The sequence below is a fragment of the Variovorax sp. GW460-12-1-14-LB1 genome, assembly GCF_059423605.1.
The window spans coordinates 1-54,834 of the sequence record NZ_JBWKYF010000018.1 but is presented as its reverse complement, the minus strand read 5'-3'; the positions used below and the strand labels follow the sequence as shown (position 1 = coordinate 54,834).

57 protein-coding genes and 1 pseudogene (1 of these 58 only partly in view) are annotated in these 54,834 nt (G+C 69.4%); 23 read left to right on the top strand and 35 right to left on the bottom strand.

Features of this window, described 5'->3' with window-relative positions; translation table 11 throughout:
- From lipA to ispC, 11 genes and pseudogenes are all read left to right on the top strand, one after another.
- Positions 1-97 carry the final stretch of a lipoyl synthase gene (gene lipA, locus AC07Y4_RS11990; RefSeq protein WP_062480166.1) on the top strand. 887 nt of this gene lie to the left of the window's left edge, so 97 of the gene's 984 nt are visible here — the last part of the coding sequence; the start codon falls outside the window, past its left edge; it ends in the stop codon at positions 95-97.
- A 405-nt stretch (positions 98-502) separates the two neighbouring features.
- A pseudogene (gene dxs, locus AC07Y4_RS11985) lies at positions 503-2,343 on the top strand (1-deoxy-D-xylulose-5-phosphate synthase).
- Positions 2,344-2,377: 34 nt separating this feature from the next.
- Positions 2,378-3,319, top strand: coding sequence for an SAM-dependent methyltransferase (locus AC07Y4_RS11980; protein ID WP_487847394.1), 942 nt, complete (start codon positions 2,378-2,380; stop codon positions 3,317-3,319).
- A 27-nt stretch (positions 3,320-3,346) separates the two neighbouring features.
- Complete coding sequence (locus AC07Y4_RS11975; RefSeq protein ID WP_487847395.1) at positions 3,347-4,270, top strand: SAM-dependent methyltransferase; 924 nt, start codon at positions 3,347-3,349, stop codon at positions 4,268-4,270.
- A 124-nt stretch (positions 4,271-4,394) separates the two neighbouring features.
- Complete coding sequence (locus tag AC07Y4_RS11970) at positions 4,395-5,267, top strand: polyprenyl synthetase family protein (RefSeq protein WP_487847755.1); 873 nt, start codon at positions 4,395-4,397, stop codon at positions 5,265-5,267.
- 49 nt (positions 5,268-5,316) lie between these two features.
- Positions 5,317-6,417 (top strand): Rieske 2Fe-2S domain-containing protein, encoded by a 1,101-nt coding sequence (locus tag AC07Y4_RS11965; RefSeq protein WP_487847396.1) that lies wholly within the window; start codon positions 5,317-5,319, stop codon positions 6,415-6,417.
- 25 nt (positions 6,418-6,442) lie between these two features.
- Entirely contained in the window at positions 6,443-7,396 is a 954-nt protein-coding gene (ispH, locus tag AC07Y4_RS11960) for a 4-hydroxy-3-methylbut-2-enyl diphosphate reductase (protein ID WP_487847397.1), read from the top strand.
- Positions 7,397-7,451: 55 nt separating this feature from the next.
- Entirely contained in the window at positions 7,452-8,600 is a 1,149-nt protein-coding gene (locus AC07Y4_RS11955; protein ID WP_216360110.1) for a Rieske 2Fe-2S domain-containing protein, read from the top strand.
- A gap of 35 nt (positions 8,601-8,635) precedes the next feature.
- A complete protein-coding gene (locus AC07Y4_RS11950) occupies positions 8,636-9,625 on the top strand; it encodes a terpene synthase family protein (RefSeq protein ID WP_070063787.1) in 990 nt (329 codons plus the stop codon).
- A 77-nt stretch (positions 9,626-9,702) separates the two neighbouring features.
- The gene (gene ispG, locus AC07Y4_RS11945; RefSeq protein WP_487847398.1) at positions 9,703-11,001 is read left to right on the top strand and encodes a flavodoxin-dependent (E)-4-hydroxy-3-methylbut-2-enyl-diphosphate synthase; all 1,299 of its coding nucleotides are present in this window, start codon (positions 9,703-9,705) and stop codon (positions 10,999-11,001) included.
- A 10-nt stretch (positions 11,002-11,011) separates the two neighbouring features.
- Positions 11,012-12,259: a 1-deoxy-D-xylulose-5-phosphate reductoisomerase gene (gene ispC, locus AC07Y4_RS11940; RefSeq protein ID WP_487847399.1), complete on the top strand. Its 1,248-nt coding sequence runs from the start codon at positions 11,012-11,014 to the stop codon at positions 12,257-12,259.
- 94 nt (positions 12,260-12,353) lie between these two features.
- Here the strand turns inward: ispC and phnY are convergent, their stop codons facing one another.
- From phnY to psrA, 4 genes are all read right to left on the bottom strand, one after another.
- Positions 12,354-13,811, bottom strand: coding sequence for a phosphonoacetaldehyde dehydrogenase (gene phnY / locus AC07Y4_RS11935; protein ID WP_487847400.1), 1,458 nt, complete (start codon positions 13,809-13,811; stop codon positions 12,354-12,356).
- A 21-nt stretch (positions 13,812-13,832) separates the two neighbouring features.
- Entirely contained in the window at positions 13,833-15,080 is a 1,248-nt protein-coding gene (gene phnA, locus AC07Y4_RS11930; protein ID WP_487847401.1) for a phosphonoacetate hydrolase, read from the bottom strand.
- A 44-nt stretch (positions 15,081-15,124) separates the two neighbouring features.
- Positions 15,125-16,441, bottom strand: a complete 1,317-nt coding sequence (locus tag AC07Y4_RS11925; RefSeq protein ID WP_062480079.1) for an MFS transporter — start codon at positions 16,439-16,441, stop codon at positions 15,125-15,127.
- A gap of 114 nt (positions 16,442-16,555) precedes the next feature.
- Positions 16,556-17,650: an iron-containing alcohol dehydrogenase PsrA gene (psrA, locus tag AC07Y4_RS11920; RefSeq protein ID WP_447747618.1), complete on the bottom strand. Its 1,095-nt coding sequence runs from the start codon at positions 17,648-17,650 to the stop codon at positions 16,556-16,558.
- Positions 17,651-17,825: 175 nt separating this feature from the next.
- Between psrA and AC07Y4_RS11915 the strand changes: the two genes are divergently transcribed.
- From AC07Y4_RS11915 to AC07Y4_RS11890, 6 genes are all read left to right on the top strand, one after another.
- Positions 17,826-18,710, top strand: coding sequence for a LysR substrate-binding domain-containing protein (locus AC07Y4_RS11915; protein WP_062480075.1), 885 nt, complete (start codon positions 17,826-17,828; stop codon positions 18,708-18,710).
- Between the two features lie 87 nt (positions 18,711-18,797).
- Positions 18,798-20,357 (top strand): class I adenylate-forming enzyme family protein, encoded by a 1,560-nt coding sequence (locus AC07Y4_RS11910; RefSeq protein ID WP_495274580.1) that lies wholly within the window; start codon positions 18,798-18,800, stop codon positions 20,355-20,357.
- Positions 20,358-20,361: 4 nt separating this feature from the next.
- Entirely contained in the window at positions 20,362-21,483 is a 1,122-nt protein-coding gene (locus AC07Y4_RS11905) for an SLC13 family permease (RefSeq protein ID WP_487847402.1), read from the top strand.
- A 38-nt stretch (positions 21,484-21,521) separates the two neighbouring features.
- The gene (locus AC07Y4_RS11900) at positions 21,522-22,211 is read left to right on the top strand and encodes a helix-turn-helix domain-containing protein (RefSeq protein ID WP_487847403.1); all 690 of its coding nucleotides are present in this window, start codon (positions 21,522-21,524) and stop codon (positions 22,209-22,211) included.
- Between the two features lie 64 nt (positions 22,212-22,275).
- Entirely contained in the window at positions 22,276-23,124 is an 849-nt protein-coding gene (locus AC07Y4_RS11895) for a DMT family transporter (RefSeq protein WP_487847404.1), read from the top strand.
- 79 nt (positions 23,125-23,203) lie between these two features.
- Positions 23,204-23,530, top strand: coding sequence for a hypothetical protein (locus tag AC07Y4_RS11890; RefSeq protein WP_062482731.1), 327 nt, complete (start codon positions 23,204-23,206; stop codon positions 23,528-23,530).
- 28 nt (positions 23,531-23,558) lie between these two features.
- Here the strand turns inward: AC07Y4_RS11890 and AC07Y4_RS11885 are convergent, their stop codons facing one another.
- The 7 genes from AC07Y4_RS11885 to AC07Y4_RS11855 form a co-directional block, all read right to left on the bottom strand.
- Positions 23,559-24,602, bottom strand: coding sequence for an NADP-dependent oxidoreductase (locus AC07Y4_RS11885; protein WP_159279633.1), 1,044 nt, complete (start codon positions 24,600-24,602; stop codon positions 23,559-23,561).
- A gap of 118 nt (positions 24,603-24,720) precedes the next feature.
- A complete protein-coding gene (locus AC07Y4_RS11880) occupies positions 24,721-25,083 on the bottom strand; it encodes a DUF3325 domain-containing protein (protein WP_390348202.1) in 363 nt (120 codons plus the stop codon).
- A 31-nt stretch (positions 25,084-25,114) separates the two neighbouring features.
- On the bottom strand, positions 25,115-25,753 hold the full coding sequence (locus AC07Y4_RS11875; protein ID WP_487847405.1) for a DUF4198 domain-containing protein: 639 nt from the start codon (positions 25,751-25,753) through the stop codon (positions 25,115-25,117).
- Between the two features lie 55 nt (positions 25,754-25,808).
- Positions 25,809-27,983 (bottom strand): TonB-dependent siderophore receptor, encoded by a 2,175-nt coding sequence (locus AC07Y4_RS11870; protein WP_495274575.1) that lies wholly within the window; start codon positions 27,981-27,983, stop codon positions 25,809-25,811.
- Positions 27,984-28,154: 171 nt separating this feature from the next.
- Positions 28,155-30,641: a TonB-dependent siderophore receptor gene (locus tag AC07Y4_RS11865; protein ID WP_487847407.1), complete on the bottom strand. Its 2,487-nt coding sequence runs from the start codon at positions 30,639-30,641 to the stop codon at positions 28,155-28,157.
- Between the two features lie 87 nt (positions 30,642-30,728).
- The gene (locus AC07Y4_RS11860; RefSeq protein ID WP_487847408.1) at positions 30,729-31,664 is read right to left on the bottom strand and encodes a FecR family protein; all 936 of its coding nucleotides are present in this window, start codon (positions 31,662-31,664) and stop codon (positions 30,729-30,731) included.
- The gene (locus tag AC07Y4_RS11855) at positions 31,657-32,196 is read right to left on the bottom strand and encodes a sigma-70 family RNA polymerase sigma factor (RefSeq protein WP_174250314.1); all 540 of its coding nucleotides are present in this window, start codon (positions 32,194-32,196) and stop codon (positions 31,657-31,659) included. The genes AC07Y4_RS11860 and AC07Y4_RS11855 overlap by 8 nt, the downstream gene beginning before the upstream one ends.
- A gap of 179 nt (positions 32,197-32,375) precedes the next feature.
- On the opposite strand from AC07Y4_RS11855, the gene AC07Y4_RS11850 reads away from it, so the two are divergent.
- From AC07Y4_RS11850 to AC07Y4_RS11840, 3 genes are read left to right on the top strand one after another with little or no spacing between them, the layout of a single operon-like run.
- Complete coding sequence (locus AC07Y4_RS11850; protein ID WP_487847409.1) at positions 32,376-33,569, top strand: efflux RND transporter periplasmic adaptor subunit; 1,194 nt, start codon at positions 32,376-32,378, stop codon at positions 33,567-33,569.
- On the top strand, positions 33,566-35,542 hold the full coding sequence (locus tag AC07Y4_RS11845; protein ID WP_487847410.1) for a MacB family efflux pump subunit: 1,977 nt from the start codon (positions 33,566-33,568) through the stop codon (positions 35,540-35,542). The genes AC07Y4_RS11850 and AC07Y4_RS11845 overlap by 4 nt, the downstream gene beginning before the upstream one ends.
- 8 nt (positions 35,543-35,550) lie before the next feature.
- Entirely contained in the window at positions 35,551-36,927 is a 1,377-nt protein-coding gene (locus tag AC07Y4_RS11840) for an efflux transporter outer membrane subunit (RefSeq protein WP_487847411.1), read from the top strand.
- Here AC07Y4_RS11840 and AC07Y4_RS11835 read toward each other — a convergent pair.
- The 10 genes from AC07Y4_RS11835 to AC07Y4_RS11790 form a co-directional block, all read right to left on the bottom strand.
- Positions 36,908-38,308 (bottom strand): sensor histidine kinase, encoded by a 1,401-nt coding sequence (locus AC07Y4_RS11835; protein ID WP_487847412.1) that lies wholly within the window; start codon positions 38,306-38,308, stop codon positions 36,908-36,910. The two genes, AC07Y4_RS11840 and AC07Y4_RS11835, sit on opposite strands and share 20 nt — an antisense overlap.
- Positions 38,305-39,003, bottom strand: a complete 699-nt coding sequence (locus AC07Y4_RS11830) for a response regulator transcription factor (protein WP_062478915.1) — start codon at positions 39,001-39,003, stop codon at positions 38,305-38,307. The genes AC07Y4_RS11835 and AC07Y4_RS11830 overlap by 4 nt, the downstream gene beginning before the upstream one ends.
- A 50-nt stretch (positions 39,004-39,053) precedes the next feature.
- Entirely contained in the window at positions 39,054-39,434 is a 381-nt protein-coding gene (locus AC07Y4_RS11825) for a hypothetical protein (RefSeq protein WP_260685122.1), read from the bottom strand.
- A 5-nt stretch (positions 39,435-39,439) separates the two neighbouring features.
- Entirely contained in the window at positions 39,440-39,934 is a 495-nt protein-coding gene (locus AC07Y4_RS11820) for a DUF4260 domain-containing protein (RefSeq protein WP_487847413.1), read from the bottom strand.
- Entirely contained in the window at positions 39,927-40,391 is a 465-nt protein-coding gene (locus tag AC07Y4_RS11815; RefSeq protein ID WP_095950136.1) for a Spy/CpxP family protein refolding chaperone, read from the bottom strand. Before AC07Y4_RS11815 ends, AC07Y4_RS11820 begins: the two co-directional genes overlap by 8 nt.
- Before the next feature lie 89 nt (positions 40,392-40,480).
- A complete protein-coding gene (locus AC07Y4_RS11810; RefSeq protein ID WP_062478905.1) occupies positions 40,481-40,864 on the bottom strand; it encodes a hypothetical protein in 384 nt (127 codons plus the stop codon).
- Positions 40,865-41,111: 247 nt separating this feature from the next.
- Positions 41,112-42,917 carry a phosphoenolpyruvate--protein phosphotransferase gene (gene ptsP / locus AC07Y4_RS11805; protein WP_139700413.1) on the bottom strand — a complete coding sequence of 602 codons (1,806 nt, stop codon included), beginning with the start codon at positions 42,915-42,917 and terminating at the stop codon, positions 41,112-41,114.
- A 10-nt stretch (positions 42,918-42,927) separates the two neighbouring features.
- Positions 42,928-43,197, bottom strand: coding sequence for an HPr family phosphocarrier protein (locus tag AC07Y4_RS11800; RefSeq protein WP_062478901.1), 270 nt, complete (start codon positions 43,195-43,197; stop codon positions 42,928-42,930).
- A complete protein-coding gene (locus AC07Y4_RS11795; protein WP_062478898.1) occupies positions 43,166-43,621 on the bottom strand; it encodes a PTS sugar transporter subunit IIA in 456 nt (151 codons plus the stop codon). Before AC07Y4_RS11795 ends, AC07Y4_RS11800 begins: the two co-directional genes overlap by 32 nt.
- Positions 43,622-43,809: 188 nt before the next feature.
- Positions 43,810-44,346: a hypothetical protein gene (locus AC07Y4_RS11790; RefSeq protein WP_487847414.1), complete on the bottom strand. Its 537-nt coding sequence runs from the start codon at positions 44,344-44,346 to the stop codon at positions 43,810-43,812.
- 102 nt (positions 44,347-44,448) lie between these two features.
- On the opposite strand from AC07Y4_RS11790, the gene AC07Y4_RS11785 reads away from it, so the two are divergent.
- Positions 44,449-44,946, top strand: a complete 498-nt coding sequence (locus tag AC07Y4_RS11785) for a TlpA disulfide reductase family protein (RefSeq protein ID WP_101493873.1) — start codon at positions 44,449-44,451, stop codon at positions 44,944-44,946.
- Positions 44,947-45,012: 66 nt separating this feature from the next.
- Here the strand turns inward: AC07Y4_RS11785 and AC07Y4_RS11780 are convergent, their stop codons facing one another.
- Positions 45,013-45,459 carry a c-type cytochrome gene (locus AC07Y4_RS11780; protein WP_487847415.1) on the bottom strand — a complete coding sequence of 149 codons (447 nt, stop codon included), beginning with the start codon at positions 45,457-45,459 and terminating at the stop codon, positions 45,013-45,015.
- Positions 45,460-45,620: 161 nt separating this feature from the next.
- Here AC07Y4_RS11780 and AC07Y4_RS11775 point away from each other — a divergent pair, with 161 nt between their 5' ends.
- Positions 45,621-46,328 (top strand): cytochrome b/b6 domain-containing protein, encoded by a 708-nt coding sequence (locus AC07Y4_RS11775; RefSeq protein WP_062478887.1) that lies wholly within the window; start codon positions 45,621-45,623, stop codon positions 46,326-46,328.
- Complete coding sequence (locus AC07Y4_RS11770; protein ID WP_487847416.1) at positions 46,325-46,915, top strand: GNAT family N-acetyltransferase; 591 nt, start codon at positions 46,325-46,327, stop codon at positions 46,913-46,915. The genes AC07Y4_RS11775 and AC07Y4_RS11770 overlap by 4 nt, the downstream gene beginning before the upstream one ends.
- 7 nt (positions 46,916-46,922) lie before the next feature.
- Here AC07Y4_RS11770 and AC07Y4_RS11765 read toward each other — a convergent pair whose 3' ends face one another.
- The 13 genes from AC07Y4_RS11765 to AC07Y4_RS11705 all read right to left on the bottom strand — a co-directional run.
- Positions 46,923-47,429 (bottom strand): peroxiredoxin, encoded by a 507-nt coding sequence (locus AC07Y4_RS11765; protein ID WP_070061892.1) that lies wholly within the window; start codon positions 47,427-47,429, stop codon positions 46,923-46,925.
- An 82-nt stretch (positions 47,430-47,511) separates the two neighbouring features.
- Positions 47,512-47,781 carry a 30S ribosomal protein S17 gene (gene rpsQ / locus AC07Y4_RS11760; protein WP_062478880.1) on the bottom strand — a complete coding sequence of 90 codons (270 nt, stop codon included), beginning with the start codon at positions 47,779-47,781 and terminating at the stop codon, positions 47,512-47,514.
- Between the two features lie 9 nt (positions 47,782-47,790).
- Positions 47,791-48,000: a 50S ribosomal protein L29 gene (rpmC, locus tag AC07Y4_RS11755; RefSeq protein WP_056577224.1), complete on the bottom strand. Its 210-nt coding sequence runs from the start codon at positions 47,998-48,000 to the stop codon at positions 47,791-47,793.
- Positions 48,001-48,055: 55 nt separating this feature from the next.
- Positions 48,056-48,472 carry a 50S ribosomal protein L16 gene (rplP, locus tag AC07Y4_RS11750; RefSeq protein ID WP_007838137.1) on the bottom strand — a complete coding sequence of 139 codons (417 nt, stop codon included), beginning with the start codon at positions 48,470-48,472 and terminating at the stop codon, positions 48,056-48,058.
- Positions 48,473-48,524: 52 nt separating this feature from the next.
- The gene (rpsC, locus tag AC07Y4_RS11745; protein ID WP_062478877.1) at positions 48,525-49,436 is read right to left on the bottom strand and encodes a 30S ribosomal protein S3; all 912 of its coding nucleotides are present in this window, start codon (positions 49,434-49,436) and stop codon (positions 48,525-48,527) included.
- A 17-nt stretch (positions 49,437-49,453) separates the two neighbouring features.
- Positions 49,454-49,786, bottom strand: a complete 333-nt coding sequence (rplV, locus tag AC07Y4_RS11740) for a 50S ribosomal protein L22 (RefSeq protein ID WP_007838134.1) — start codon at positions 49,784-49,786, stop codon at positions 49,454-49,456.
- A 9-nt stretch (positions 49,787-49,795) separates the two neighbouring features.
- Positions 49,796-50,074, bottom strand: a complete 279-nt coding sequence (rpsS, locus tag AC07Y4_RS11735) for a 30S ribosomal protein S19 (protein WP_062478874.1) — start codon at positions 50,072-50,074, stop codon at positions 49,796-49,798.
- 10 nt (positions 50,075-50,084) lie between these two features.
- Positions 50,085-50,909, bottom strand: a complete 825-nt coding sequence (gene rplB / locus AC07Y4_RS11730) for a 50S ribosomal protein L2 (protein WP_056576555.1) — start codon at positions 50,907-50,909, stop codon at positions 50,085-50,087.
- 2 nt (positions 50,910-50,911) lie between these two features.
- Positions 50,912-51,247 carry a 50S ribosomal protein L23 gene (rplW, locus tag AC07Y4_RS11725; protein ID WP_056576559.1) on the bottom strand — a complete coding sequence of 112 codons (336 nt, stop codon included), beginning with the start codon at positions 51,245-51,247 and terminating at the stop codon, positions 50,912-50,914.
- Positions 51,244-51,864 carry a 50S ribosomal protein L4 gene (gene rplD / locus AC07Y4_RS11720; RefSeq protein WP_062478869.1) on the bottom strand — a complete coding sequence of 207 codons (621 nt, stop codon included), beginning with the start codon at positions 51,862-51,864 and terminating at the stop codon, positions 51,244-51,246. Before rplD ends, rplW begins: the two co-directional genes overlap by 4 nt.
- Positions 51,864-52,544, bottom strand: a complete 681-nt coding sequence (rplC, locus tag AC07Y4_RS11715; protein ID WP_062478866.1) for a 50S ribosomal protein L3 — start codon at positions 52,542-52,544, stop codon at positions 51,864-51,866. The genes rplD and rplC overlap by 1 nt, the downstream gene beginning before the upstream one ends.
- 237 nt (positions 52,545-52,781) lie before the next feature.
- On the bottom strand, positions 52,782-53,336 hold the full coding sequence (locus AC07Y4_RS11710) for a hypothetical protein (RefSeq protein WP_487847417.1): 555 nt from the start codon (positions 53,334-53,336) through the stop codon (positions 52,782-52,784).
- A 17-nt stretch (positions 53,337-53,353) separates the two neighbouring features.
- Positions 53,354-54,834: hypothetical protein (locus AC07Y4_RS11705; RefSeq protein WP_495274574.1), on the bottom strand; the 1,481-nt coding region annotated here is incomplete at its 5' end.

Genomic DNA, 54,834 nt, shown 5'->3' with positions numbered 1-54,834 from the left:
AGAGGCCTACAAGATGGGCTTCAGCCACGCGGCCGTGGGCGCGATGGTGCGCTCCAGCTACCACGCCGACCAGCAGGCGCACGCCGCCGGCGTCTGACGGCACCGCCCGAGCGCCCGCCCTGCGCGGGCGTCGGCGCTCCCCTCTCCCCCTGACCTCATACCGCGGCCGTTTTCGAACGGCCGTGGCGGTCGTGCGCGCGCGCCGCGCCATCCAAAAAACTGATTAAAACCTCGGGGGTAAATAACCCGGGGTATCAAAAAATTTGCAGCCGCATTCGCTTGCGCGTGCCAAATCCATCCCCTACGCTGACCTCCTGATTTCGCCTGACCCGGAATTAAAAACCCGGAGCCGACGCGCTTTCAGATTCCCTCGGAGGCTTTGACAAGGAAATTGAACCGTCAATTTCCAAGGCATTGTTTCGTCCGAAATTAGCCAGTACCGCATCGCATAAAAAATTCAGTCGCCACGGCCCGCGCGTTTCCATCTCACGGAGAAACAGGAATGCATGCCCTGCTCGAAGCCATCGATTCGCCCCATTCGCTGCGCCAGCTCGGCATTGCGCAATTGCCGGGCCTTGCGGATGAATTGCGATCCTTCATCGTCGACAGCGTGTCCCGCACGGGCGGCCACTTCGCCTCCAACCTGGGCACGGTCGAGCTGACGGTCGCCCTGCACTACGTGTTCGACACCCCGCGCGACCGCATCGTCTGGGACGTGGGCCACCAAAGCTACGCCACAAGATCCTGACCGGCCGGCGCCAGGCCATGCCCACCCTGCGCCAATTCGGCGGTATTTCCGGATTTCCCAGGCGCACCGAATCCGAACACGATCATTTCGGCACCGCGCATTCCAGCACGTCAATTTCCGCCGCCCTGGGATTTGCGCAGGCCGCACGCATTTCCAATTCGACCGACCACGCCATTGCGGTGATCGGCGATGGGGCCTTGAGCGCCGGCATGGCTTTCGAGGCCATGAACAATACGCAGGCCTGCGGCCGCCTATTGGTGATATTGAACGACAACGACATGTCGATTTCGCCGCCCGTCGGCATGCTGCGCCTTTATCTGGGCGGATTGATTTCAGAACGCGCCTATGCCAGCGCCAATGAAGCCAGCCGGCAAAGATTGCGCGCCATGCGCCCGGCGCTGGCCCCCTGCGAGCCCTCGGAGCTCGGCCTGTCGCCCGCCACCCTGTTCGAGCAATTCGGCTTCCACTACACCGGCCCGATCGACGGCCACGACCTGGGCGCGCTGATCCCGGCCCTGCAGAAGCTGCAGGCGCAGCCGGGCCCGCAGCTGCTGCACATCGTCACGCAGAAGGGCCACGGCTACCGCCCGGCCGAGCAGGACCCGGTCCTGTACCACGGCCCCGGCAAGTTCGACCCCGCCGTCGGCATCAAGACCGCCCCCGCGTCAGCCCCCGCCAAGCCGACCTACGCCCAGGTCTTCAGCGACTGGCTCTGCGACGAGGCCGAGGCCGATGTGCGCGTGGTCGCCATCACGCCGGCCATGCGCGAGGGCTCGGCGCTGATGGACTTCGAGCGGCGCTTTCCCGAGCGTTACTTCGACGTCGGCATCGCCGAGCAGCACGCCGTGACCTTCGCCGCGGGCCTCGCGGCGGCGGGGATGCGGCCCGTGGTCGCCATCTACTCGACCTTCCTGCAGCGCGCCTACGACCAGCTGATCCACGACGTGGCCTTGCAGAACCTGCCGGTCGTGTTCGCGGTCGACCGCGCCGGCATCGTCGGCGCCGACGGCGCGACCCACATGGGCGCCTTCGACGTCGCCTACCTGCGCTGCATTCCGAACATGGTCGTGATGGCCGCGTCCGACGAGGACGAGTGCCGCCAGATGCTGCACACCGCCCTGCGCCACGACGGCCCGGCCGCCGTGCGCTACCCGCGCGGCGGCGGGCCCGGCGCGCTGCCCGTGCGCGCGCTGCAACCGCTGCGCATCGGCCGCGGCCAGGTGCGGCGCGAATCGACGCAGCCCATGGGCGCGCGCATCGCCATCCTGGCCTTCGGCACCATGGTCGCGCCCAGCCTGGCCGCCGCCGACCTGGTGCTGTCGCTTGCCGAGACGCACGACGTGCTCGTGACCGTCGAGGAAGGCTGCGTGATGGGCGGCGCCGGCGCCGCCTGCCTCGAATCACTGGCCGCGCAGGGCGTGCTGATTCCGTCGCTGCACCTGGGCCTGCCCGACGAGTTCGTCGAGCACGGCGACTGCGCCCGATTGCTTGCTGCCCACGGCCTGGATGCCGACGGCCTGGTGCAGTCGATCCAGGCGTTCTTCGATGCCAACGCCCCCGCGTTCCGCACGGCTCGCATGAGCCTCGTTTCCTGAAACCCACCGTGACCGCCAGCCACAGGAGAACCCGATGAGCACAGCCACCGCACGCCGTATCGATGCGCCCGCCCCGCCTTCGCTTCAAGTGATCCGGGGTGCCGAGGCCAACCCGTACCACGCCAAGGTCGAGTACACCTACCAGGACGACCCCGAGGACTGGCGCAAGGCCATCGGCGAGGACCTGATGTTCCAGTTCGGCGTCTACGACGACCCGCGCTCGGTGCCGCCGATCTCGCTCAACGAATCGGGCCTGCGCTACTTCGACCAGCAGATGGAGATCGCGGGCCTGGACCAGCCGCCGCCCTTCCCCATCCGGCGCATCCTCGACGTGGGCTGCGGTTGGGGCTTCGGCCTGCGCTACCTCGCGGAGCACTTTCCGCAATGCCGCCAGCTCGACGGCATCAACATCAGCGAGACGCAGCTCGCGCACTGCGCCCGCTACCACGCCCAGCAGCACCTGAGCGACCGCGTGAACCTGTACCTGTGCGATGCGCAGGACGTCGCCCTGCTGCCCAACCCCGACACGCCCTACGACCTGGTGACGATCCGCGGCGTCATCTCGCACTTCCCGAACGACCTGTACGAACGCTCGATGAAGCAAGTGGCCGCGCGCATGCGCCCGGGGGCCAAGGTCGTCATCTCCGACAACCTCTACAACATCCCGCTGGACAACTACCGCTCCGACATCGAGGACGAGGTCGACCGCCTCGCCTGCAAGCACCGCAAGACGCCGGCCTACTTCCGCCGCGTGCTCGAGGAGAGCGGCTTCGTGGTGGAAGACATGCGCGTGCTCCCGCGCAACATCGACGTGGCGCGCTGGTTCACCGACGTGAAGGAAAACATCGAGAAGAACTTCACGCCGGACACCATCCCGCCGCCGCTGGAGGAGCTGCGCGTCATGGCGGTCAGCCTCTCGGTCGCGCTGATCAAGGACAAGTTCTCGACCTACAGCGTCATCGCGCGACGCGTCTGAATTTCCCCCACCAGGAGCGCCCACACCATGCAAGCATCCGCGCAAGCCGTCGGCATCGACGTCATCCACAGCCGCAGCCTCGACCACTACCAGGACAAGATCGAGCAGGTCTATGCCGACACGCCCGACCAGTGGCGCAAGGCGATCGGCAACGAGCTCTGGTACCAGTACGGCGTGTTCGACGACAAGATGGACCCGCACGACCTTCCGCTCGACGCCTCGGGGCGGCGCCACATGGAGCACCAGTTCGAGCTCGCCGAGCAGGCCGGCGCCGACCTCTCGCCGGCCACCGTGCGCCGCGCGATCGACATCGGCTGCGGCTGGGGTCCGGTGCTGAAGTTCATCGCGCAGCGCTACCCGCAGTGCGCGCGCATCGACGGCGTGAACGTGAGCCGGCCGCAGCTGGAGTGCGCGCGCGAACTCATCGCGCACGAAGGCCTGGCCGACCGCGTGCGGCTGTACCAGTGCAACGCCAAGGACATCGGCGAGCTGCCCGATGCGCAGGTGCCCTACGACCTGGCGATCCTGCGCGGCAGCCTGATCCACTTCACGCCCGAGGTGCTGGAGCAGGCCATGGCCTCGCTGTCGGCACGCATGCGCACGGGCGGCACGGTCATCATTTCGGAGAGCCTCTACAAGGTGGACCTGGCGACCTACAAGTCGCACATCCCGGACAAGGTCGACCGCGCCGCGTCGGGCTACCGCAAGACGCCCGATGGCGTGAAGCAGGTGCTCGAGCGCCACGGCTTCGCGGTGCTCGACCAGCGCGTGCTGCCCTCGAACGCGGAGGTGATCCGCTGGTACGGGCTGGTCAAGGACAACCTGGACGCGCACCACCCGACCAGCAAGACCGCCACGTTCACCGAGCTGCGCGACATCGCCGTGAGCTTCTCGGACGCGCTGCGCAAGGACAAGGCCTCGTCGTTCAGCTTCATTGCGCGGCGGACCTGAGTCCCGCGCACCGACCCGACCCCACCCCGGGAAGACCTGAGTGAACCAAGAAGCTCCGTGGCAGGACGAGGCACGCGCGGTCCCGCGCACCGGCATCGAACCCGCCGGTGCCTTCGACGCGTGGATGCAGGGCACCACCCGCCGCATCGAAACGGCCCTCGACCTGCACCTGCCGCCGCCCGACACCCGGCCCACGCGCCTGCACGAGGCATTGCGCTATGCCGCGCTCGGCGGCGGCAAGCGCATCCGCCCCTTGTTGTGCCAGGCGGCGGGCGCCCTCGCCGAAGCGCCGCCCGATGCGCTCGACGCCACGGGCGCCGCCATCGAGATGGTCCACGTCTACTCGCTCGTGCACGACGACCTGCCCGCGATGGACGACGACGACCTGCGCCGCGGCAAGCCCACCGTGCATGTGGCCTACGACGAAGCCACCGCGATCCTCGTGGGCGACGCGCTGCAGGCGCAGGCCTTCTTCACGCTGAGCGAACTGCCGCTGCCGGCCGAGCGTCGCATCGCGCTGGTGCGCGAGCTGGCGCAGGCCGCCGGCTCTCGCCACCTCGTGGGCGGCCAGGCCATCGACCTGCAAAGCGCGGGCCGGTCGCTGAGCCAGCCGGCGCTCGAACAGATGCACCGCATGAAGACCGGCGCGCTGATCCGTGCGGCCGTGCGCATGGGCGCGCTGTGCGGCCTGGCCGACACGCCGGTCAACGCCGCGCTGTACCGCGCGCTCGACGACTACAGCAACGCCATCGGCCTGGCCTTTCAGGTGGTCGACGACATCCTCGACGCGACCGCCGACACGGCCACGCTGGGCAAGACCGCCGGCAAGGACGCCGACGACGACAAGCCGACCTGCGTGTCGATGCTCGGCCTGGCGGCCTCGCGCGCGCTGGCCGGCGAACTGCGCGAACGCGCCCACGCCGCGCTTGCACCGCTCGGGCCCGGGGCCCGGCGTCTCGGCCAGCTGGCCGACCTGGTCATCCAGCGCGCGCACTGAGCCGCCCGCGCACAGGTGCGTCCCCCCCTTCGAACAAGGAGCCTCGGCCATGACTGAACCCTCGACCCGCCTCATGACCGGCCCCCACGCCGGCGAGCACGCCCCGCGCCTCGTGAGTGCCCGCAAGCCGCTGCTGCACACGCGCAGCGCCTCGGGCGACACGCGCATGCCGCTGCCCTACACCAACGGATGGTTCGCCGTGTGCTTCAGCCACGAAGTCAGGCCGGGCGCATTGATCACCGTCCCGTTCATGGGACAGGACCTGGTCGTCTACCGCACGGCGTCGGGCCTGCTTCGCGTCATCGAGCCGTACTGCCCGCACCTGGGCGCCCACCTCGGGCACGGCGGCACGATCGACGGCGAGCACCTGACCTGCGCGTTCCACGGCCTGGTGTTCGGTCCCGATGGCGCGTGCGTGCGCGCCTGCCCGGGCCAGACCCCGCCGCGCACAGCGCTGACGAGCCGCCACGCCAAGGAAGCGAACGGCGTGGTCATGGTGTGGCGCCACAGCGAGGACATCCCGCCCGAATGGGACTTTCCGAGCCTCGACCTCGACGACCGCATCTACCCGCAGTACGGACAGCGGGAACTCGACGGCTACGGCGACGCCGTGGGAGAGAACAGCGTGGACATGATCCATTTCGGATCGCTTCACGGCCTCACCGAGGCCGCGATGACGCACGAGATGGAGCAGCACACGCTCACCGTCTCGATCAGCGCGCGCTGGAAGGGCAAGCGGCTGAACATGCGCCTGACCAACTTCGGCCTCGGGCACACCCGGGCGGAAAACGAGATGCCGGAGTTCGGCCTGCGGGTCACGACGCTGGTCTATGCCACGCCCATCGCACCGCTGCGCTGGACCTTCCGCTGGATCGACATCCCCAGCGTCGCGCGGTTCGACGGTTGGCCCTCGCCCGCCAGAAAGCTCGCCTACCGCGTGCTCAACCCCATGGCGCATCGCTGGCTGATCTCGTTCTCCAGCGAGGACATGCCGTTCTGGCGCACCCGCGCCTTCCTCAAGCGCCCCGCCCTCATGGCGGGCGACCGCTCCATCGCCGCCTTCCGCCGCTGGTCCGCGCAGTTCTATCCCGCCACCCCGCCCGGCGACGCGGACACCGAGCCGGTCCTGAGAGCGTCGGCGGAACGATGAACCACCCCCACCAGGAGCTCCCACCATGCGCGTCATCCTTGCCCAGCCCCGAGGCTTCTGCGCCGGCGTCGTGCGGGCCATCGACACGGTGGAGCACGCGCTGCGGCGCCACGGCACACCGGTGTACGTGCGCCACGAGATCGTCCACAACAAGCACGTCGTCGACGGCCTGAAGGCGCAGGGCGCGGTGTTCGTCGAAGAACTCGCCGAGGTGCCCACCGACGCGGTCGCGATCTTCAGCGCGCACGGCGTGAGCCGCGCGGTGGAAACAGAAGCCCGCGCGCGCGGCCTGCGCGCGATCGACGCCACCTGCCCGCTGGTCACCAAGGTGCACGAGCAGGGGCGCCGCTATGCCGCCAAGGGCTATGCGCTGATCCTCATCGGCCACGCCGGGCACCCCGAGGTGACGGGCACGCTGGGGCAGATTCCGGCGCCTGTCACGCTGGTGCAGACCGAGGCCGACGTGGACGCGCTGGTGCTCGATGCCGACGCGCCGCTGGCCTACATCACGCAGACCACGCTGTCGGTCGACGACACGCGCGGCATCATCGACGCGCTGCAGCGGCGCTTTCCGCAGATCGTCGGCCCCGACACGCGCGACATCTGCTACGCCACGCAGAACCGGCAGACGGCCGTGCGCGAACTGAGCCAGCAGGTCGACGTGGTGCTGGTGGTCGGCGCGCAGAACAGCTCCAACTCGCAGCGCCTGCGCGAGATCGCGGCGCAGGCCGGCGTGCGCAGCTACCTCATCGCGCAGGGCAGCGAGCTCAAGCCCGACTGGGTGCGCGACGCCGGCGCGGTGGGCGTCACCGCCGGCGCCTCGGCGCCCGAGACCATGGTGCAGGACGTGGTCGCCGCGCTGCGCCGCCTGGCCGAGGTGGAACTGCTGACGCTGCCCGGGCGCGAGGAGCACGTGGTGTTCCGGCTGCCGGCCGAACTCGCCGCGGAGGCCGCCGCCGCCGAGGTGGCCACGCCATGACGCCGGGTGCGCGCATCGCCGCGCCCGCGCACGCCCACCGTCAACGGAGAAGATGATGACGAGAACTGCAGCCCTCCCCCAGGCCACGGCCAGCGACGTCGCCCCGCCCGCATCCGGCGGCATGCCATCGAACAGGCGCAGCACCGTGGGTGAAACACGCGCACCGCTGCCCTACCCCGACGGCTGGTTCTCGGTCTGCTTCAGCCGGGACCTCCCACCGGGCACCGTGCGCACCGTGCCCTTCATGGGCCAGGACCTGGTGCTGTACCGGACGGCCGCGGGGCGCGCCTGCGCCATCGACCCCTACTGTCCGCACCTGGGGGCCCACCTCGGCGTGGGAGGCAAGGTGCAGGGCGAGGAACTGGTCTGCCCGTTCCATGGCCTGGCGTTCAGCCCCGAGGGCGGCTGCGTGCGCACCGGGCAGGGCACCACGCCTCCCGATGCATCGCTCACGCTGCGCTACACGAAGGAAGTCAACGGCGCGGTGATGGTGTGGGCGGACCACGAGAACCGGCCGCCGAACTGGGAGGTGCCCGAGCGCGACCTGAGCGCGTTCGCATCGCCGCCGCAGCACAGCAGCCACGAGATGCGCGGCTATCCCCAGGACACTGGCGAGAACAGCGTCGACCAGGTGCATTTCGGCTGGCTCCACGGACTGACGGACACCGCCGCGACCTACGAGGTGGGCGACTGCTGGATGGAAACGCTGCTGACCGCGCGCTGGCACGGGCAGCCGATGCGCATGCGCATGCGGCAGTTCGGCATGGGCCATGTGCAGGCGGAAAGCGAGATGTCCCGCATCGGTTTTCGCGTGATCACGATGCTGTACTCCACGCCCACCGCGCCCATGGAATGGACCATGAGCTGGATCGACACCTTTGAGCTCGCGCTCTTCGAACGCCTGCCCCGGCCGCTGCGACGGGCCGCCTATGCGCTGCTGGGTCCGGTGGCCAAGCGCTGGCTGGCCAGCTTTGCCCAGATCGACTTTCCGATCTGGAACGCCCGCGCCTTCCTCGGCCGTCCCAAGTTGCTCCGGGGCGATCGCGGGATTGCGGAGTTCCGGCGCTGGTCTGCCCGGTTCTATCCGCCGTCGTCCACCGACAAGCGCGTCTTTCCCATCCGCCCGGTGCCGCCGGTCTCGTCGGCGGCCTCGGGTGCGGGCGCAGCCGGTGCATCGGCAGAGCCCCTCGCGCCTGTTTCCTGACCCACGGCCCACCCCAAGACCACCGGAACCCCACCATGAACTACCCCGACCGCATCGTCTTTCCCGAAGTGAGCTTCCATATCCCGGAGATGTTCTGCAGCGTGCCCCCGAAGATCCACACCGACTACCCGGTGATCGACGAGCGCAATGCCGCCTGGGGCCGCGAGTTCCTGCCGTTTCCGGACGAAGCGACGCGGCTGAAATTCCTGCGCCTGCACCTTCCGATGTGGGATTGCCTGCTGTTTCCGATCGGCTCGGCCGACCGCATCTTCCTGACCTCGTGCGTGACGGGCCTCATCCTGGCCATCGACGACATGCCGCTGGGCCGGCACGCGGTGTGCGGCGACGGCGACGTCGCGCTGCTGGAAGGCCACCCGCTGGCACGCGCGGCCGCGGACATCTTCGGCCGGCTCAGGCAGTCCATGTCGCCGCAGGTCTACCGCCGCTATTGCCTGGAGTGGAAGGCCTGGTTCGACAGCGTGGAAGTGGAGGCCGGGCTGGTGGCCGAAGGCAAGGTGCTGCCGTACGACGAGTTTCTTGCGCTGCGCCATCCCAACACGGGGCTGCTGCCCTACTTCCCGGTCTCCGAGTTCATCTACGACCTGGACCTGACCGAGCTGCTGGCGCAGGACGCCGACCTGCAGCGCGCCATCCTGGCCACCAACGAGCACGTCGCGCTGGTCAACGACCTGCTCTCCCATCACAAGGAGCATGCCGTGGGCGTGACCCTCAACGCGATGGAAAGCCTGCGCATGGCGCACGGCCACAGCCCGCAGGAGGCCGCGGACATCCTCTGCCAGCGCATCCGCGAGGCCGACCGCACGCGCGTCGACGCCTGCGAGCTGCTGCGCCGCCGCTACGCCCATCGCCCCGACGCCGATCGCTTCGGCCTGTACCTGGACAGCTTCGGCCTGATGTGCGCCGGCAACCTGCGCTGGATCCTGGAGAACGACCGCTACGTGGACAGCCGCGGCAACGGCTGGGACTGGACGCGCTCGCGCCACGTCGTGCTCGACCGCCCGTAGCGCCAGGGTGCCGCCACGATGGACCAAGGAGCCTCGACCATGCCCGGATCATCAACGCGCGTCGGCAAGGCCACGCCATGAAACCGCCCGTCGCACGCCGCCGCTCGCGGCAGGTGCGCGTCGGCACCGTGCGCATCGGCGGCGACGCGCCCGTGGCCGTGCAGGCCATGACCAACACCGACACCGCCGACGCGGCCGCCACCGTGGCACAGGTCGCTGCGCTCGCGCGCGCCGGGGCCGAGCTGGTGCGCCTCACCGTGAACAACGAGGAGGCCGCCGCGCAGGTGGCGCCGATCCGCGACGCGCTCGCGCGCCAGCAGGTGCACGTGCCGCTGGTGGGAGACTTCCACTTCAACGGCCACCGCCTGCTCGCGCAGTACCCCGACTGCGCGCAGGCGCTGACCAAGTACCGCATCAACCCGGGCAACGTCGGGCGGGGCGACAAGCGCGACGCGCAGTTCTGCCAGCTCATCGAGATCGCCTGCCGCCACGGCAAGCCGGTGCGCATCGGCGTGAACTGGGGCAGCCTCGACCCCGCGCTGCTGGCGCGTCTGATGGACGCCAATGGGCAGGCGGCGCAGCCGCAGCCGGCCGACGAGGTGATGCGCCAGGCGCTCATCGTCTCGGCGCTGGAGAACGCCGCGCGCGCCGAAGACGTCGGCCTGCCGCCCGATCGCATCGTGCTGTCGGCCAAGGTGAGCCAGGGGCAGGACCTGATCGCCGTGTACCGCGAGCTCGCCGCGCGCTGCGACTACCCGCTGCACCTGGGCCTGACTGAAGCCGGCATGGGCTCCAAGGGCATCGTGGCCTCGGCCACCGCGATGGGCGTGCTGCTGCAGCAGGGCATCGGCGACACGATCCGCGTGTCGCTCACGCCCGAGCCGAACGGCGACCGCACGCGCGAGGTGCTGGTGGCGCAGCAGATCCTGCAGTCGATGGGCCTGCGCGCCTTCACGCCCAGCGTGACGGCCTGCCCCGGCTGCGGGCGCACCACGAGCACCTTCTTCCAGTCGCTGGCCAGCCAGATCGAAGGCTGGCTGCACGCGCAGGCGCCGGCCTGGCGCGTGCGCTTCCCGGGCGTGGAAGACATGCACGTGGCCGTGATGGGCTGCGTGGTCAACGGCCCCGGCGAGAGCCGCCTCGCGCACCTGGGCATCTCGCTGCCGGGCTCGGGCGAGCAGCCGGTGGCGCCGGTGTACATCGACGGCGAACGCGCGCTGACGCTCAAGGGCGAGCACATCGCCGACGACTTCACGCGGCTGGTCGAGACCTACGTGGCCGCGCGCTACGGCGCCGATGCCGAGGCGAGCGAGCGACTCGGTGCGTGGATGAAGCCGTCTTCGCGCGAGCGCGTCGTGCCGATCGCTGCCGTCTGAAGGCACCGCCATGGCCACGCAACGCCTCACCCTGCTCGGTGCCACCGGCTCGATCGGCGACAGCACGCTCGACCTCGTGGCGCGCCACCCCGACCGCTTCACGGTGCATGCGCTGACGGCGCACCGCAACTTCGACAAGCTCTTCACGCACTGCGTCGCCTTCCGCCCCGAGGTCGCGGTGGTCGGCGATGCGCGAGACGCCATGCAGTTGCAGGCGCGGCTGCGCGCGGCCGGCCTGCGCACCGAGGTCATGCACGGCCCGCAGGCGCTGTGCGAGGTCGCGCAGTCGGCGGGCTGCGACACGGTGGTGGCGGCCATCGTCGGTGCGGCGGGGTTGCTGTCGTCGCTGGCGGCGGCGCGCGCGGGCAAGAAGATCCTGCTGGCGAACAAGGAGGCGCTCGTGATGTCCGGCGCGCTGTTCATGCGCGCGGTGGCCGCGCACGGCGCCACGCTGCTGCCGCTGGACAGCGAGCACAACGCGATCTTCCAGTGCCTGGCGGGCGCGCCGGCCGGCGGCGCGGGCGTGCAGCGGCTGGTGCTGACCGCGTCGGGCGGGCCGTTCCTGCACCGCCCGATCGAGGCGCTGGACCGCATCACGCCCGACGAAGCGTGCGCGCACCCGACCTGGCGCATGGGCCGCAAGATCTCGGTCGACTCCGCGACGATGATGAACAAGGGCCTCGAGACCATCGAGGCCCGCTGGCTGTTCGCGATGCCGCCCGAGCGCATCGAGGTGGTGATCCACCCGCAGAGCGTGATCCATTCGATGGTGGCCTATGCCGACCAGTCGGTGCTGGCGCAGCTGGGCCGCCCCGACATGCGCACGCCGATCGCGCACGCGCTGGCCTGGCCCGAGCGCATCGACTCGGGCGTGGCGCCGCTGGACTTCCTGCAGCTCGCCCACCTGAGCTTCGCCGCGCCGGAGCTGAAGCGCTTTCCCTGCCTGCGCCTGGCGCTGGAGGTGCTGCGCGAGGGGTGCGCGGCGAGCGTGACGCTCAATGCGGCGAACGAAGTGGCGGTCGATGCCTTTCTGAACGGGCGCCTGCGCTACACCGACATTGCGCACGTGGTGGAAGACTGCCTGCAGCACGCGCCCTCGTCCGCGCACGAGAACCTGGACGACATCCTCGCCGCCGACGCGCAGGCGCGCGTGCTGGCGGGTCAGGCGATCCAGCGTGCGGCGTTGCGGTCTCCGTCGCCGGCTGTCCCGCTTTCCGAGTCGATCACCTTGGCCGAAGGCATGGGCGCGCGGCTGTAGCGCGACAGCCATTTGGCCGCCACGGCCAGCGCCATCGGCGGTGGGGTCTCCCGTACGGCGCGCGATGCGCCAAGCGCCTCGTGCGCCGCGCCGGTCACCATGGCAGCGAGTAGGTCTTGGTGTTGGTGAAGCTCTTCATCGCTTCGAGCACGCCTTCCTTGTAGCCCAGGCCCGAGTCCTTGATGCCGCCGAAGGGCGTGAGCTCCAGGCGGTAGCCCGGCACCTCGCGCACGTTGACGCTGCCCACGTTCAGCTCGCGGATGAAGCGCGTGATGTAGTCCAGCCGGTTCGTGCAGATCGACGACGACAGGCCGTAGGCCGTGCCATTGGAGATGCGGATCGCCTCGTCGATGTTCTTGAAGCGGATCACGGGCGACACGGGGCCGAAGGTCTCGTGCTTGGCGACGGTCATCTCGGGGTCGACGTGGTCGAGCACGGTGGGCGAGTACAGCGCGCCGCGGCGTTCGTTGCCGTACAGCAGCTTGGCGCCCGCTGCGATGGCTTCGTTCACGACCGCTTCGAATTGCTTGGCCGCTGCTTCGTCGATCACGGTGCCCATGTCGGTGTCTGGGTCCATCGGGTCGCCGTACTTCAGCGCGCGGGTCTTTTCCACCAGCAGTTCGACGAAGCGGTCAGCGACCGATTCGTGCACCAGCATGCGCTTCACCGCCGTGCAGCGCTGCCCCGAGTTCTTGTACGACCCGTTCGCAGCCAGCGTCGCCGCCTCCTCGATGTCCGCGTCTTCCATCACGATGATCGGGTCGTTGCCGCCCAGCTCCAGGATCTGGCGCTTGTAGGTGGCCTTGCCCGCGATGTACTTGCCGATGGGCACGCCACCCGTGAAGGTGACGAGGTCGACGTCGGCATTGGTCAGCAGCTCGTCGGCGATCTCCTTCGGGTCGCCCGTGAGCACCGACAGCATCTGCGGTGGCAGGCCCGCTTCGTACAGGATGTCGGCCAGCAGGAAGGCCGTGAGCGGCGTCTTCTCGCTGGGCTTCAGGACGATGCGGTTGTTGGTCGCAATGGCCGGCGCCACCTTGTGGATCACCTGGTTCAGCGGGTGGTTGAACGGCGTGATGGCGGTGATGGCGCCCAAGAGCGGCTCGCGCATCGTGTAGACCTTGCGGCTCTTGCCGTGGTGCGTGAGGTCGCAGGAGAACACCTGGCCGTCGTCCACCAGCGCCTGGTTGGCGGCGAACAGCAGCACGTCGGAGGCGCGGCCCACTTCGTACAGCGAGTCCTTGCGCGACAAGCCCGATTCGAGCGTGATGGTGCGCGACATCTCGTCCAGGCGCGAGGCGATGATCTCGCCGGCGCGCATGAGGATCTTGTAGCGCTCGTAGCGCGTGAGCGTGGGCTTGTAGTCGCGGGCGATGCGCAGGGCGTTGCGCACGTCGTCCAGCGTGGCCTTGGGCACGGTGGCGATCACCTCGCCGGTGTACGGGTAGGTGACCTCGATGGTGCGGTCGCGATGGACTTTCTCGCCCGCGATGCGCAGCGCTTCGCGGTACACGGTGCCGGGCTTCAGGGCGGCGTGGTCGGACTTGCTCATGGAATGCTCCGTCAAATAAGTTCAGGCGGCGGCCACCAGTGGGCCTTGGGCGTGGTTCAGTGCGAGGTCGAGCGCGTCGAAGTTGCGCAGCCGGCGCGTGCTCGCCACGCCCGCGACGGGGCGGTTGCAGATCAGCGGCACCTTCTGCTCCGACACGCCGCCGTGCGAGCGCAGCGGCACTTCGAGCGCCGTGAGGTCGTGGCGCGTGGCCGAGGTGCCGATGACGGTGCTTTGCTCGCTCACCACCACGATGTCGCCGATGCGGTCGGGCGGCAGCTCGAAGCGCTGTGCGGCCTCCTTGCGCGAGAGCACGAGCTGCATGCCGGGGATGCGCTGGATGCGGTCGATCCAGCCGGGCACCTCGTCTTCGCTGGGCACGTACACGGTGGCGAACGAGCCGAGCGCGCCGTGGTGCACCACGTACGGATCGGTGATCGGCAGGATCACGCGCGCGCGGTCCGGGCCATACCAGCCGTCGAGCACGTCCTGCAGGTAGATCACGTTCGGCGAGCCGTCGGCGCCGTGCTTGTCGTTCATGCCGTGGTCGGCCGTGAGCACGATGGTGGCGCCGAGTGCGTCGAGCTGCGCGAGGTAGCCGTCCATCATTTGATAGAACGCGTTGGCGGCAGGGCTGCCCGGCGCGGCCTTGTGCTGCACGTAGTCGGTGGTCGACAGGTACATCAGGTCGGGGCGGCGCGATTCCATCAGCTTCACGCCGGCGGCGAACACGAACTCCGAGAGCTCCGCGCTGTACACCGAAGGCACGGGCATGCCGACCATGTCGAGCACGTTGTCGATGCCGTTCTCCTCCATCGTCACCTGGTCCGACTTCTCGGACGAGAAGCAGATGCCCTTCATCTGGTGGCCCAGCAGCTTGCGCAGCTTGTCCTTGGCGGTGATCACGGCGAGCTTGGCGCCCGCATCGGCAAAGGCGGCCAGCACGGTGCCGGCACGCAGGTACTTGGGGTCGTTCATCATCACTTCCTGACCCAGCTCGCGGTCGAAGAAGTAGTTGCCGCAGATGCCGTGCACCGCGGGCGGCGCACCGGTCACGATCGACAGGTTGTTCGGGTTGGTGAACGAAGGCACGACGCAATCGGCGAGCAGGTCGGCGCCGCCTTTGCGCATGGCCTCGAGGTACGGTGCCACGCCAGCGGCAATGGCCGCATCGAGGTACGCCGGCTCGCAGCCGTCGACGCAGACGACGACGACCGGGCGGACCATCCAGCGGTAGCTGCGGCCGTTCACTTCGAGTGAGTCGGATTTCATGAAGAGATGCTCCTTGGCAAGTTGGGTGTGTCGGTGCGCGGGCTTCAGCGGCGGATGAACAGCGCGATGAAGGCACTGATGAGGCAGCTGGCCGCGACGATGGGAAACACCACCGAGGTGCTGCCCGAGTGGTCCAGCATCCGGCCGATCAGCGGTTCGCCCAGGCCGGCCAGCAGGTACGAGAAGAAGTTCATGACACCGGTGGCGGTGCCGGCGCGCTTGGCGCCCACGAGGTCGGGGCACAGGGCCCAGAACGACGAGGCCGGGCCGTAGACGAAGAAGCCCGCCAGGAACAGCAGCCCCAGGCCGAGGATGCTGGTGGGCAGCAGGTACATGCCCATCGAGGCGATGGCGCCCAGCAGCATGTACAGCACGATGGCCTTGTAGCGCTTGGAGCCGAACACCTTGTCGGAGATCCAGCCGTTGGTGAGCGCACCGAAGGCCATGCCCACGGGCAGCGCCACCGAGATCCAGGCCGGGTCGATCATGCCGTCGGCGGCCTTGGCCCAGTCCTTGCCCAGGAAGTGCACCGGCACCCAGACGATGAGGCCGTAGCGTGCGGCGTTCTGGAAGCCGATGGCCAGCGCGGCGATCATCAGCTTGGGGTTGCTGAGCACGGCCTTGTAGCGCGACCAGGAGCTTTCTTGCGGCTCGCCGTCGGCCACGCCGGCCTTGTCGGCTTCCTGCGGGTTGTTGTTGGCCACGCCGGTGTCAGGCGACTTGAAGCCCAGGTCTTCCGGCCGTTCGCGGGCGATCAGGTAGAAGGCGATGCCGCCCACCAGCATCAGCAGCACGGGGAGCCGGAAGATCCAGCGCCAGTCGAGGTGCAGCACGTTGACGACGATGATCGAGGTCACGAACGACAGCACCGAGGCGCAGCCGGCGGCGAACACGTAGAAGCCGTAGACCTTGCCACGCTCGCCCGCGCCCCACCAGTTCGACAGCAGCCGGCTGCCCGGCGCCCAGCCCAGGGCCTGGAAGTAGCCGTTGATGCCCCACGGGATCGCCAGGCTCTTGAAGCCGACCGCGAAGCTCACGACCCAGTTGGCGGCGCACGAGAGGATGGCGCCGGCGGTCATCACGCGGCGTCCGCCGAACTTGTCGCCCAGGTTGCCGTTGATGGCCTGCCCGACGGCATAGCACCACAGCAGCGAGGTCGAGGCCCAGCCGAGCATTTCCTTGGAGAGGCCGAACTCCTTCTGGATGCCCGGGATGGCGAAGCCGAAGGTCTGCCGCCCCGTGTAGAAGAAGAAGTAGCAGAACATGGCCGCCAGCAGCATCCGCCACTGCGCCTTGCGGAACGAATTGTCGAGGGGGCGTGCGTAGGTGCCCGCCTGCAGGATGGGATTGGCCGCTTGCATGGTATGTCTCCTTGTCTTGACGGGCATGGGGCCCGTGGGGCCGGCTCGATGGCCGGCATGCTGTCTGTCTTGTCTGGCTGTCTCTGTCTTTTCTCGCTGCGCAGTCCCCGCCTGTCAGGCCAACGCCGCCGCGCCGATGAAGTTCTTGCCGCGCGCCCCGTCCATGGCCCGCGCGATCATGGCCGCCGCTTCGCTGTCCGCAACGCCATAGTCGGCAAACTCGGTCTTCACGCCAAGCCCCTGCAGGAAAGCCCGCAGTCGCTGCGTGGCGGTCGCCAGGTCGGTGCCGAACAGCAGCTGCAGCGTCCGGTCGCGGTCGGGCGAGCGGGCCCACGCTTTTTCCAGCACGAGGGGCAGCGTGAACGAGCAGGCGATACCGTGGGCCAGGCCGTGGCGCAGCGTCATCTCGTAGGAGATGGAATGCGCCAGCGCCGTCTTGGTGTTGGAAAACGCCATGCCGGCCTTCAACGCGGCCAGCGCCATGCGCTCGCGCAGGTCGAGGTTGCCCAGGTCTTTGAGCAGCGCCGGCAGGCAGTCGAAGATGTCACGCACGGCCGAGACGGCGAAAGTGTCGGAGACCGGGTTGGCGTTGACGTTCCAGATCGCTTCGAGCGCGTGCGAGAGCGCATCGAGCCCCGTCGACACCGTGGTGCCCGCCGGCACCGAGAGCATGAGCTCGGGGTCGACGATGGCGGCCTCGGGCCAGGTGGCGTCCAGGTGCAGCGAGTATTTCTTCTGGTTGCCGGCGTCCCAGATGGTGGCCCACGGCGTCACTTCGCTGCCGGTGCCGGCGGTGGTCGGCACGGCGATCAGCGGCTTGACGCTGGCGGGCACGAAGGGCTTGCCGGTGGCCAGCAACGCGACGAGTTCGTCGAACTGCCCGTTGGCCGTACCCACCATCAGGGCCTTGGCCGTGTCGATGGCGCTGCCGCCGCCGACCGCCACGATGGCGTCGCAGGGCGCGTCCGATTGCCAGAAGGTGTTGTACAGGTCGCGCAGGTGGGCGACGTCGGGGTTGGGGCGCACGTCGTCGATGACGGTGACGAGCGCGTCGCCCAGCAGCGCCTGCAGGCGATCGACCAGGCCCAGCCCGCGGGCCTCGGGGAAGGTGACGAGGGCGACGCGGCGCCCCGCGAGGAGCGCGGGCAGCCGGGCGAGGCTGCCTCGCCCGGAATGAATGGACACGGGGTTGCGGTAGGCGTGGGGCATGTTTTTTGTCTCCGGTTTCTGTCTGGGTCGCAGTGTCGAAGCGGCGCACCGGGGCGTCCAATCGCATTTCGCGCGTGCACTCGGTCCAAAACCGATGGATGCCTTGGGGAAAGCCTGCATAGGCGCCAGCGCCGCATCTGAGGGAGGCTCGGCGCACGCCCCTCACGATCGCCCCATGTTTCACCAGTACTACAAGTGGATCCGCTGCTTCCACGCCGTCGCCAAGACCGGCGGCTTCACCACGGCCGCGCGCTACCTGCACATCGGCCAGCCCACCGTGACCGACCAGGTCAAGGCGCTGGAAGAGCGCTTCAACGTCGAGCTGTTCCTGCGCAGCGGGCGCGCCGTGCGGCTCACGGCCGCGGGCGAGCAGCTGTATGCGATCACGCAGGGCCTGTTCGGGCAGGAAGAAGAAGCGATGCAGTTCCTGCAGCGCGCCCACAAGCTGCGCACGGGGCTGGTGCGCGTGGGCGCGGTGTCGCCGCCCATCGCGCTGGAGCTGGCGCGCAGCTTCAAGCGCAGCCACGCCGGGCTCGACCTGACGGTGTCGATCGGCTCCGAAGCCTCCACGCTCGGCGGGCTGCAGGACTTCGACATCGACGTGGGCATCCTCGTGGAGCCGCCCGAGATCGAAGGCCTGCACCAGGTGCCGTACCGCGTGGAGCGCATCGTGGCCGTGGTGCCCGCGAAGCACCCGTGGGCCAAGAAGCGCACCATCGCCACGCGCGACATCGCGGGCGAGCCGGTGATCCTGCGCGAGCCCGGCTCCAAGACACGCCACCGCGTGGAGCGCGCCTGCGCGCAGCAGGGCGTGCAGATGAATTGCGTGATGGAGATCAACAGCCGCGAGGCCATCCTGCACGCCGTGGCCAACGGCATGGGCGTGGGCTTCGTGACGCAGATCGAGTGCATTCCGCTGCCCGGCCTGAAGATGGTGGAGATCGACGACGACGAACTGTCGATCAGCTACTCGCTGTGCTGCCTGGCGGTGCGCAAGGACCGGCCGCTGATCCGCGCGCTGTTCGAGGTGGCACAGCAGGGCGACGACACGGCCGACTGAGCAGGGTTTCGTCGCGGGCGGCACACCCCGCGGCGGGCTTCTTCGCTATCCTGCCGTCTGGCCCCAGACGAAGGATCGACCTTGAACTTGCACCCCGCCCTCCAGGACGCCACCGCGCGCGACTTCGGCACCCTTGCCGACCTGGTCCGCCTCCACGCCCAGCACACCCCCGAGCGCCCCGCGCTGGCCGATGCCCAGCAGACGCTGGACTACCGCGCGCTCGACGCGCTCATGGATCGCATCGCCGCCGCCCTGCAGCGCGACGGCCTGCGCGCCGGCGACGCCATCGCCGTCTGCGCCGCCTCGTCGGTGCCCTACGCCGCCGTGTTCCTGGGCGCGCTGCGCGCGGGCGTCGCGGTGGCCCCGCTGGCCCCCGGCTCGGCGCCCGCCAGCCTGGCGCGCATGATCACCGACGCCGACGCGCGCCTGCTGTTCACCGACGCCTCGGCCGCCGAAGTGGTCGGCGCCGCCCAGGCCACCGGCCTGCCGCACATCGCGCTCGACGGCTCCAACGCCGGCCGCGCGCTCGACGACTGGCTCGCGGCGCCCGGCGCGAAGCCGGAGCCGGAGCCGGTCGACGTGCAGCCCGACTGGGCCTTCAACATCATCTATTCGTCGGGCACCACCGGCGAGCCCAAGGGCATCGTGCAGGGTCACGGCATGCGCTGGTCGCACATCCAGCGCGGCGCCAAGTACGAGTACGGGCCCGAGACGGTCACGCTGCTGTCGACGCCGCTCTACTCCAACACCACGCTGGTGGTTTTCTTCCCCACCCTCGCCTTCGGCGGCTGCGTGGTGCTGATGCCCAAGTTCGACGCGCTGGGCTACCTGCAGCTGGCCGTGCAGCACCGCGTGACGCACACCATGCTGGTGCCGGTGCAGTACCAGCGCCTGATGGCGCACCCGCGCTTCGACGCGCACGACCTGTCGACCTTCCGCCACAAGTTCAGCACCAGCGCACCCTTCAACGCGGCGCTCAAGGCCGACGTGCTCAAGCGCTGGCCGGGCGGGCTGGTCGAGTTCTACGGCATGACCGAGGGCGGCGGCACCTGCATCCTGGAGGCGCACCTGAACCCGACCAAGCTGCACACCGTGGGCCAGCCCGCGCCAGGCAGCGACATCCGCCTGATCGACGAGGAAGGCAACGAGCTGCCGCGCGGCGACACCGAGGTGGCCGGCGAGGTGGTGGGCCATTCGGCCGGCATGATGACCGGCTACCACCGCCAGCCCGCGAAGACGCGCGAGGCCGAATGGTTCGACGCCACCGGCAAGCGCTTCATCCGCACCGGCGACGTGGGCCGCTTCGACGCCGACGGCTTCCTCACGCTGTTCGACCGCAAGAAGGACATGATCATCAGCGGCGGCTTCAACATCTACCCGAGCGACCTCGAAGGCGTGCTGCGCGGCCATGCGGCAGTGGCCGACGTGGCGGTGGTCGGCGTGCCGTCCGAGCAGTGGGGCGAGACGCCCGTGGCCTTCGTGGTGCGCCGCGAGGGCGACGCCACCACCGAAGACGCGCTGCTGCAGTGGGCCAACGCGCAGGTCGGCAAGACGCAACGGCTGGCGCGCCTGCGCTTCATCGACGAGCTGCCGCGCAGCGCGATCGGCAAGGTGCTCAAGCGCGAGCTGCGCGACCTGAGCGCCTGACCGAGTGAGCGCCGCAAGCACCGACACCGCCCCGCCCGAACACGGCGGCGGCAACGGCCTGCTGTGGGTGCTCGTGGCCGTCGCGGTCGTGTTCGCCTTCGTGCGCCCGCGCGCGCCGATGGACTGGCTGCGGCTGGTCGACTGGCAGACCGTGGGCGCGCTGGCGGGCCTGCTCGCCATCACGCAGGGCGTCGAGAAGAGCGGCATGCTGCAGGCCGCCGCGCGGCGCCTGCTGGCGCACACGCACAGCCAGCGCGGCCTGGCGATGGCGCTCACGGCCACGGCCGCGCTGCTGTCGGCGCTGGTGACCAACGATGTGAGCCTGTTCCTGCTGGTGCCACTCACGCGCGTGCTGGCCGTGCAGGCGCACCTGCCGCTGGCGCGGCTGGTGGTGCTGCAGGCGCTGGCCGTGAACGCCGGCTCGGCGCTCACGCCCATCGGCAACCCGCAGAACCTGTACCTGTGGCACCGCTCGGGCGAGAGCTTCTTCGGCTTCATGGCCATGATGGGCCCGACCGTGGCGATCATGCTGTTCTGGCTCTTCGTGGCCGTGTGGTGGCTGGTGCCGCGCACGCCGATCGCGCTGCGCGAGGAGACCGAGGCCGCGCCCGTGCAGCCGCGCCTGCTGGCGCTGGCCGGCGTGCTGTTCGTCGGCTTCGTGGTCGCGCTCGACCGCCACTGGCTGCTGCCCGGCCTGGGCGCGGTGTTCGGCGTGCTGCTGCTCACCTACCCGCGCGTGCTGCGCGGCATCGACTGGGCCTTGCTGGCGATCATTGCGCTGATGTTCGTCGACCTGCGCCAGGCCGCCGAGCTGCCCGCCGTGGCGGCGCTGCTGGGCCACTGGCCTATCGGCGAGGGCTGGCGCGCCTACCTGGCGGCCATTGCCGCCTCGCAGGTCATCAGCAACGTGCCGGCGGCGATCCTGCTCGACCGCTACGTGCACGACCTGCCCGCGCTCGCGGCCGGCGTGAGCGTGGGCGGCTTCGGCTGCGTGCTGGGCTCGCTGGCCAACCTGATCGCGCTGCGGCTGGCCAGGCTGCCGCACGGGCTGCGCGAGTTCCACCGCATCAGCATTCCGTTCCTGCTGGTGTGCGCGGCCTCGGCGCTGCTGCTGCGGCTGGGGTGATGACAGGCGGCGGGGCGGCGCGGACAATCGTTCCCGCCATGCCCACGCCCGCCCCCGTCCTCTCGCTGCGCGACTACACGCCATCTCGCGGCAGCCATGCGCACGACCACTTCCAGGTGCTGCTCGGGCTCGACGGCGTGCTCGAGATCGAAGTCGAAGGCCGCGGCTCGGGCATCGGCACGGGCCAGGCCCAGGTGGTCGCGCCCGGCGACCGCCACGACTTCGAGGCCCGGCGCGGTGGCAGCGTCTGCCTCGTGCTCGACACCCCGCACGCCCCGTGGGCACGCTGCGTCGAACAGCCGCCGGCCGACGCACCCCGGCTGCATGCGCTGGCCCGCTACCTCGCGCACTGCCTGCAGCAGCCGCAGCACGCGGCCCTCGCCCTGCAGCACGGCCCGGCGCTGCTGCTCGAAGCCTGGGGCGCCGCGCCGTCGGTCGCCGACACGCGCCGCCGCCGCATCGACTGGCCGGCCCTCGCGGCCTGGGCGCAGGCGAACTGGCACCGGCCGCTGGGCGTGGCCGACCTGGCCGAGGTCGCCTGCCTGAGCCCCAGCCAGTTCGCGCAGCGCTGCCGCGAGGAACAGGGCCGCAGCGCGATGCTGTGGCTGCGCACGCTGCGGCTGGCCCATGCGCGCGAACTGCGGCTCGAAGGCCTGAGCGTGGCCGAGACGGCGCGCCGCACCGGCTACCGGTCGCCGTCGGCGCTCACGGCCGCGCTGCGCCGCTGACACCGTCGTTGCGCGACGACGCACCGTCGGGCCGCGACGAACGCGGCGCGTAGCCTCGGCGTCCATGCCCGCCACCTTCTACGCCCTGCTCGCCATCGCGCTGTGGGCCACGCTCGCCACCTTCGGCACCGCGCTGTCGCACCTGCCGCCCTTCCTCTTGACCGGGCTGGCGCTGATCGTCGGCAGCGTGCCGAGCTGGCCGCTGGTGCTGCGCGACCGCCGCGCCTGGCGCGTGCCACCGCGCACGCTGGCGCTCGGGGTGTACGGGCTCTTCGGCTTTCACTTTCTGCTGTTCATCGCGCTGCGGCATGCACCGCCGGTCGAGGCCAACCTCGTGAACTACCTCTGGCCGCTGCTGATGGTGGTGCTGGCGCCGGTGCTGCTGCCGGGCGTGTCGCTGCGCCCACTGCACGTGGTGGCGGCGCTGCTGGGCTTCGCGGGCGCGGCCATCGCGATCCTCGGTGCACGAAGCGACAGTGCCCTGCCGGGTGCGCCCGCCACGTACTGGGGCTTCCTGCCGGCGGCCGGCTCGGCCTTCATCTGGGCCAGCTACTCGCTGTGGACGCAGCGCGTTACGCCCTTCCCGACCTCGGCCATCGGCCTGTTCGGGCTGGTGTCGGGCGCGCTCTCGCTGGCCTGCCATGCGCTGCTGGAGCCGGCGGTAGCGCTGTCGGCGAAAGACTGGCTGCTGGTCGCGCTGTGCGGCCTGGGCCCGCTGGGCGCGGCCTTCTTCGTGTGGGACATGGCGCTCAAGCGCGGCGACGCGCGGCAGATCGGCATCCTGAGCTACCTCACGCCGCTGGCCTCCACCGCGCTGCTGCTGGCCGTGACCGGCCGGGCGCTCACGGCCAGCATCGCGCTGGCGGCGGCGCTGATCATCTCGGCCGCCGTGATGGGCACGCGTGCGAAATGAGACAAATCAGGGCGATGCCCGACAGAGCTTGTCGTTTTTTGTGGCTAGAGTGGAGGCTCAGGAAAAAGGAGTCACCCCCATGGATCAGAAGAACAACAAGACCGAGGATTTCGAGATCACGCCCAAGCTGGTGTTCGACATGAACCTGGCGCTGTACCTCGACCTGGTGGCCGCGCTGGAGGGCGCGGGCGCCGTCACCTACCGGCAGATGGCGGCGCGGGTCCTGAACATCAGCATGGACGCCCGCACCGACGGCGACACCAACCTGTCGACCGTGCTCGAAGGCATCGCCCAGGGCTTCGCAGGCCACGGCGACGGCCTCTCGATCGAACTGCTGAAGGCCGCGCGCGGCCTGCGCGAGGACGATGCGATGGGCGACATTCCGATGCGGCCCACCGACGATTGAGGTTCGGGGCGCCGCGGCGCCCCTTTGGTTATTCCTCGGCGACCTGCAGCACCAGCTTGCCGAAGTTCTCCCCCGCGAACAGCTTGTTCAGCGACTCGGGGAAGGTGTCGAGGCCCTTCACGACGTCTTCCTTGCTCTTCATGCGGCCGTCCTTCAGGTAGCCGGCCATCTCGGCGATCGCGATCGGGTAACGGTCGGCGTAGTCGAACACCACGATGCCTTCCATGCGCGCGCGGTTCACGAGCAGGCTCAGGTAGTTCTTCGGGCCGGCGGCCGGCATGCTGTTGGCGTTGTTGTACTGGCTGATGGCGCCGCAGATGATCACGCGGGCCTTGCGCGCCAGGCGTGCCAGCACCGCATCCAGAATCTCGCCGCCGACGTTGTCGAAGTAGATGTCCACGCCCTTCGGGCAGTGGGTCTTCAGGCCTTCGCGCACCGCGCCCGCGCCGGCCTTGTAGTCGATGCAGGCGTCGAAGCCCAGCTCTTTCACCACCCACTCGCACTTGGCGGCGCCGCCGGCGATGCCGACCACGCGGCAGCCCTTGATCTTGGCCAGCTGGCCCACGGTCTGGCCCACGGCGCCGGCCGCGCCGGAGACGACCACCGTTTCGCCTGCCTGGGGCATGCCCACGTCCATCAGGCCGAAGTAGCCGGTCATGCCGGGCATGCCCAGCACGTTGAGCCACTGGGTGATGGTGCCCACGCGCAGGTCGACCTTCACGAGGCCGTTGCGCTTGATCTGGTCCTGCGGGATCAGCATGTATTCCTGCACGCCGAGCGTGCCGTACACGGTGTCGCCCACGGCGAACTGCGGGTTCTTCGAGGCCACCACGCGGCCGATGCCGCCGGCGCGCATCACCTCGTCGATGGCGACGGGCGGGATGTAGCTCTTGGCGTCGTTGAGCCAGCCGCGCATGGCGGGGTCGAGCGACAGCGACAGCGTCTTGACCAGCACGCCGCCCTCGTCGGGCTGGGCCACGGGCTCGGTGCTGAAGCGCCAGTGCTCGCGCGTGGCCGTGCCCTCGGGGCGCTTGGCAAGACGGACCTGGTGGTTGGTGAGGGCGCTGCTCATGGTGTCTCCTTGATGGGTGAATGTGCCGGGCATCGGCGACGCAGCCGCATCGTAGTCGCGGGCCAAGACCCCGCGCGTAGCGCAGGCGACAGCCCGCGCGCCCCCTCCGAGCGCCCTGCTATGGAAGCAGGAGCAGCCCGTACGCCGCCGCCGTGGCAACGCCCAGCACCGACGCCACGGCGCCGACGCGCCGCGCCCAGCCGGGCCGGTAGCTCACGAGGCCGACCACCACGAGCGCGGCGGCCGTGAGCGCGCCCAGCCACAGCACCCAGCCCATGGCCGACCCGCGCAGCCGGAGTGCTGCGACCAGCGAGAGGAGCAGCAGTGCCGCGCCGCCCAGCTGCTGCCAGGGCCGCGACGGGCCCGGCGTGCGGCCGCGCCCGTGGGCGTCTTCGTAATGCCGGTCCATCGCCAGGCTCAGCGTGACGAAGCCGCCGAGCGCCGACGCGAACAGGGCGCACACCAGCGCGAAGGTGCTCATGGGCAGCACCCCCGCGCCGGAAGCCCCGCCCTCACCGGACGACGAAGCTCAGCGTGGCGACGTGGCGCGTCTGCGTGTAGGGCTTGCCGTCCCAGCTGCCCTTGCCGTCCTTGTCGGTGTGGTTCACCTCGACCACGTACTGGCCGGGCCAGGGCGTCTGCAGCGTGACCTGGCCGGCGTCGTCGGTGGTGAACTTCTTCTCCCACTTGGGCGGGCCGAACACAACCACCTCGGTCTTGGGCAGCGGCTTGCCCGCGAGCAGCAGCGTGAAGCTGTTGCTGTTGGCGGCCTGCGGCACGAGCTCGAGCGTGTGGCGCGCGACGGTTTCGGTGCGGCCGGTGCGTGCCTGGTACAGGCTCGCCACGCCCTTGTCGCTGACGTAGGCGCCCACGAGGCGCGCGTCGCCGCTGGCGTCGGCCTTGACCACGAAGTGGTCGGCATGGCGCGTGGCCGGCGTCTGCTTGCCGTCGGCGGCGATGCCGCGCGGCGCGCTGACCAGCTTCAGGTGGCCGGACTCGGTCTCGCGCAGGTCGTCGGCCCATTCGCCGAAGTAGGCCTTGGCCTCGCCGCCCGCGGCGGGCTCGAGCCAGACGAAGTGGGCGTGCGCGGCGCCCGAGAAAACGAACGCGGCCGCCGCGAGGGTGGCAAGGGAGAACAGGGGTTTCTTCATGGTCGATGCTCCAGGTAGTGATGGCATGGTTGAGACGGAATGGAAGACGGCTTGTTCAGAACTTGGCGCGCAGGGTCAGGCTCACGTTGCGCGGCTCGCCCCAGAACACGCTGTCGTAGAAGCCCACGTTGCGGTAGTACTTCTTGTCGAAGACGTTGCGGATGTTCAGTTGCGCCGTGACGTTCTTGTTGATCTCGTAGCTGGCCATGAGGCTGAACACCGCGTACGCCTTCTGCGAGATGCGCGGCAGCGGGTCCTTCATGCTGAACAGCGGCGGCTGGCCATACCACGACTCGCCGTAGATGCCGCTTTGCGCCGTCATGTCGCCGCCGACCTTCAGGCCGCGCCAGGCGCCACTGAAGCGGTAGGCGGTCGACAGGCGCAGCAGGTGCCTGGGCTGGTTGGGCACGGCACGCGCGCCCTTGGCGGTCTTGGCATCGAGATACGTGTAGCCGGCGGCCACGTTCCAGTCGGGCGTGATCTGGCCCGACACGTCGAACTCCAGGCCGCGCGCGGTCACGCCGTCACCGCTGGCCACGTAGGCCTGGCCGCCGTCGGGCAGGCGAAAGCCCGCGGGCACGCTGCGGTCGAGCTCGGCCAGGTTCTTCTTCTTGACCTGGAACACGGCCGCCGACGCATTGAGCGCACCGCCGAAGTACTCGCCCTTCAGGCCCAGCTCGGCGCTGGTGCCGGTCTCGGGCGTGAGGTACTGGTCGTTGCGGTCCTTCGAGGTCTGCGGACGGAACAGCGTGGTGTAGCTGGCGTACAGCGAGTGGCGCTTGTCCAGGTCGTAGACCACACCGACATACGGCGTGACTTCGTCCTTCGACTCCGACTTGCCCGTGGTGCGCGTGTACTGCAACGCCGTGTTGTAGGCGTGGGTGTAGCTGCGGTAGTTGCTCACGCGCGCGCCGACGATCACGCTCAGCGGGTCGGTGAGGCTGAAGCGGCCCGCCACGTAGCCGCCATTGAGCTGCGTGAAGCCCACGGTCTTGGAGCCGTCGGCCAGGAAGATCGGGCGCGGGATGTTGCCGGTCCACGTGCGGTAGTCGGGAATGGCCTCGGGGTACGGGATGACCGGCGTGCCGCCCTGCGAGGTGTAGGTCTGGTTGCCGCCGTTCCATCCGGCGATGAAGGTGTGGCGCCGCCCGAACAGGCTGAAGGGGCCGGTGGCGTACAGGTCGAAGTTGTCGTTGACGTACTCGCCCTCGCCCCACACGCCACTCCACAGCTTCATGCCCTGGCCGGTGAAGCGGTTGGGGTAGCCCGCGCCGCCGTTGGCCACAGTGGTGTTGTTGGTGCTGGTGGTGCGCGCGTAGCCCAAGTGCACCTTCCAGTCGTTGTCGAAGCGGTGCTGCAGCGAGACGAAGGCCGTGTGCTGCTTGTTGGCCCAGGTGCTCCACGGCGCGCTCAGGCTGGTGTTGCGCGGCAGGTTGGCGAGCGTGCCGTCGTGGTTCCAGTACGGAATGGCGCCCCAGGTCGCGCCCGTGGGCTTGTTGTCCTGGAAGTCGATGCCGGCGGTGAGCAAGGTGGAGCGCGTGAGGTCGGCCTCGACGATCACCATGCCCACGGTTTTTCGCTCGTGGTACAGGTCCATGTACGAGTCGCGGTCCTGCCAGGCCAGCGCGGTGCGCGCGCGGATGCGGCCGTCGGCGGTGAGCGGCACCGACAGGTCGACCTCGGCGCGCTTGTGGTTCCAGCGCCCGTAGCTGAGCGAGGCGCTGCCCTGGAACTCGCGCGTGGGGCGCTTGCGCACCGAGTTGATGGTGGCCGAGGGATCGCCCGTACCGCCCATGAGGCCGGTGGCGCCGCGAATGACCTCGATGCGGTCGTACAGCACGGCGTCCGACAGCGGCGCATTCGGCCCGCGCGGCATGCCGTCGATCTGGAAGTTGTTGATCGAGAAACCGCGCGCCGAGTAGTTCACGCGCTCGCTGTCGGCTTGCCCGACCATGATGCCGGTGGTCTGGCCCAGCACGTCGTCGATGCGGGCGCTGCCCAGGTCGTCCATGCGCTCGCGCGTGATCACGGTCACCGACTGCGGCGTCTCGCGGATCGACAGGTCCATGCGCGTCGCGGTGGAGGCCTGCTCGGCGGTGTAGGAGCGGCTGCCCTCGGTGCGGCCGCTGCGGTCGCCCGAGACGGTGACCTCGGACAGCGCCGCGCCGCTGGCGGCGGGCTGTTGTTGCGCGCCGGCTGCGCCGCACAGGAGCAGGGCGACAAGGGCCACGGGAGACCGCTGGAAGCGGGCGCGTGAAAACGAATGCTGGTTCATGGCATGAAGAAAGGGGGCGACCCGACCCGGGAGGTCGGCAACGCCCGTTGGCAGGAGATGGCTAGCGACGCACCCGGCCGCGAAGGGGCCGGCAGCGACCTGGCTGCGGAGAAAAAACGCGGTGCGTCAGTAGGTGCCGCGCAAGGTCACGAGCAGGTGGCGCGGGGCGCCGTAGAAGCTGCTGCTGGTGCTGGTGCGGTAGCGCGTGTCGAAGACGTTGTTCAGCGCCACCGACACGGCGAGGTGCTTGTTGATCGGGTAGCGCGCCATGAGGTCGAGCGTGGTGTAGGCCTGCTGCGTGAAGCGCGCATGGCCCGAGGGGCCCAGGCCCGTGCTGTAGGTGTCGCTCTGCCAGTTCAGGCCGCCGCCCACCGTGAGGCCGTTGCCGATGCCGGCGATGCGGTAGCTGGTGAAGAGCTTCAGCAGGTTCTTCGGCACCTGCGTGTTCAGCCGCTGGCCGGCCGCGTCGCGTGCCACGCTGTGCGCAAAGCCGCCGCCGACCTGCCAGCCGGGCAGCAGCTCGCCGGCCACTTCGAATTCGTAGCCGCGCGTGGTCGTGCCCTTGGCGGCGCGGTAGGCGGCCGAGCCGTCGGGCGCGAACTCGTTGTCCAGGCGCACGGCGAGGTTGTCCTGCTTCACCTGGAACACGGCGGCGCTGAGGTTGAGCCGGTCGTTGTGGAACGCGCCCTTCACGCCCGCCTCGTAGGCGTGCCCTTCGAGCGGATCGAGGTAGGTGCCGCTGCGGTCCTTGCTGGCCTGCGGCTTGAAGATGCTGGTGTAGCTGGCGTAGGCCGACCAGTGCTTGTCGAGGTCGACCACCACGCCCGCGTACGGCGTGACGACGCCCTTCTCGCTGCGCGTGGTGAGGGTGGCGGCGCGCTGCAAGGGGACGGTGCGCGTCGCGTCCTTCCAGTCGCTCGCGCGCGCGCCGACGATGACCGAGAGCGCGTCGGTGGGCCGCAGCCGCACCGTGGCATAGGCGCCCGACTGGCGCGTGGCGGTTTCCTGGCGGCCGGTCACGGGCTGGTGCGGCTGGGCCGGCAGGTCACCGGTCCAGCTGTTGAAGTTCGCGATCCACGGATCGAAGCCCGCCACGTTCCAGCCCGCGTACAGCGGCGCGTCGCTGTGCGTGCGCGAGGCGTTGTAGCCCAGCACCAGCTCATGCCGCCGGCCGAAGAGTTCGAAGGGGCCGCTGGCGTACAGGTCGAATGCGTTCTGCACCGGCACCGCGTTCCAGCGGTTCGTCCACAGGCCGAGCCCCGCACCCGTGGCGCGGTCCATGTAGCCGCGCAGCGCGTAGCCGATGACGTCGTCGTAGGCGCGGCGCGAGCGGTTGAAGGCGGCGTGCACGGCCCAGCCGTTGTCGAAGCGGTGGTCGAGCGCGGCGAAGTACTGGCGCTGGTCCTGGTACGAATGGGCCCAGCGCGCGGCGGCGCTGCGCGAGCGGCCGTAGCTGGCCTCGCTGCCGTCGCTGAAAAACAGCGGCAGGCCGGCGCGCGCCACGCCGTCGTTGTCGTGGCGCTGCAGCTCGAAGCCGGCGCTCAGGCGCGTGCTGCGCGCGAGGTCGGCTTCGACGATGCCGTAGAACAGGCGCTTGTTCTCGTGGTGCCGCTCGATCCACGAGTCGCCGTCCTGCACGGCCGCGACCACGCGCGCACGCACGCGGCCGTCGGCGGTGACGGGCCCGCCGATGTCGAGTTCGGCGCGCTGCCGGTTCCAGGTGCCCGCGCTGAACGAAGCGCTGGCCTGCAGCGCGTTGCCGGGGCGCTTGCGCACGAGGTTGACGGTGGCCGCCGGCGTGCCCACGCCGTTGAGCAGACCGGTGGCGCCGCGCACCACCTCGACGCGGTCGTAGAAGGCCAGGTCACCCGTCTGCAGCAGCCAGGTGCCGGCCTGCGGGATGCCGTCGACCTGGTAGTTCTCGACCTCGAAGCCGCGCGCATAGACGGCGTTGGCGTCGGTGCCGGCGTTGCCGCTCTGCACGAAGCTCAGGCCGGGCGCCTGGCGCAGCACGTCGCTGATCTGGCTCAGGCCCTGGTCGTCGATGCGGTCGCGCGTGAGCACGCTGACCGACTGCGGCGTCTCGCGCAGGCTGAGTTCGAGCCGCGTCGCGGTGCCGATCGCACCATCGGTGGTGTAGGAGCCTGTGCCTTCGGTGACGGTGCCGGTGTCGCGCCCGCCGGTGACCGTGACCTCGCTGAGCGCACCGCCCGCGGCGGGCGCTTCGGCCTGCGGCTTCGGACGCTGCGCCGCAACCCGCAGCGCGTAGCCACCTGAAGCACCGCGCACCGCTTCAAGGCCGCTGCCTTCGAGCAGCTGCAGCAGCGCCTCGCGTGCCGTGTAGCGGCCCTGCAGCGCGGGCGCGCGCTTGCCGCGCACGACCTCGGCATCGACGCCGAGCAGCAGCCCCGTGCGCACGGCGAGCGCGGTCAATGCGCTGCTCAGCGGCTGCGCGGGCTGGTGCCACTCGAAGGCCGCATCGGCGGCGGGCGCTTGCGCGGCGGCCGGCACGGCGAGCAGCACCAGGCTCGCGAGCGCGAAGGCGCGGCGCAGGCGATGCCAGCGCTGCGCGCTGGCGTGCGCGGTCTCGGTCGGGTCTGCGGGTCCTGTCATGGTGTGGTGAATCTCTTTTCACCACCTATGACAAGCGGGCACGGGAATCGGGTAGCGGCGCGCGCGGAAAAAAGTGCGACCCGCCGATCACGGCGGCGCCGTGGTCACCCGCACCAGCCACGGCGACAACGTCGACACGCGCAAGCCCGGCAGCGCACTGGCGAGCAGCGCGAGCGCGGCGTCGCTCTGCTGGATCGGCAGCACGCCGGTGAAGCGCAGCGCGCCCAGGGCCTCGTCGTCGGCCAGCAGCAGGCCGGGCCGGTGCCGGCCGAGCTGGCGCAGCACCTCGGCCACCGGTGCGTCGTCGAACACCAGCCGACCCTGCGGCCAGGCCAGGCCGCCGGGCGCGGCGGGCACGGTGTCGGTGGTGACGCCGCGGCGGTCGAAGCGCACCTGCTGCCCCGCCTGCACGTCGACCCACCGGTCGTCGCCGCCCTCGAGCGGCTGCACGCGCACGCGCGACTCGGTGACGGTGACGAGCGTGTCGCTCGCCTCGCGCCGCACGGCGTAGCGCGTGCCCAGCGCCTGCGCGCTGCCGTCGCGGTCGACCACGGCAAAAGGCTTGTCGCCATGCGCGACCTCGACGAAGACCTCCCCGCGCAGCAGCTGCACGCGGCGCACGCTGCTGGAGAAATCGATGTCGATGGCCGAGTCGCTGTTCAGCGCGACGCGGCTGCCGTCCTCGAGCGTGAGGTGGCGGATCTCGCCGGTGCCGGTGCGTTCATCCGCCAGCCAGGCCTGCCACGGCATCGCGGCGCCCGCCACGAGCAGGCCGGGCAGCAGCACGAGCGCGCCCAGCGCCTGGCGCGAGAGGCCGCGGCGCGCGGGCTGCGGCGCGGGGGTGTCGGGCGTGACCGACTCCCACATGCGGCGCATCTCGGCCAGGAGCCGCGCATGGCGCTCGTCGAGCGCGCACCACGCCGCGCAGGCGGCGCGCGTGGCGTCGTCCACGCTGTCGTCGGCGAGGGTCACGGCCCACAGCGCCGCCTCCTCGCGCAAGCGCTCGGCGGCCGCGTCAGGCATGGGCCGGGGCGTCGGCGCTTTCCGCTTCGGGCACGGCCGCGGCCATGCGGCCGTGGCAATGCGCCAGCACCTTCGCGAGGTACTGCTTCACGCGCGTCTCGGACACGCCCAGTTCGGCCGCGATCTCGCGATACGAGCGGCCTTCGACGCGCGCCATCAGGAAGGCGGTGCGGCTCTTCACGTCGAGCTCGGTCGCCAGCAGCGCGAGCACCTGGCCCAGCAGTTCGCGCGCGCAGGCCTTGTCCTCGGCGCTCGGCGCGCAGGCGTCCTCGGCCATCAGCGCCACGGTGCGCAGCACCTCGGCCTCGACCTGCATGCGGCGGAAGCGGTTGATCATCAACCGGCTGGCCACCACCTGCAGGAAGGCGCGCGGCTGGCGCAGCACCGGCTGTTGCGGCAGCTCGATGAGGTTGAGAAAGGTGTCGTGCGTGAGATCGGCCGCAGTGAAGCCGCAGCGCAGGCGGCCCAGCAACCAGCTGCGCAGCCAGCCCTGGTGGTCGACGTACAGCTGCCGGACTTCCGGATGGGACATGGTGTGAAGGGGCATCGCGGGCAGCGACGCAATTGAGAGTTATTCTCATTATAGATTTGTAAAGTTTGTCCTGTCCCCCGAAACGTCTCATTCCGCATGAGGCACCGCGCGGGCTACCCGTTTCGGCGCCTCGCACGTCTTAGCTGCATGACCCTCGCTTTCTTCTGCAGGGACGCCCGGTGACGGCGCCCGCTTCCCGTTCGCGCGCCGGCCGGCGCCTGCGCATCGCCGCCTTCGCGGCCCTGGCCCTGGCCGCCGCCGCGGTGGCCTATGTGGGGGCGAGTCCGCGCGACCCCGGCTGGGACACCGCCGTGCTGCGCCGCGGCGACATCGAAAGCAGCGTGACCGCCATCGGCACGCTGCAGCCGCGCCGTTATGTGGACGTGGGCGCGCAGGTGTCGGGCCAGATCCTGCGGCTGCACGTGCAGCCCGGCGACCCGGTGAAGAAGGGCCAGCTGATGGTGGAGATCGACCCCAGCGTGCAGCAGGCCACGGTGGACGCCGGCCGCGCCTCGCTCGCGGGGCTGCGCGCGCAACTGGCCGACCAGCACGCGCAGCACCGGCTGGCGCGCCAGCAGTTCGCACGCCAGCAGCAGATGGCCGCCGAGGGCGCCACGCGCGCCGAAGACGTGCAGACCGCCGAAGCCACGCTGGCTTCCGCCGCCGCGAAGATCGCGCACCTCGAAGCCCAGATCGCCCAGACCCAGGCCACGCTCAAGGCCGACGAGGCCCGCCTGGGCTACACGCGCATCTACGCGCCGATGGCCGGCAGCGTGGTCTCGGTGCAGGCGCGCGAGGGCCAGACGCTCAACGCCACCTACCAGACGCCCGACATCCTGCGCGTGGCCGACCTGTCGAGCATGACGGTGTGGACCGAGGTCTCGGAAGCCGACGTGCGCCGCGTGAAGCGCGACATGGCCGTGTACTTCACCACGCTCGGCGCCGACCGCCGCCGCTGGGAAGGCACCGTGCGCCAGGTGCTGCCCTCGCCGCCCGTGGCCGCAGGCAAGGGCGGCGGCGACGCGCCGCAGGCCCCGGCCGCCAGCAAGGTCGTGCTCTACACGGTGCTGTTCGACGTGGACAACGCCGACGGCGAGCTCATGCCGCAGATGACCGCGCAGGTGAGCTTCGTCGCCGCCTCGGCGCGCAACGTGGTGGTGGCACCGCTGCCCGCGCTCACGGCCGTGAAGGGCCAGGCCGGGCGTTTCACCGCGCGCGTGCTCGGCCCCGACGGCCAGCCCGCGCCGCGCGAGGTGCGCATCGGCGTGCGCGACCGGCTCTCGGGCGAGGTGCTCGAAGGCCTGGCCGAGGGCGAGCGCCTGATCACCGGCGAACGCGCGGCCGGCGGCGGCACGCGGAAGTTCCAGCTGTGAGTGCAGCGGAGACGAAGACGCCCCCGCTGATCGCGCTGCACGACCTGCGCAAGTCCTACGGCGGCCACGACGGCGCGCCGGCCGTCGAGGTGCTGCGCGGCATCACGCTCGAGCTGCACGCGGGCGAGTTCGTCGCCATCGTCGGCAGTTCGGGCTCGGGCAAGTCGACGCTGATGAACCTGCTGGGCTGCCTCGACCGCCCGACCCAGGGGCGCTACCTGTTCGCCGGCCAGGACGTGGCCGGCATGGACGCCGACGCGCTCGCGCGATTGCGGCGCGAGGCCTTCGGCTTCGTGTTCCAGGGCTACCACCTGATCTCCACCGAGTCGGCGCAGGAGAACGTCGAGATGCCCGCCATCTACGCCGGCGCGGCGCCCGCCGAACGCGCGGCGCGCGCACGCGGGCTGCTCACGCGCCTGGGCCTGGGCGAGCGGCTGGGCCACCGGCCGCACCAGCTCTCGGGCGGCCAGCAGCAGCGCGTATCGATCGCGCGTGCGCTCATGAACGGCGGACGCATCGTGCTGGCCGACGAGCCCACCGGCGCGCTCGACTCGCGCAGCGGCGAAGAGGTGATGGCACTGCTCGACGAGATGGCCGCCGCCGGCCACACCGTGATCCTCATCACGCACGACCGCGAGGTGGCGCAGCGCGCGCGCCGCGTGATCGAGATCCGCGACGGCTGCATCGTGTCGGACAGCGGGCGCGCGCCCGTCGAAGCACCACCAGAGCCACTTCCGCTGCTCTCGCCCTCGCACACAGCCGACGCCGCCGACACGCCGCGCGCCCTGCTCTCCGAGCTGCACGAGGCGCTGCGTGCGGCCTGGCGCGTGATGTGGATCCACCGCTTTCGCACCGGCCTCACGCTGCTGGGCATCGTGATCGGCGTGGCCTCGGTCATCGTGATGCTCGCGGTCGGCACCGGCTCGCAGGAGGCGGTGATGAAGCAGATCTCGCTGTTCGGCGCCGACAAGATGTACGTGGCCGCCATTCCCGACAGCGCGCGCGGGCGCGGCGGCAAGCTCACGCTGGCCGATGTCGACACCATCCGCCGCCTGCCCAACGTGCGCGTGGCCATGCCGTACATCGAGGGCTTCGTGGTCGCGCGGCGCGGCAACGTGGACCACCGCACCGAGGGCGGCGGCGCCACCACCGATTTCGAGCAGGCGCTGAAGTGGCCGACCGCGCGCGGCATCTTCTTCGACGAGAGCGACGAGCAGGGCCTGGCCAAGGTCGCGGTGATCGGCGAGCGCGTGCAGGCCGCGCTGTTCGCCGACGGCACCGACCCCGTGGGCCAGCGCATCCTCTTGGACAACGTGCCCTTCGACGTGCTGGGCGTGCTCGCCGCCAAGGGCGCGGGCGGCGGCCAGGCCAGCGAGGACGAGCGCGTGATCGTGCCCTTCTCCACCGCCGCCGCGCGGCTGTACGGCAGCAACCACCCGACCTGGGTGGCGGTGGCCGTGCACGACGTCGACAAGGCCTCCGAGACGGCGGCAGAAATCGTCGAGGTGCTGGCCGCGCAGCGCCACGTGCGCGACGTGCAGGTGTTCAACCAGACCGAGTCGATCAAGGCGCGCGCGCAGACCCAGCGCACCATGACCGTGATGCTCGGGCTGATCGCGGCGGTGTCGCTGGTGGTCGGCGGCATCGGCGTGATGAATGTGATGCTCATGACCGTGCGCGAACGCACGCGCGAGATCGGCATCCGCATGGCCACCGGCGCACGCCAGCGCGACATCCTGCGGCAGTTCCTGGTCGAGGCGGTGCTGGTCACGGTGACCGGCGGCGTCGCGGGCGTGGCGGGCGGGCTGCTCGTGGGCGCCGCGCTCATCGTGTGGAGCGTGCCGGTGATCTTTTCCCTCACGGCCATCGCGGGCGCCTTCGGCTGCGCCGTGCTCACCGGCCTGGTGTTCGGCTTCATGCCGGCCCGCAAGGCCGCCGCGCTCGACCCGGTCGCGGCCCTGTCTTCCGAATGACGACTGCCATGACGCGCCTTTTCTTCTCTCCCGCCGCGCTGGCCCTGGCGGCGCTGCTGCTCGCGGGCTGCGCGACGCCTTCGGCCGATGCGCCCGCCACTGCAGCTCCCGTCGCAGACCCGTGGTGGGGCGGCTTCGGCAGCACCGAGCTGCCGGCCTTCGTCGCCGCGGTCGATGCCGGCAACCCCGACGGCGATGCCGCCGAAGCCCGCCTGCGCCAGGCCGAAGCGCAGGAGCGCATCACCGGCGCCTCGGCCTGGCCCGAGCTGTCGGCGACCGCCGATGTGCAGCGCCAGGGCCGGCTCGGCGGCGATGCGAACGTGAGCGGCAACCGGCGCGCGCTCGGGCTCGATGCGCACTACGAGGTCGACCTGTGGGGCCGCCTGCGCGCGCAGCGCGACAGCGCCGGCGCCTCGCGACAGGCCAGTGCCTTCGACCGCGACGCGGTGCGGCTCGCGCTGCGTGCAGGCGCAGGTGCGGCCTGGCTCGAAGCGCTGGGCCTGCGCGAGCGCACGGCCATCGCGCGCCGCAGCCTGGACGATGCCGAACGGCTGCTGCAGCTGGTCGAGGCCCGTGCGCGCGCAGGCGCGGCCTCGCCGCTCGAACTCGCGCAGCAGCGCGGCATCGTCGCGTCGCAGCGGCGCACGGCCGCCACGCTGCACCAGCAGTCGCGCGCGGCCGACATCCGCATGGCGCGCTGGCTCGGCCAGGCCGGCAGCGAGGTGCGGATCGCGGCCACCAGCCTGCAGCAGCTCGCGCTGCCCGCGGTCGACGCCAGCCTGCCGGCCGACCTGCTCGCGCGCCGGCCCGACATCGCACGCGCCGAGGCCGCGCTGGCAGCGGCCGATGCCGACGTGGCGGCGGCGCGCGCGGCGATGTTCCCCACGCTCACGCTGAGCGCCGGCCTCGCGGCCGCGGGGCCGCGCTTCGGCACGCTGTTCGACCACCCGGTGTACAGCCTCGCGGCGGCGCTCGCGGCGCCGATCTTCGATGGCGGCCGGCGCGCAGCGGCGCGTGACCTGTCGGCCGCGCGGCGCGAGGAACTGCTCGCGAACTACCGTGCCGCCACCGTGGCTGCCTTCACCGATGCGCTGACCGCGCTCGAGGCCGTGGCCGCATTCGACACGCAGCGCGTGGCACAAGACGAAGAACTGGCGCAGGCCGAACGCGCGCGCACGCTCGCCGAGTCGCGCTACCGCGCAGGTGCCGAGACGTTGCTCACGCTGCTCGACGCGCAGCGCACGCTGTTCGCCGCGCAGGATGCGCGCGCGCAGTTGCTGCAGGCGCGCTTGCAGGCCAGCGTGGCGCTGTACCACGCGCTCGGCGGGGGTTGGTCCGCTGACGCAGCGGCCGCCCCCACGCGCCTCAGCCGAAACGCACGCTGATCTGCAGGCCGGGGTGCGCGTTGCGCACCGTGAGCCGGCCACCGTGGGCTTCGGCGATGAGCCGGCACAGGTACATGCCCAGGCCGACACCGCCGGTGGCGCGCGCCCGCGCGCCGTCGGTGCGATAGAAGGGCTCGGTCAGGCGTTCAAGCTGCGCGTCGTCCACGCCGGGACCGAAGTCGCGCACCTCCAGCTCGGCACCGCCGTCGGCCGGCGCGCGCAAGCTCACGGTCGGTGGCTGCGGTGCGCCGGCGCTGTAGCGCAGCGCGTTGTCCAGCAGGTTGCGCACCATCAGGCGCACGCGCATGCGGTCGACGGGCTGCGGCGCCAGGCCCTCTGCCAGGTCGAGCTGCACCGCTTGCGCGCCGGGCATCTCGGCCACGATCTCGCGCACCAGCGCGGCCAGGTCGACCGGCTCGCGCTGCAACGCGGCATGCGGGCTGGCCAGGCGTTCGCTTTCGAGCAGGTCGCTGATCAGGTCGCGCATCTCGTTGAGGTCGCGCAGCAACGCCTCGCGCTCGGCCTCGCCTTCGGGCGTGGCGGGCAGCAGCTCGGCGTTGAGGCGAGCGCGCGTGAGCGGCGAGCGCAGCTCGTGGCTCAGCGCCAGCAGCAGGCCGCGCTTGGCATCGAGCATGGCCTGGATGTCGCTGGCCATGGTGTTGACGCGCTGCGCGAGGTCGCCCAGGTCGTCGTTGCGGCGGATCGGAATGGGCTGCGTGAACTCGCCGCGGCCGAAGCGCTGCGCGCCCTCGCGGATGTCGATGAGCGGACGCAGCAGCCGGCTCACCAGTGCGTAGGCCACCACCACGAGCAGCAGCAACACGCACAGCGTGGTCCAGCCCGCCGCGCGCGGCGCGAGCTGCCACAGCCGGGGCGCCCAGCCGAAGATGACCTTGTGCCCGTCGGCCGTGGGGCGCACGAACCAGCGCTCGGTGGAGAACATCGACTCCTCGCGGTCGCGGTCGTAGAACCAGCCGCCGCGCGCGTGCATGTCGTTGCCGGGGTTCGACTCCCAGTTCACGCTGGGCCCGGTGATGCGGATGGTGATCGGCAGCCGGTCGACCAGCGCCTGCGCGCGCGCCGTGTCGGGCGGCGTGCCGAGTTCGGCAACGAGGCGGTCGGCGTAGTCCATCAGCATCGGCTGCGCGGCCTCGGCCCAGGTGCTGGAGAACGAGCGCTTCATGCCGCCCACGAACACCGCCGCCATCACGAGCGCGAGCACCACGAACATCATCACGATGCGCACGCGCACCGAGCTGCGCCAGCGCTGCTGCATGTGCGCGTGCATGCGCGCGTGCCAGTGCCGGCGGCGCTCCTTGCCGGGGCACAGGCCTTCGTTGTCGGCGGGCACGGCGCCTGCGCGCCTGCGGGGAAATCTCATGAAGACGGCTCGCCCGGCGCCACGGCCAGCGCGTAGCCGGCGTTGCGCAGCGTCTTGATGCAGTCGAGCGGCTCGAGCTTCTTGCGCAGCCGGCTCACCACGATGTCGACCGCGCGCGTGAAGAGCTCGGCCTCGTGGCCGCGCAGCCGGTTGAGGATGTCGTCGCGGCTGAACACCTTGCCGGGCTCGCCGGCCAGCAGCGCGAGCAGGTCGAACTCGGTGCCGGTGAGTTCCACGCGCTCGCCGTGGCGCAGCACCTGGCGCCGGTCGAGGTCGATCGAGAGGCCGTCGAACACGCGCAGCTGTGCATTGGCGGCGGCGGCCGCCGGCGCGCTGCGCTGGCGGCGCAGGATGGTCTGCACGCGCGCCACGAGTTCACGCGGCTCGAAGGGCTTGGGCACGTAGTCGTCGGCGCCGAGTTCGAGGCCGACCACGCGGTCCATGACCTCGCCGCGCGCGGTGAGCATCACGATGGGGATGTCGCTTTCCTTGCGGATCTCGCGGCACAGTTCGAAGCCGTCCATCTCGGGCAGCATGACGTCGAGGATGGCCGCGTCGTAGTGCCCCGCACGCAGCTTGGCGATGCCCTCGCTCGGGCGCTTGGCGCTGTCGAGCGTGCAGCCGAAGCGTGCGAAGTAGGTGGTCAGCGGCGCGGCGAGGTGTTCGTCGTCGTCGATCAGCAGGATGCGCGGCATGGCGGGATTGTGCCTCCTGGCAAAGAGAGCGCGAATGGCAAGGCTTGCAATCAATCCGGCCGGCATCGCACCGTCCAGACCAGGCCGGCGGTGAGGCCGGCGAGCAAAAGCACGTGGTAGACCACGTCGGGCACCGTGCGCGGGCCGATGCCCGCGACGATGGTGCCCAGGCCGACCAGCGTGCCCAGCAGGGCAAAGCCCTGTCCGGCGATCGCCGCGGCGCGGGCATGCGCGGGGCGGCGCCAGGTTTCGAGCGCCGCGAGCACCAGCACGGTGGCGATCACGGCCTCGGCGGTGCGCGCCTGCGGATGCGCGTGGCCGGCCCCGAGCCAGCCGCCGTGCACCGCCGACGCGACGGCGAGCGTGAACGCCTCGCCCAGCATCACGGTGCGCGCGAGCGCGGGGCGCATCGAGGGGCGCGAACGGGCCACGGCACTCACCACGGATCGGCGCGGCCGATGCGGCCGAGGTGGGTGGACGCAAAGCCCGTCGCGTACTTCAGGCCGAAGCCCAGCGCATGGTCGAGCCCGACGCGGGCCAGCCAGATCAGGCCGCCGGCCACCGCCCATGGCTGCGCCGCGAACACGCCCAGCGCCAGCAGCAGCACCGGCCCGATCAGCGCATGCGCCGCGTTGTACAGCGCCGCGCCGACGCGCGGCCCCGCGAGGTAGCCGAGCAGCGAAAGGTCGGGCGCGAACAGCCAGAGCGCGAACAGGCCCCAGCCCATGCCGAACTGGGCATAGCCGACCAGCGCCACCGCGAGCACCACCGCGCCTTCGAAGCGCAGCACGGTGCGCACACCGTCTACGGCCGGCACTGCCGCCAGTTCGCGGGACACCGCGGAACCCACGTGCTGCTGCGGCGCCCGCAGAGCGGGTCGATGCAGCGACACGAAGCGCGCCCAGCCCGGGGGCGAGCCCATTTCAGCCATGGCGGGACCAGCGGCGGCCGCCGCGCTCCATGAAGTCACGCACCTTCTGTTGCTGGGCCGGGTTCAGGTGGTCGAAGAAATCGGCCGCGGCGGCGATGACCTCGGGGCTGCCGGTGCGCACCACGGCGGTCTTCTCTTCGATCAGGCGCGCGGCGCCGGCCTGGTCGAGCGTGTTGCCCGCGAACAGGGCCTTGAACTGCGAGCGCGGATCGCCCGATCCGCCCGCACCGCGCATCGCCTGGCGCTGCGCCTGCAGCTTCTCGGCCAGCACGGTGAGCTTCTGCTTCTGCGCGGCGTCGAGCTCGAGCTTGCTGCCGACGCGCTCGACCATCTTGGCGCGGAACTCGGCGCTGTCGCCGCCCCAGCCGTGGCGATGGCCGGCACAGCCGGCGATGCTGCCGGCGACGACGGCCAGGCCGGCGAATCCGAACAGGGTTCGTTTGATCCAGTGCTTCATGGGGGTGCTCCTTCATGCGCCCCGGCGCGGGGCTGCTTCAGTGATGAACGTGGCGACGGCGGCGCCGCCCGGGGCGCCGCATCGTCGGCTCAGAGACGGTTGCCGCTGTCGCGTGCGGCGGCGGCACGCGCATCGACGGGGTTCTGCATCGTCGAGATGACCTTGCTGTTCACGCGCGAGCCGGAGGTCACGTTCTGGTCGGGTGCGGCGGCGGTGCGCACGGCTTCGGCGATGACGCGGGCGCGGTCGGTCGACACGGCCACGGTCTCGGGGCCGCGCGAACCGCGCACGACGTTCTGGTCGGGGGCGGCGGCGGCACGCACGGCTTCGGCGTTGACATCGGCGCGGCTCATGGCCGACACGGGCGCGTGGACGCCCTCGTAGCTTTCAGCCTTGGCGCCGGCGGCGGCGAGCATGGCGAAGGAACCGACAGCGACGAGCTGCGCGAGGGAGAAGGACGACTTGACGATCATGATGCAGGCCTTTCTTTCAGGGGTTGGAAGAGGAGACCTGATGGTGCGCGTCAAGGCGCGGCGAGTCCTTTCACCTCGGTATCGCCGTATTTCGGTTTGTTTCACCAGGATTAACTCGCCCCCAGGCTGCGCGCACTTCGTGTCGCTTCGCCAACCCCCTACCGGGGGCAACACCGACGGCCCGGCAAAGCCGGTTCCGTGGTGTTCCTGGTGCTTGCGTCCCGCCGCGAAGGGCGGGGTTGCGGGCTCAGCCCGCGAGTGCGGCCGCGGGATCGTCCGCGTCGAGCACGCCCTGCGCCCAGGGCTCGAGCTTGCCGGTGTCGGCGCGCAGCACTTCCTGCTTCACGGCGAGGATGCGCGAAGGGTGCATGGAGAAGCTGCGCAGCCCGAGGCCCAGCAGCAGGCGCGTGAAGGCAACGTCGCCCGCCATTTCGCCGCACACCGACACGCCCTTGCCCTGGCGGCGGCACTCGGTGATGGTGTCGGCCACGAGCTTGAGCACCGCGGGGTGCGCGGGGTCGTACAGGTGGGCAACGGCCTCGTCGGCGCGGTCGATGGCCAGCGTGTACTGGATCAGGTCGTTGGTGCCGATCGACAGGAAGTCGAAGTGCTTCAGGAAGGTCTTGAGCGTGAGCGCGGCGGCCGGGATCTCGATCATGGCGCCGAGCTTGACCGGGCCGTACACCGCGCCGCGGTTGTCGAGTTCGGCGCGCGCGAAGTCGATCAGCGACAGCGTCTGGCGAATCTCGCTGGCGTGCGCGAGCATCGGAATGAGCAGGTGGATCTCGCCATGCGCCGCCGCGCGCAGGATGGCGCGCAGTTGCGTGAGGAACATCGCCGGATCGGCCAGGCTCCAGCGGATGGCGCGCAGGCCGAGCGCGGGGTTCAGGTGCTCCTGCTTGCTGCCCGACTTGCCGTCCAGCGGCTTGTCGGCGCCCACGTCGATGGTGCGGATGGTGACGGGCATGCCCTGCATGCCCTCGACCGCGCGCTTGTAGGCCTGGTACTGCTCTTCCTCGTCGGGCAGGCGCGTCTGGCGCGCCGAGTTCTCGCGGCCCATGAAGAGGAATTCGCTGCGGAACAGGCCCACGCCCACCGCGCCGGCCTTGACGGCGCCGGCCGTGTCCTCGGGCATCTCGATGTTGGCCAGCAGGTCGACGCGCTGGCCGTCGAGCGTGACGGCGGGCTTGTGGCGCAGCCGCGCGAGCCGCCCGCGTTCGAGGTCGCCCTGGCGCTGCTTGAAGCCGTACTCGGCCAGGATGATCGGCGACGGGTCGACGATCATCACACCGGCCTCGCCGTCGATGATGACCCAGTCGTCCTGGCGCACCAGCTGGCTCGCGGAGCGCGCGCCGACGATGGCCGGGATGTCCATGCTGCGCGCGACGATGGCGGTGTGCGAGGTGCGCCCGCCCACGTCGGTGACGAAGCCCGCGAACACGCTCTTCTTGAACTGCAGCATGTCGGCCGGCGAGAGGTCGTGCGCGATGAGCACCAGCGGCACGTCGAAGCCGTCGCCCGCGGTGGGGTCGTCGTCTTCGTCGTCGTGCGCGGCGGCGGCGCGCTTGCGCCGCGGCGGGCTCGGCGCGAGCACGGCGGCCGTGCCCTTCATGCGATGCAGCATGCGCTCGACCACCTGTTCGAGGTCGGCCTTGCGCTCGCGCAGGTACGGGTCCTCCATCTCGTCGAACTGGCGCGCGATGATTTCGAGCTGCGTGGTCAGCGCCCATTCGGCGTTGTACAGCCGCTCGCTGATCCAGTGCTTCACGCCGCCGCTGAGCACGTCGTCCTGCAGCAGCATCTGGTGCACCTCGAGCAGCGCCGCAAGCTCGTGCGGCGCGTCGTTCGGGCCCATCTGCGCCACGCTGGCCTGCAGCTTGGTGAGCTCGTCGGCCACCGCATTGCGCGCGGTGCGCACGCGGTCGATCTCGGTCTCGATCTCTTCGGGCTTGATGAAGTAGTGCGCCACGTCGATGCGACTGGACACCACCAGCACCGCGCGGCCGATGGCAATGCCACGGGCGACCGGGAGACCGTGGACTGCGAAGGTCATGCGCGGGTCCTTATTCGCCTTCGCCGAACTTGTCGTCCATGAGCTGGACGATGGCGTTCATGGCTTCGTCTTCCTGCGGGCCGTTGGTCTCGAGCTCGACGGTCACGCCGAGGCCGGCGGCCAGCATCATGACGCCCATGATGCTCTTGGCGTTGATGCGGCGGTCGCCGCGCGACAGCCACACCTCGCAGGGGAAGCTGCCGGCGAGCTTGGTCAGCTTGGCCGACGCGCGTGCGTGCAGGCCCAGCTTATTGCTGATGGTCACGGATTTCTTGATCACTGTGCTTTCTTTTCGCCTGGTTCTGGGGAGCCGCCACCGCCACCTGCATCACGCCGGCGGTGCCGCCCGCGAGGGCCCGCTGCACCAGGGTGTCGAGCGGTTCGTGGCGGTAGGTGACGGCGCGCAGCAGCATCGGCAGGTTGACACCGGCCACGAGCCGCGAGCGCACGCCGTCCACCAGCTTCTGCGCGACGTTGCAGGGCGTGGCGCCGAACACGTCGGCCAGCACCAGCACCTGCGAGCGCGGGGCATGCAACTGCTGCGCGAGTGTGATGCGCGCGGCGGCCAGCGTTTCCTCGGGCGACACGTTGGGCAGCACGTCGAGGGCCACGACCGCCTGTTCGCAGTCGGGGAACACATGCAGCGCGCACTGCCGCAGCGCCTGTGCGAACGGGGAGTGGGCAATGATGAGGATGCTGTTCATGCGGCTCGGAGGACGACGCGTCGATTATGCGGGGGCGCCCAAAGGAAGTAGAGACATCGAGGACACAACGCGGCAACCGGGGAAAGCGGCCATGGCGGGCGCGTGACCGGGGTGTCGGTTTGCGCCGCGGCAACAGCTATGAAAACGATAGCTGGCCCGTGCATCGCGGCCTGTCGGCCGGCCCCTGCTCATGGCAGGCGCAGGCCCTCGAAGAAGGTCTTGGTCGCCTCGGGCGAGGACGGGCGGCCGAGCACGGTGGCCTGGTAGAGCGACACGCTGCCGTCTTTCTGCGACTGCGCGAACCAGAGCACCTGGACCGGCGCCACGCCCTGCTGCGCCGATTGCCCGTCGAGCCGCCACGGTGCGGGAACGGCCGTGGCGCGCGGCAAGGTGGCCGGCCCCTGGATCACCTGCGCGACGCCCAGCTGGCCGTACGTGGCCGTGCGCCAGGCCGTGAGCCAGGCCTCGGCCTGCGCCGGGCTGGTGGCGGCGGCATGGGCCACGGCGAAGGTCGCGCCGCCGGCTTCGCAGCCGGTCATGTCGACCTGCACCGACTCGGCACCCAGCGGCAGCGCGCGCTGGGCGCGGTCGGCCTTGCAGGGCAGCAGCGCGACCAGGCCGGCGTCGGCGATCGGCACTTCGCGCCAGTTGAAGGTGGGGCTGCAGGCGCCCAGCGCGGCGGCCAGGGCCAGCACGGGCCAGGAGGGGGAAGGAAGCGAGGGCATCGGAGGACGATTATCGAGCGGCCTTCGGGGAATGAAGCGCGTGCGCCGGCGCGTTCCGGCACGCGGAACTAAAATCGCGCCGCCTCTCTCATTCAGGTGCCCATGAAAAAATACATCGCTGCCGCCGCCGTCGTGATCGCCCTGGCCGCCGGCGTGGGCGTGTACCTCGGTTCGGGCAGCACGGCCGCTCCGGCCTCGACCTTCGTGCTGCTCGACGGCACCACCAAGAGCACGGCCGACCTGAAGGGCAAGGTCACGCTGGTCAACTTCTGGGCCACCAGCTGCGTGACCTGCGTGGCCGAGATGCCCAAGGTGATCTCGACCTACGACAAGTACAAGGCCAAGGGCTACGACACGCTGGCGGTGGCCATGAGCTACGACCCGCCGAGCTACGTCGTCAACTTCGCCGAAACCCGCAAGCTGCCGTTCAAGGTGGCGATCGACAACACCGGCAGCGTGGCGCAGGCCTGGGGCGACGTGAAGCTCACCCCGACCACCTTCATCGTCAACAAGAAGGGCGAGATCGTGAAGCGCTACGTGGGCGAGCCCGACTTCGCCGAGCTGCACAAGCTGATCGAAAAGCTCCTGGCAGAAGCCTGACCTTCAGGCCCCAGAAAAGCAAAAGGCGCTCCGAGGGGCGCCTTTTTCGTGGCGAAAGCCCTCGGCTTACTGGTTGCGGAAGCTGTCGTGGCAGGCCTTGCAGCTGGCGCCGGTCGGGCCGAACTGGGCCTTGAGCGCATCGATGTTGCCGGCCTTGGCGGCAACCACCAGCTTGCCGGTCTCGGCGATCACCTTGTCCTGGTGCTCCTTGAACTTGGCGGCTTCCTTCCAGAGCTCGGGCTTGGCCTTGCCGCCCTCAGTGCCGGCGCCGAAGCCGGCCCAGGGCAGCTTGGCCATGTCGGCGACGACCTCGGCGTTGGCGGCAGCGGCGGCAGCGTCGTAGGGCACGCGGCCGTTGGCCATGGCGCCCAGACGGCTGAAGTGCTGGCCCATCACGAACAGCGCGCTCTGGCGGTACTTGATGGCATCTTCGGGCTTGGCGAACTGTGCCGCGGCGGGCAGGGACATCGCAGCGCAGGCGGCTGCAAGGGCGAACGAAGCAAAACGGGTCATCGTGGGTCCTTGTGTGGGGGTTTTGGGCACCGTCGAACGCGGTGCTGCAGGCAGTGTAGGGGCTGCCCGTGTCGGGCGCATAGCAACAACCCGGTGGAAGGACCGGGCCGGACTTTGCTAATCTGCGCCTTCCGCAGCCTCGCGCCCCGGCGCCTTTTTCGATGACCGACACCCTCTCGGTGGCCCGCACACGCGTCTGGGACCTGCCGACCCGCCTCTTTCACTGGGCGCTCGCCTTCGCCGTGATCGGCCTGATCGTGACGGGCCTGAACGGCATCATGGAATGGCATTTCCGCCTCGGCTACACCGTGCTGGCGCTGCTGCTGTTCCGGCTGATCTGGGGGGTCGTGGGCGGGCGCTGGTCGCGCTTCGCGGCCTTCATCTATGCGCCGGGCTCGGTCATCGCCTACCTGCGCGGCAAGTCGCACCCCGACCACCTGATCGGCCACACGCCGCTGGGCGCGCTGTCGGTGTTCGCGGTGCTGGCGCTTCTGATCCTGCAGGTCGCCACCGGGCTGATGGCCGACGACGAGATTTCCGCCTCCGGGCCGCTGACCCGCTTCGTGTCGGGCGCGATGGTGAGCCTGGCGACAGGCTGGCACAAGGCGCAGGGCAAGTGGATCGTGATCGCCCTGGTGAGCCTGCATGTGCTGGCGGTGCTGTTCTATGTGCTGGTCAAACGGCACCGGCTGGTCGGGCCGATGCTGTCGGGCGACAAGCTGGTGGTCGCGGGCGCAGCCTCCAACGGGAACGGCAATGGCAACGGCGTGGCCCCGAGCCGCGACGATGCGGTGTCGCGCACGCTGGCGCTGGTGCTGTTCGCGCTGTGCGCGGGCGTGGCGTTCTGGGTGGCGTCGTTGCGCGTATGAGCGGCTTTTCCGTCTCCCGCCCGCTGCCGCTGTCGGACACGCCGGCGGTGGTGCTGCTCACGCCCGACGAACCGCATGAAGTCGACGCCGTGCGCGCCATCTTCCGCGACTACGCGGGCTCGCTGACCATCGACCTCGACTTCCAGGACTTCGACGGCGAGCTGGCCGGACTGCCCGGCGAGTACGCCGAGCCGCGCGGCACCTTGCTGCTGGCGCTGGTCGATCCCGCCCATGTGAACGAAGACGCCGGCCGCGCCGCGCCCACGCTGAAGCGCGCCGACGGCACGCTCGCCCACGTGGCGGGCTGCTGCGCGCTGCGCCCGATCGACAGCACGGACTACGCGAACGCGGCGGAAATGAAACGGCTGTATGTGCGCCCCGGGTTCCGGGGGCTCGGGCTCGGCCGGCAACTGGCCGAGGCCATCCTCGATGCGGCCCGCAGCGCAGGCTATGCCTGCGTGCTGCTCGACACCCTCGACGACATGGAGTCGGCGCGCGCCCTCTACGAAGACCTGGGCTTCGCGGAGGTGCCGCCCTACTATCACAACCCCGTCGCCGGGGCTCACTACCTCAAAGTAGATCTCTAGGCCGGGCTCAGCCGCGGGCTTGCGCCAGCAGCGTGTCAGCGTCGCTCACTTCGAACTTGCCCGGGCCTTCGACGTTCAGCGTCGCGACCTTGCCGTCCTTCACGAGCATCGAGTAGCGGTTGCTGCGCAGGCCCATGCCGCGGCCGGTCAGGTCGAGCGTGAGGCCGGTAGCCTTCGCGAAGTCCGCGCTGCCGTCGGCCAGCATGCGCACCTTGGCGCCAGTCTTCTGGTCGCGCGCCCAGGCGCCCATCACGAAGGCGTCGTTCACGCTCACGCACCAGATCTCGTCCACGCCAGCGGCCTTGAAGTCGTCGAAGTGCTGCACGTAGCCCGGCACATGCTTGGCCGAGCAGGTGGGCGTGAAGGCGCCTGGCAGTGCGAACAGCGCGATGGTCTTGCCCGCCGTGGCCTTGGTCACGTCGACCGGGTTCGGACCGATGCTGCAGCCCTCGCCCTCCACTTCGGAATATTCCTGCAGGGTGGCCGAAGGAAGGGTGTCGCCGACTTTGATCATGTGAATTGCTCCTGAAAAAGAAAAACGGCCCACATTGTGGGCCGTTTCCGGATGGGTTGCCTCGAGGCGACCGAGTGCCTGATCAGACCAGGACGGCCTTCTCGACCAGACGGGTCACGACCCAGTTCTTGGTCTTCGAGATCGGACGGCTTTCCGTGATCTCGATGGTGTCGCCGAGGTGGTACTCGCCCTTTTCGTCATGGGCGTGGTACTTGCTCGTCTTGGCCACGATCTTGCCGTAGAGCTCGTGCTTCACACGGCGCTCGACCAGTACGGTCACGGTCTTGGCACGCTTGTCGCTGACCACCTTGCCGATCAAGGTGCGCTTGAGGGATTTTTTAGCTTCCGTCATGTTCACTCCTTACTTGGCGGCTTGGGTCTCTTGCTCTTTCTGAGCAAGAATGGTCTTGGCGCGAGCGATGTCGCGACGCGTCACGCGCAGCGTCGTGGTGTTCGACAGCTGTTGCGTGGCCTTCTGCATGCGCAGGCCGAAGTGGGCCTTCTGCAGATCCTTGATTTCGGCTTGCAGGCCTGCGACGTCCTTCGTGCGCAGGGTTGCGGCCTTCGTCACCTTGGCCGAAGCCGCGGTTTCTTTCTTCTTACGTGTTGCCATGGATGTTCTCCTCTCAGGCGCCGAGCTGGCGAGCGACGAACGTCGTGCGCAGCGGAAGCTTGGCGGCGGCCAGGCGGAACGCTTCGCGGGCGAGTTCTTCGGGCACGCCGACGATCTCGAACACGATCTTGCCAGGCTGGATTTCAGCGACGTAGTACTCGGGGTTGCCCTTACCGTTACCCATCCGCACTTCAGCGGGCTTGGTAGAGATCGGCTTGTCCGGGAACACGCGGATCCAGATACGGCCACCGCGCTTCACGTGACGCGAGATCGCGCGACGAGCGGCTTCGATCTGGCGCGCCGTGAGGCGACCGCGGTCGGTGCATTTGAGACCGAAGTCACCGAACGCAACCGAGTTACCCGTGGTTGCGATGCCGGTGTTGCGGCCCTTTTGTTCCTTGCGGAACTTTCTGCGTGCAGGTTGCAGCATGTTTTGTTACTCCGTGAGGGCCCCAGGCACTTGCGTGCCCGGGAGCGACCGATTACTCGGTCTTGGCACCGTCCGCTGCTGCAGCGGGCGCGGCTTTGCGGACGCGCTTAACGGCGGGTTTCGAGTCTGCACCGGCACCGCCGGTTGCTTCTGCGGGCTTGTCGCTGCCATCGGCCGGAGCGGTGTTGCCACCGATCGGACCACGGGCACCGGCACGGGGGCCGGGACCACGACGGTCGCCACCCGGACGGTCGCCAGGGCGACCATCACGGCGGGGACCACGCGGGCGGCGCTCTTCGTCCGGACGCGGCGTTTCGACGGCCGGCAGGTCGTTGCGACCCAGCGTGTCGCCCTTGTAGACCCAGACCTTGACGCCGATGACGCCGTAGGTGGTCTTGGCTTCCGAGGTGCCGTAGTCGATGTCGGCGCGCAGGGTGTGAAGCGGCACGCGACCTTCGCGGTACCACTCGGTACGTGCGATTTCGATGCCGTTCAGGCGGCCAGCCGACATGATCTTGATGCCCAGGGCACCCAGACGCATGGCGTTCTGCATGGCGCGCTTCATGGCGCGGCGGAACATGATCCGCTTTTCGAGCTGCTGCGTGATGCTGTCGGCGATCAGCTGCGCATCGATTTCGGGCTTGCGCACTTCTTCGATGTTGACCGCAACCGGCACGCCGAGCTGCTTGCCCAGTTCGCGCTTGAGGTTCTCGATGTCTTCGCCCTTCTTGCCGATCACGACGCCCGGACGAGCCGAGTAGATCGTGATGCGTGCGTTCTTGGCGGGACGCTCGATCATGACGCGCGACACCGAAGCGTTCTTCAGCTTCTTCTTCAGGTATTCGCGAACCTTGATGTCTTCGGCCAGCATGCCCGCGAAATCGCGGTCGCTTGCGTACCAACGGCTGGACCAGTTACGGGTGACCGCAAGGCGGAACCCGGTTGGGTGGATTTTCTGTCCCATATTTCTTCCAGGCCTTCTTAGTTGCCAACCGTCACGTACACATGGCACGTGGGCTTGCTGATGCGATTGCCGCGACCCTTGGCGCGCGCCGTGAAGCGCTTGAGCGTTGCACCTTGCTCGACGTAGATGGTCTTGACCTTCAGCTCGTCGATGTCGGCACCGTCGTTGTGCTCGGCGTTGGCAATCGCCGACTCGAGCACCTTCTTGATGATCACAGCGGCCTTCTTCTGCGTGAATTGCAGAACGTTGAGCGCTTGATCGACCTTCTTGCCGCGGATCAGGTCCGCGACCAGACGGCCCTTGTCGACCGACAGGCGGACACCGCGGAGGACTGCACGTGTTTCAGACATGGTCGTTCCTTACTTCTTCTGGACTTTTTTGTCCGCGGGGTGCCCCTTGAACGTGCGCGTGAGCGCAAATTCGCCGAGCTTGTGGCCGACCATCTGGTCGGTGATGTACACGGGCACGTGTTGCTTGCCGTTGTGCACAGCGATGGTCAGACCGATGAACTCGGGCAGAACCATCGAGCGGCGCGACCAGGTCTTGATCGGCTTCTTGTCCTTGTTCGTCACGGCCTTGTCGGCCTTGGCCACGAGGTGGTGGTCGACGAAAGGACCCTTTTTGAGAGAGCGAGTCATTGGCTATCCCTTACTTCTTGCGACGCGACACGATGAAGACCTGCGTGCGCTTGTTGTTACGGGTGCGATAGCCCTTGGTCAGATTGCCCCACGGGTCGACAGGATGGCGGCCTTCGCCAGTCTTGCCTTCGCCACCACCGTGCGGGTGGTCGACCGGGTTCATCACCACGCCGCGAACGGTCGGGCGAATACCCATGTGACGCTTCACACCGGCCTTGCCGAGCTGGCGCAGGCTGTGTTCTTCGTTGGCCACTTCACCGATGGTCGCGCGGCATTCGATGTGAATGCGGCGGACTTCGCCCGAACGCATGCGGACCTGGGCGTAGACGCCTTCACGGGCCAGCAGCGTGGCCGAGGTACCGGCCGAACGTGCGATCTGCGCGCCCTTGCCGGGTTGCAGTTCGATGCAGTGGATCGTCGAACCCACGGGGATGTTGCGGATCGGCAGGGTGTTGCCGGCGCGGATCGGGGCTTCGGCGCCCGACATCAGGGTTGCACCGGCTTCCAGACCGCGCGGGGCGATGATGTAGCGGCGCTCGCCGTCGGCGTAGCAGACCAGAGCGATGTGGGCGGTGCGGTTCGGGTCGTACTCGATGCGTTCGACCTTGGCCGGGATGCCGTCCTTGTTGCGCACGAAGTCGACAATGCGGTAGTGGTGCTTGGCACCACCGCCACGATGGCGGATCGTGATGTGACCGTTGTTGTTACGGCCGGCCTTCTGGAACTGGGGTTCCAGCAGGGCTGCGTGAGGCGCACCCTTGTGCAGGTGGTCACGCGAAATCTTCACCGCGCCGCGTTGGCCCGGCGAAGTGGGTTTCATCTTGATGACGGCCATGATTAAGCGCCTTCCCCGACGAGGTTGAGCTCTTGACCGGCCTTCAGCGTCACATAAGCCTTGCGCACGTTGTCGCGGCGGCCGATGGACTTGCCAAAGCGCTTGGTCTTGCCCTTGGTGTTGAGCACCGACACGCCCTGGACTTCGACCTTGAACATCAGTTCAACAGCGGCCTTGATCTCGGGCTTGGTGGCGTCTTGCAGCACCTTGAAAGTGACAGCGTTCGACTTCTCGCCGACCATCGTGGCCTTTTCGGACACGATCGGTGCGACCAGCACGTTCATGAGACGGCCTTCGTCGAACTTACGTTGTGCAGGGGTGGGGTTCACGCGGCTCATGCGAACATCTCCTTGAGCTTGTCGACGGCACCCTTGGTGACCAGCACCTTCTTGTAGTGAACCAGCGACACCGGATCGGCGTAACGGGGTTCGACCACGAGGATGTTGACCAGATTGCGCGAGGCAAGGTACAGGTTTTCGTCGACTTCTTCGGCGATCACGAGCACGGACTCGAGATTCATTGCCTTGAAACGGGCTGCCAGCGGCTTCGTCTTGGGCGAATCCACGGTCAGCGAATCGACCACGGCCAGACGGCCTTCGCGAGCGAGCTGCGAGAAGATGGAGGCCATGCCGGCGCGGTACATCTTCTTGTTGATCTTCTGCGAGAAGTTTTCGTCAGGCATGTTCGGGAAAATCCGGCCGCCTCCGCGCCACAGGGGCGAGGACGTCATACCGGCGCGGGCGCGGCCCGTTCCCTTTTGCTTGAAAGGCTTCTTGGTCGAGTGCTTGACCTGTTCGCGGTCCTTCTGGGCGCGCGTGCCTTGACGGGCGTTGGCCTGGAATGCAACGACGATCTGGTGAACCAGGTCTTCGTTGTAGTCACGGCCGAACACGGTCTCGGGGGCGTCGTACTTCGACGCGGCCTGGCCTTGTTCGTTCAGGAGTTCGAGTTGCATTACTTCGCTCCTTCAGCCGCTTGCGGCTTGGCCTTGATGGCGGGACGCACGGTGACGAAGCCACCCTTCGAACCCGGGATCGCGCCCTTGATGAGCAGCAGCTGACGTGCTTCGTCGATGCGGAACACGTCGAGGTTTTGCGTCGTGCGGGTGACGTCGCCGAGGTGGCCCGTCATGCGCTTGCCGGGGAACACGCGACCGGGGTCTTGTGCCATGCCGATCGAGCCGGGCACGTTGTGCGAACGGCTGTTACCGTGCGACGCGCGCTGCGAGCTCATGTTGTGACGCTTGATCGTGCCGGCGTAGCCCTTGCCGATGGTCGTGCCTTGCACGTCCACCTTCTGGCCCACGGAGAACACGCTGCTTGCCGCGATCACGCCGCCAGCCTTGTGCTGACCTGCGGTATCGGCGGTGACGCGGAATTCCTGGATGATTTCACCAGCTTCGACACCTGCCTTGGCGAGGTGGCCGGCTTGGGGCTTGGTCACGCGCGATGCTTTGCGCGAACCGAACGTCACCTGCAGGGCGACGTAGCCATCGGTCTCTTGGGACTTGATCTGGGTCACACGGTTGTTGGACACATCCACCACCGTGACAGGAACTGCGTCCCCGTCATCGGTGAAGAGACGCATCATCCCCACCTTGCGGCCCAGCAACCCGAGGGAGTTGCTCAGACTCATTTGTTTTCTCCAAAAATGGAAGACTTCCTTCGCCGCTGCCACTTCAATTGGCGACAGCGTTTGGCTGGTTTCCCGGCCTGCGAGAGAAGGTTGATAAATCTCTGCCGAAAGCGGCGCCCGAACGGACGCAACAAGGGCAGAGCCAGAGATTATAGCCCGCAGTCGAACCGGGGCGCAAGTGGCCCTTTTCGGGCCGGATTCAGGGGGTTCCGGCCCCGTTTCGGGTGGCTTTCGGGCCTATTTCGCGGGCAGCGAGATGATGTTGTCGCCGCCTGGCAGCGACTTGATCTCGCCATTGGCCTTCATGGCGGGCGCCGCCGCGCCGGTCTGGATCGGGATGGAAATGGCACTGGTCCGACCAGCCTGCTTGATGAACACATTCAGGTAGGCCAGACCGTCACCCTGGCTGATCACCGTGACGGAAGTGTCGGAGCGCTGTCCCGGCGGCAGACTCAGCGACGCGTTGCCGGACAGCGTCAGGCCCGCATCGACCGTCAGCGTCACGCTGGCGCCCGCGGGGTCGCTGACGCCGTCGAACTGCAGAACGACGACCGTCGGCTTGCCGGCCTGAGGCGCGCCGTCCAGCCGGTACTGCAGCTTGACACCGGAGTCATTGGGTTTTCTCGATGCGGTCACCCAGGGGGTGGCCGCATCCTTCGAGGTTGCAGCCGACAGCTTCGCAGTGGTGCGTGCCGACGGCATGCCGTCGGCCAGGGCGGACACGGGGAGCGCGGACAGTGCAAGTCCCGCCGCCAACGCAGCAGCCAAAGAGAGGCGAGTGTTCAGGATCATCGCGAGCCTTCCCTTCCCTATTGAACAAGCACGCTGAGGCACAGCGGCGAAGCAGAGGAGCTCGTCATTGCGGCATCCCGCACTGCCAGAACGTACTCACCCGCACTCAGGCTGACCCGGTTGCCCGACCGGGCGATCTCTCCGCCCCGGAAGACGTCGAAGTCCGGCACCGCGGCGTTCCCGACCGTGACCTGGTAGTCCCGGTTCGCCGGCGCGGTGAAACGCAGGTAGGCAATGTTGCCGAGCTTGTTGCCCGTGCCCGCCACGCTGGAGACACAGACGTTGTTGACCACCGCACCAACAGCCAAGGCCCGGTACATCGGCAGCACGCCGGGCACGCTGGGCAACCCGCCGTCGTTCGATTCGCCCGCGCCGAATGCATCGCTGGAGGTGATGTTCTGCGCGGTCAGCAGGCTGTTCAGCGCCGAGGCGTTGCCAGGCGACGTCGCATTGAACGCGGCGGCGAAGGCGTGGATCGACGTGACCGGCGCGCCGCTTCGGAACTGGAAGCCGGTCAAGGTGTCGTGGATGGGCTTGAAGCCGGCCTGCCGGTTGAGGTTCCACAGGATGGCCTGGACAGATGACTCGCGGGACCAGCCGGGATTGCTTGTAGGACCACGCGAGAGATCCAACGGGCTGCCCCCCCTTTGCTGCGGCAGCTTTGAGTCGACATAGTTGCTTCGTTCCAGGGCAATGCCTGACCACGCATTACCCCAACCCTCGGAGAAAGCAAGGCGCCGATCGAGACGATCGTCCATCGAATGCCCGCCTCCGATCGAGTCATCCCGACTGAAGGCCGATTGGTAGTAGTGCCCCCATTCGTGCGCGATCACTGGTGCATCGAACTCGTCGGTGTCCACATCCTCCTTGCCCAGCACGTAGATCTGCCGACCGTTGCTTCCGCTGTTGAAGAAGAAGGTCGTGCCAATCTGTCCCGCCGAAAGATTGATTCCGTCCGACGGCGCGTTGTTGACGCTCCAGAAAACCTTCAGCACAGGAAACGCCGAAGCCGGCGCCACCGACAGCACCTTCTGCATGGAGGTGTAGATCGTGTCGAGCACGGCGAACGGCGCCGCGACGCGCGCCCCACTGTAGCCAGAACCTCCCCAGCCGCTGTCCGCACGCAGGTCGCGCGTCAATGCCACGCTTCCCGACGAAAAGCTCGCCGACTGCATCGAGTACAGCGCGTCGCTGCGGGTGTTGTCGCGCACCGTGACATCCCAGGTCGCGCCCGGACCGGTCCGGGTCAGCTGGGCCCGGACGCGCACGGTGATGTTCGTGTTCGCCGGCACCGAGACCGCGTAATTGCCACCGTCATCCGTGGTGGTCAACGCGAGCTGCGCCGATGTGTTGGCATCGAGCACCTCCACCGTGGCGCCGCGGACGGGCTTGGCCGTGGTGTTCGCGTACAGGAGGGGCCCGTTGTTGTTCGGCACCGAGTCGTAAGTGGCTTTCCCGCTCAGGGCGACCGGGTTCAGCACGATCGGCAGGCCGATGG

What these genes read in the sequence shown, in the direction of transcription:
- AC07Y4_RS11980 (WP_487847394.1), top strand. Translation starts at nt 2,378, where the DNA reads ATGAGCACAGCCACCGCACGCCGTATCGATGCGCCCGCCCCGCCTTCG.
- AC07Y4_RS11975 (WP_487847395.1), top strand. Translation starts at nt 3,347, where the DNA reads ATGCAAGCATCCGCGCAAGCCGTCGGCATCGACGTCATCCACAGCCGC.
- AC07Y4_RS11970 (WP_487847755.1), top strand. Translation starts at nt 4,395, where the DNA reads ATGCAGGGCACCACCCGCCGCATCGAAACGGCCCTCGACCTGCACCTG.
- AC07Y4_RS11965 (WP_487847396.1), top strand. Translation starts at nt 5,317, where the DNA reads ATGACTGAACCCTCGACCCGCCTCATGACCGGCCCCCACGCCGGCGAG.
- ispH (WP_487847397.1), top strand. Translation starts at nt 6,443, where the DNA reads ATGCGCGTCATCCTTGCCCAGCCCCGAGGCTTCTGCGCCGGCGTCGTG.
- AC07Y4_RS11955 (WP_216360110.1), top strand. Translation starts at nt 7,452, where the DNA reads ATGACGAGAACTGCAGCCCTCCCCCAGGCCACGGCCAGCGACGTCGCC.
- AC07Y4_RS11950 (WP_070063787.1), top strand. Translation starts at nt 8,636, where the DNA reads ATGAACTACCCCGACCGCATCGTCTTTCCCGAAGTGAGCTTCCATATC.
- ispG (WP_487847398.1), top strand. Translation starts at nt 9,703, where the DNA reads ATGAAACCGCCCGTCGCACGCCGCCGCTCGCGGCAGGTGCGCGTCGGC.
- ispC (WP_487847399.1), top strand. Translation starts at nt 11,012, where the DNA reads ATGGCCACGCAACGCCTCACCCTGCTCGGTGCCACCGGCTCGATCGGC.
- phnY (WP_487847400.1), bottom strand. Translation starts at nt 13,811, where the DNA reads ATGAGCAAGTCCGACCACGCCGCCCTGAAGCCCGGCACCGTGTACCGC.
- phnA (WP_487847401.1), bottom strand. Translation starts at nt 15,080, where the DNA reads ATGAAATCCGACTCACTCGAAGTGAACGGCCGCAGCTACCGCTGGATG.
- AC07Y4_RS11925 (WP_062480079.1), bottom strand. Translation starts at nt 16,441, where the DNA reads ATGCAAGCGGCCAATCCCATCCTGCAGGCGGGCACCTACGCACGCCCC.
- psrA (WP_447747618.1), bottom strand. Translation starts at nt 17,650, where the DNA reads ATGCCCCACGCCTACCGCAACCCCGTGTCCATTCATTCCGGGCGAGGC.
- AC07Y4_RS11915 (WP_062480075.1), top strand. Translation starts at nt 17,826, where the DNA reads ATGTTTCACCAGTACTACAAGTGGATCCGCTGCTTCCACGCCGTCGCC.
- AC07Y4_RS11900 (WP_487847403.1), top strand. Translation starts at nt 21,522, where the DNA reads ATGCCCACGCCCGCCCCCGTCCTCTCGCTGCGCGACTACACGCCATCT.
- AC07Y4_RS11895 (WP_487847404.1), top strand. Translation starts at nt 22,276, where the DNA reads ATGCCCGCCACCTTCTACGCCCTGCTCGCCATCGCGCTGTGGGCCACG.
- AC07Y4_RS11890 (WP_062482731.1), top strand. Translation starts at nt 23,204, where the DNA reads ATGGATCAGAAGAACAACAAGACCGAGGATTTCGAGATCACGCCCAAG.
- AC07Y4_RS11885 (WP_159279633.1), bottom strand. Translation starts at nt 24,602, where the DNA reads ATGAGCAGCGCCCTCACCAACCACCAGGTCCGTCTTGCCAAGCGCCCC.
- AC07Y4_RS11880 (WP_390348202.1), bottom strand. Translation starts at nt 25,083, where the DNA reads ATGAGCACCTTCGCGCTGGTGTGCGCCCTGTTCGCGTCGGCGCTCGGC.
- AC07Y4_RS11875 (WP_487847405.1), bottom strand. Translation starts at nt 25,753, where the DNA reads ATGAAGAAACCCCTGTTCTCCCTTGCCACCCTCGCGGCGGCCGCGTTC.
- AC07Y4_RS11865 (WP_487847407.1), bottom strand. Translation starts at nt 30,641, where the DNA reads ATGACAGGACCCGCAGACCCGACCGAGACCGCGCACGCCAGCGCGCAG.
- AC07Y4_RS11860 (WP_487847408.1), bottom strand. Translation starts at nt 31,664, where the DNA reads ATGCCTGACGCGGCCGCCGAGCGCTTGCGCGAGGAGGCGGCGCTGTGG.
- AC07Y4_RS11855 (WP_174250314.1), bottom strand. Translation starts at nt 32,196, where the DNA reads ATGTCCCATCCGGAAGTCCGGCAGCTGTACGTCGACCACCAGGGCTGG.
- AC07Y4_RS11840 (WP_487847411.1), top strand. Translation starts at nt 35,551, where the DNA reads ATGACGCGCCTTTTCTTCTCTCCCGCCGCGCTGGCCCTGGCGGCGCTG.
- AC07Y4_RS11835 (WP_487847412.1), bottom strand. Translation starts at nt 38,308, where the DNA reads ATGAGATTTCCCCGCAGGCGCGCAGGCGCCGTGCCCGCCGACAACGAA.
- AC07Y4_RS11830 (WP_062478915.1), bottom strand. Translation starts at nt 39,003, where the DNA reads ATGCCGCGCATCCTGCTGATCGACGACGACGAACACCTCGCCGCGCCG.
- AC07Y4_RS11820 (WP_487847413.1), bottom strand. Translation starts at nt 39,934, where the DNA reads ATGGCTGAAATGGGCTCGCCCCCGGGCTGGGCGCGCTTCGTGTCGCTG.
- AC07Y4_RS11815 (WP_095950136.1), bottom strand. Translation starts at nt 40,391, where the DNA reads ATGAAGCACTGGATCAAACGAACCCTGTTCGGATTCGCCGGCCTGGCC.
- AC07Y4_RS11810 (WP_062478905.1), bottom strand. Translation starts at nt 40,864, where the DNA reads ATGATCGTCAAGTCGTCCTTCTCCCTCGCGCAGCTCGTCGCTGTCGGT.
- ptsP (WP_139700413.1), bottom strand. Translation starts at nt 42,917, where the DNA reads ATGACCTTCGCAGTCCACGGTCTCCCGGTCGCCCGTGGCATTGCCATC.
- AC07Y4_RS11795 (WP_062478898.1), bottom strand. Translation starts at nt 43,621, where the DNA reads ATGAACAGCATCCTCATCATTGCCCACTCCCCGTTCGCACAGGCGCTG.
- AC07Y4_RS11790 (WP_487847414.1), bottom strand. Translation starts at nt 44,346, where the DNA reads ATGCCCTCGCTTCCTTCCCCCTCCTGGCCCGTGCTGGCCCTGGCCGCC.
- AC07Y4_RS11785 (WP_101493873.1), top strand. Translation starts at nt 44,449, where the DNA reads ATGAAAAAATACATCGCTGCCGCCGCCGTCGTGATCGCCCTGGCCGCC.
- AC07Y4_RS11780 (WP_487847415.1), bottom strand. Translation starts at nt 45,459, where the DNA reads ATGACCCGTTTTGCTTCGTTCGCCCTTGCAGCCGCCTGCGCTGCGATG.
- AC07Y4_RS11775 (WP_062478887.1), top strand. Translation starts at nt 45,621, where the DNA reads ATGACCGACACCCTCTCGGTGGCCCGCACACGCGTCTGGGACCTGCCG.
- AC07Y4_RS11770 (WP_487847416.1), top strand. Translation starts at nt 46,325, where the DNA reads ATGAGCGGCTTTTCCGTCTCCCGCCCGCTGCCGCTGTCGGACACGCCG.
- AC07Y4_RS11765 (WP_070061892.1), bottom strand. Translation starts at nt 47,429, where the DNA reads ATGATCAAAGTCGGCGACACCCTTCCTTCGGCCACCCTGCAGGAATAT.
- rpsQ (WP_062478880.1), bottom strand. Translation starts at nt 47,781, where the DNA reads ATGACGGAAGCTAAAAAATCCCTCAAGCGCACCTTGATCGGCAAGGTG.
- rplP (WP_007838137.1), bottom strand. Translation starts at nt 48,472, where the DNA reads ATGCTGCAACCTGCACGCAGAAAGTTCCGCAAGGAACAAAAGGGCCGC.
- rpsC (WP_062478877.1), bottom strand. Translation starts at nt 49,436, where the DNA reads ATGGGACAGAAAATCCACCCAACCGGGTTCCGCCTTGCGGTCACCCGT.
- rplV (WP_007838134.1), bottom strand. Translation starts at nt 49,786, where the DNA reads ATGTCTGAAACACGTGCAGTCCTCCGCGGTGTCCGCCTGTCGGTCGAC.
- rpsS (WP_062478874.1), bottom strand. Translation starts at nt 50,074, where the DNA reads ATGACTCGCTCTCTCAAAAAGGGTCCTTTCGTCGACCACCACCTCGTG.
- rplB (WP_056576555.1), bottom strand. Translation starts at nt 50,909, where the DNA reads ATGGCCGTCATCAAGATGAAACCCACTTCGCCGGGCCAACGCGGCGCG.
- rplW (WP_056576559.1), bottom strand. Translation starts at nt 51,247, where the DNA reads ATGAGCCGCGTGAACCCCACCCCTGCACAACGTAAGTTCGACGAAGGC.
- rplD (WP_062478869.1), bottom strand. Translation starts at nt 51,864, where the DNA reads ATGCAACTCGAACTCCTGAACGAACAAGGCCAGGCCGCGTCGAAGTAC.
- rplC (WP_062478866.1), bottom strand. Translation starts at nt 52,544, where the DNA reads ATGAGTCTGAGCAACTCCCTCGGGTTGCTGGGCCGCAAGGTGGGGATG.
- AC07Y4_RS11710 (WP_487847417.1), bottom strand. Translation starts at nt 53,336, where the DNA reads ATGATCCTGAACACTCGCCTCTCTTTGGCTGCTGCGTTGGCGGCGGGA.